The sequence below is a fragment of the Polaribacter cellanae genome, from assembly GCF_017569185.1.
In the GTDB taxonomy this organism is placed as follows: domain Bacteria; phylum Bacteroidota; class Bacteroidia; order Flavobacteriales; family Flavobacteriaceae; genus Polaribacter; species Polaribacter cellanae.
In genome coordinates this window covers 2,671,789-2,729,459 of sequence record NZ_CP071869.1, presented here as the reverse complement: position 1 = coordinate 2,729,459, position 57,671 = coordinate 2,671,789, and the positions used below count along the sequence as shown (strand labels likewise).

The following is a 57,671-nucleotide window of genomic DNA, read 5'->3' as shown; positions in this document are numbered from 1 at the left end:
AAAATATCGTATCTACAAAGTTTAATTTCGATGGTTTAGAGCATCAAATGGAAGGGAAATTTAGAGACGGTCATTTCGATGGTGTTGGAACCATTGTAAAAGCATTATTCGAAATTGTAGGACCCGATAAAGCTTATTTCGGACAAAAAGACTTTCAACAGTTGCAAATCATTAAAAAAATGGTGCAAAAAAACAAACTTCCCGTAAAAATTAAAGGTTGCCCTATCTTTAGAGAAGAAGATGGTTTGGCAATGAGTTCTAGAAATGTTCGTTTATCGACTGAACAAAGAGAAATTGCACCTTTTATTTTTAAAACACTTAAAAAAGTTAATAAAAAATTTGGTACGAAAAGTGTTTCTGAAATTAACGAATGGGTAGAAAATCAATTTAAAAAGCAACCTTTATTAACATTAGAATACTTTACAATTGCTAATGAAAAAACATTAGAAACAGTAGAAACCGAAGAATCTAATAAAAAATATCGTGCGTTTATTGCTGTATTTGCAGGAAAAATAAGATTGATTGATAACATTCGTTTAAAAAATTAAATTAAAACAGACTTTTAAAATTATAATCCCGATCTAAAATCGGGATTAGTTTAACTAAAAAAATACCTATTTTTGCCAAATGTTAGTACAAGTAGTAAAATCTAAAATCCACCGAGTAAAAGTTACAGGTGCCGATTTAAATTATATAGGAAGCATAACCATAGACGAAGATTTAATGGATGCTGCAGGAATTATCGAAGGCGAACGCGTTCAAATTGTAAACAACAATAATGGAAATCGTCTCGAAACTTATGCAATTCCTGGTCCAAGAGGAAGTGGAGAAATTACCTTAAATGGTGCAGCTTCACGTTTAGTTGCAGTTGGCGATGTTTTAATTTTAATTGTGTATGCGTTTATGGAATTAGAAGAAGCAAAAGTTTTTAAACCTCAACTGGTTTTCCCAAATGAAAAAGACAACACTCTTACCTAGTTTTGAACATTAAAAAAATCTTAAAAACCATATTACCTCTCACTTTGGGAGGTTTTTTAGTTTGGTATTCCTTATCAGAAATTTCTTTAGAAACTTTAGGAAAATACTTTAAAGAAGCCAATTATAGTTGGATTTTTCTTGGATTGTTTTTCGGAATTTTAAGCCACCTTTCTAGAGCTTATAGATGGAAGTTTATGTTAGAACCTTTAGGGTTTAAACCCAGATTTACCAATAGTGTTTTGGCAGTTTTAGTTGGTTATTTGGTAAATTTAGCTTTGCCAAGAGCTGGGGAAATTTCCAGAGCAACTGTAATGGCAAACTACGAGAAAATCCCTTTCGAAAAATGTTTTGGAACCATTGTCGCAGAAAGAATTGCAGATTTAATAATGATGCTTTCCATAGTTGCAATCACACTTTTTTTACAATTCGATTTTATTTATGAACTATTGACCAAAAATTTTAATCCAACAAGAATAATTACTGGGTTGGTTCTTTTTATTATTGCATTTTTTATTTTTAGATTCTACTTAAAAAAAGCAAATTCAGGTTTTCTATTAAAAATTAAAACCTTTATTTCTGGTTTAATTGAAGGCATTACAAGCATCTTTAAGTTAAAAAACAAATGGACATTTATATTTCATACCATTTTTATTTGGGCAATGTATGTAGCCATGTTTTGGGCAACAATTCCTGCAATTGAAGGTTTAAATGTTCCTATAGGTGGAATTTTAATTGGTTTTATTGCTGGTGGGTTTGCCATTGCTGCAACAAATGGTGGCATTGGTTTATATCCAGTTGCTGTTGCTGGAGCTTTAGCTTTATTCGGAATTTCAGAAGAACCTGCAATCGCTTTCGGGTGGATTATGTGGACCGCACAAACAGCCATGATTGTAATTTTTGGAGGTTTGGCATTTTTACTATTGCCTATCTATAATAGAAAACAAACTTTAATTCCCAAAAATTAACTAAAATTTTTAAAACTCGAAATTTTAAGGATTAATTTTTTTATTTTGGGCGTTCCCTAAGGGTCGCGCTTTCCACTATATCTTTTTGCAAAAAAGCAAAAAGGATGTCGTTTCAATCGCTAACGCACTTACCTGCTAACTTTTAGGAAATCTTAAGCAAAATACATTATTTAAAAATTGTTATCTTTGATAAAAGCAATCTTATGAACTCAAAAGAAAAAAGAATCGCATTATCTAAATGGATTTTAGAAACAGATGAAAATGTTCTAAAAGAAATAGAGGCTATTTATAATATACATTCAAAAAACGAAAAAAAAATCGTCTGAAATTGTTGGCTATACAATCGATGGAGAAGCTTTAACCAAAGAAACTTACGTTCAAAAAATAAAAGAAGCAGAAAGAAGAATGAAAGAAGGTCATTTTATTACTTCAGAAAATTTGAAAAAGAAAATAGCTTCCTGGTAAATGAGACTAAAAGTAGATTGGTCTTTAAAAGCTGAACAAGATTTAGAAAAAATATTTGAATACGTAAAAGAAAAAAACACTTTCAGATAATTTAGCTTCAAATATTGTGAATGATATTTTTGATACAGCTATTAATATCCATTTTATAACTCAATTTCAAATAGATGAAATTTTAGGAGAACCTTGCAGAAGAATAGTTGTTAGAAACTATAAAGCTATTTACGTTCCTAAAAACGATAATAAAATTAGAATTCTTCGTGTTTTTAATACTTATAAAAACCCAGAAAATTTAACAGCTCCAAATTTGTAAAATTATAACTAACAAGTTCTATTAATTTGATGAGTTTCAATTCAAAAACTTTGTAACTTTGTTACTCTAAAAACTTTGCAACTTATTTAAAATGGCCAAAACCAAAACAACTTTTTTCTGTCAGAATTGTGGAACGCAACACGCAAAATGGGTTGGGCAATGTGGCGCTTGTAAAGAATGGAATACCATTGTAGAAGAAATTATCCAAAAAGAAGAAAAACGCGTTTGGAAACAATCTACAACTGCAAAACAAACTATAAATAAACCTTTAAAAATTGCTGATATTCAGCTAAATCCAGAAGAAAGAGTTGTTACAAACAACAACGAATTAGACACAGTTTTAGGTGGTGGTTTGGTAAAAGGTTCTGTAACGCTTTTAGGTGGAGAACCAGGAATTGGAAAATCGACCTTATTATTGCAAGTTGCCTTGAATATCAGTCAGAAAGTGCTGTATGTTTCTGGTGAAGAAAGCCAATCTCAAATAAAAATGAGAGCCGAAAGATTGGATGCAAAAAATTCTAATTGTTTAATTCTTACAGAAACAAATACACAGCAAATCTTCAAAAATATTGAAGAAACCGAACCCGAAGTTTTAGTAATCGATTCTATACAAACTTTACACACCCATAATATTGAAGCTTCTCCAGGAAGTATTTCTCAAATTAGAGAAACTTCTGCAGAACTCATAAAATTCGCCAAGGAAACTGCCACTCCTGTTTTATTAATTGGACATATAAACAAAGAAGGAAATATTGCTGGCCCAAAAATTTTAGAACACATGGTAGATGTTGTTTTACAATTTGAAGGCGATAGAAACCATACCTATAGAATTTTAAGAAGTCAAAAAAACAGATTTGGTTCTACCTCTGAATTAGGGATTTACGAAATGCTCTCTAACGGATTAAGAGAAATTTCTAATCCATCTGAAATTTTAATTTCTAAAAAGGACGCCGATTTAAGTGGAACAGCCATTGCAAGTACTTTAGAAGGAATTAGACCTTTAATGATTGAAATTCAGGCACTAGTTTCTACAGCAGTTTATGGAACTCCACAACGTTCTACAACAGGTTATAATTTAAAACGTTTGCATATGATTTTGGCTGTTTTAGAAAAAAGAGCTGGTTTTAAATTGGGCGCAAAAGATGTTTTTTTAAATATTACTGGAGGCATAAATGTAGACGATCCTGCAATAGATTTGGCAGTGGTTGCAGCCATTTTATCTTCTAACCAAGACATTGCAATTAACCCTAATGTATGTTTCGCAGCAGAAGTTGGTTTGGCTGGAGAAATAAGACCAGTTTCAAAAATTAACCAGCGAATTTTAGAAGCAGAAAAATTGGGTTACAAAACCTTTGTGGCTTCTAAATACAATAAAATTTCTTCTAAAAACCATGGAATAAGATTGGTTTTGGTTGGTAAAATTGAGGAAGCTTTTGCTACTTTGTTTGCCTAGGAATTAATTTTCTAAACTTAAATAACCCCAAAAGGGTTCGTTGGGGTTGAGTTATTTCAAAAACCTGTGAAAACAAAAAAACCAAGCATTGCTGCTCGGTTTCTATAATTTTATAGTAAAAAAAGTAAATTATTTCTTATTTACAGATTTTATATATTTATCTAAAGCCATAGTCATAGAAGGTGTTTCTGGTGTTGGCGCTTGTATATCGCACTTTAAACCAGCATCTGTAACTGCTTTTACTGTAGAATTTCCAAAGGCAGCTATTCTTGTGTTGTTTTGTTTAAAATCTGGGAAATTTTGTAATAAAGACTCTATTCCAGATGGACTAAAGAATACTAAAACGTCGTAAAAAACATCTTCTAAATCCGATAAATCGCTAACAACGGTTCTGTACAAATTTAAACGTGTCCATTTTACACCTAATTTGTCTAATTCTTCTGGAACTAATGGTTTTAATTTGTCTGAAGATGGTAGCAAAAAACTTTCTGTTTTGTGTTTTTTTATCAACTTCATTAAATCTGGAAAAGTTCTATTTCCCACATAAATTTTACGTTTTCTGTAGACAACGTATTTTTGTAAATAGTAAGCAACAGCTTCCGACTGACAAAAATATTTCATATCATCTGGCACTTTAAAACGCATTTCTTCGGCAATTTTAAAAAAGTAATCTACTGCATTTCTACTCGTTAAAATAATGGCAGTAAAATTTTTAAAATCAACTTTTTGAGACCTTACTTCCTTTACAGGAATGCCTTCTACATGAATAAAAGATCTAAAATCTATCTTTACTTTCTGTTTATCAGACAAATCAAAATAAGGAGAAGTTTCTGTCTTTGGTGCAGGTTGCGATACTAAAATCGTTTTCACTTTCATACGCTTTGGTTTTAATTTTAAAGCATCAATTTAAACAGTATAAATAGCGGTGCTATTTCAAAGGCGCAAATGTACAAAATAAAATAAAACAACTGGCTAAAAATCAGGTTTTTGTTATTTGTAATATGAAAAATTAGCCTTACTAAAAATAAAAATACTGTAGCATAAAATAAAACAACCGAATTTAAAGGGCTATACATTGTTATTACGAACAAAATAAAGAGTAAAAAGCTAATGGAATACAAATAACTAAATTTGGAAACGAAATAAAATCTAACAGTATTTTTTATTAAAAATAATCGAGAAAGTAACATTTCTAGAATCCATTTTACCAAAAAATAACCAACAACAATTAAAAAAACGTAAGAAAAGGAAGAAAAACCTGTTTCGAATGCAAGATTATGCTTACTTAAAAAAGTGTATAAAATTAAAGACAAGGTGGTTGTAGAAAATAAAAATAACGTGTTGTAAAATGCGTCTAAAAAAGAAGGAGCTTCCTCTACTTCCAATTCTATAAAACCCTTATTAAACAACGCAAAAACATATCCTTTTAAACGCTCTGAATCTATAATTTTTAAAATAACAACAAGTGCCAAAAGCACTACCAAAACTATGGTTATCCAAGAGGAATCTATTAAATTTTTTTCTATTGCTTGCACTTTATGTCTTTGCTAAGATTAACACAAAATTAGTAATTAAAAAATGTATATTTGCTTTCTTACTACATGAAATTTAATTTATGTCAGACGCGCTAGTTATAATTCCCACTTACAACGAAAAAGAAAACATCGAAGCCATTATTAGAGCTGTTTTCAATCAAAAAAAAGCGTTTCATATATTAGTTGTCGACGATAATTCGCCTGATGGAACTGGAACAATCGTAGGTAATTTAATGGCTGAATTTCCAAATAAACTTTTTATCGAAAAAAGAAAAGAAAAAAATGGACTGGGAACTGCCTATATTCATGGTTTTAAATGGGCTTTGCAACGAAATTACGATTACATTATAGAAATGGATGCAGATTTTTCCCACAACCCAAAAGATTTGGTTCGTTTGTATAATGCTTGCCATAAAAATGGTGGAGATGTTTCTATAGGTTCCAGATATTCGCAAGGTGTAAATGTGGTAAACTGGCCAATAAAAAGAGTTTTATTATCTTATTTTGCATCGAAATATGTGCGGTTTATAACTAGAATTCCTGTTTTTGATACCACTGCTGGTTTTGTTTGCTGGAAACGTAAGGTTTTGGAAACCATAAGTTTAGATAAAATTAAGTTTATTGGATATGCTTTTCAAATAGAAATGAAATTTAAAGCATGGAAATATGGTTTTAACATTAAAGAAGTTTCTGTCGTTTTTACTGATAGAACCTTAGGAGAATCTAAAATGAGTGGGAATATTATTTCTGAAGCACTTTTTGGAGTGATAAAAATGAGAATAAACGGATTATCAAAAGATTAAATATGGATAATTCTATTTCAATTAGAACTGCAAAATTAACCGATTTAGAAGCCTTACGAGAATTTGAACAAGGACTTATTGAGGCAGAAAGACCATTAGACCCTTTTTTAGGTAAAGGTAAATTACATTATTACAACATCCCTAAAATGATTGCTGCAAACAACATCCATTTAATTGTGGCTGTTTCTAATACAGAATTGGTAGCTTCTGGATATGTAAGAGTAGAGAACTCTAAACAGTATCATAAAAACCCAACACATGGTTATGTAGGTTTTATCTATGTAAAACCTTTATTTAGAGGAAAAAAAATTAGTAACTTTATTTTAGAGTCTTTAAAATCTTGGGCAAAAAATAAAGGTTTAAACGAATTAAGATTAGACGTATATCACAACAATTCATCTGCCATAAAATCGTACGAACATTTTGGTTTTAAAAAGAGTATGATTCATATGAGAATAGATATTTAATAAGAAAAATGGAAAAATCAATTTTAATTAAAAACGCAACAATAATTAACGAAAATAAAACTTTTACAGGTGATGTTCTTATCGAAAACGAAATTATAAAAAAAGTTTCTGCTAAAATTTCTGCACCAGAAAATGCAGCAATTATTAATGCCAAAGGAAGTTATTTAATTCCTGGTTTTATAGACGATCAAGTACATTTTAGAGAACCTGGATTAACGCACAAAGCAAATATTGCAACAGAAAGCAAAGCTGCAGTTGCTGGCGGAATTACCACGTTTATAGAAATGCCAAACACAGTGCCACAAGCAACTACACAAGATTTATTGGAAGACAAATTTAAAATTGCTGCCAAAGATTCTTATGCAAATTATTCTTTTATGTTTGGTGGAACAAACGATAATTTAGAAGAATTACTAAAAACAGATCCTAAAAAAGTAGCAGGAATTAAACTGTTCTTAGGTTCTTCTACAGGAAATATGTTAGTAGATAATGAAGCGGTTTTAGAAAAGATTTTCTCTTCTACAAAAATGATTATTTCTGTACATTGTGAAGATGAAGCAACGATTAAAAAAAATACAGCCGAATTTATCGAGAAATTTGGAGAAGACATTCCAATTAAATACCACCCAATAATTAGAAGCGAAGAAGCATGTTATTTGTCTTCTTCTAAAGCCATTGAATTAGCAAAAAAAACGGGTGCAAGATTGCATATTTTTCATGTGTCAACAGCCAAAGAAACCGAACTTTTTAGAAATGATATTCCTTTAGAAGAAAAGCAAATTACAGCAGAAGTTTGTGTACATCATTTATGGTTTTCAGATAAAGATTATAACGAAAAAGGGACGCATATTAAATGGAATCCTGCTGTTAAAACAGAAAAAGACAGATTGGGTTTATGGGAAGCTTTGTTAGACGACAGGATTGATGTTTTGGCAACAGACCATGCACCACATACTTTAGAAGAAAAGTCGAATATTTACACAAAAGCGCCAAGTGGAGGTCCATTAGTGCAACATGCAGTATTGGCAATTTTAGAAAAAGTAAAAGAAGGTATAATTCCTATTGAAAAAGCAGTTGAAAAAATGAGCCATAATCCTGCTAAATTATTTCAAATTAAAAAAAGAGGGTTTATAAAAGAAGGTTTTTATGCAGATTTGGTTTTAATAAACCCAAACAAACCACAAACAGTTTCAAAAGAAAATATTTTATACAAATGTGGCTGGTCTCCTTTCGAAGGAACTACATTCTCATCAACAATAACACATACGTTTGTAAATGGAAATTTAATGTATAAAAATGGGGTTTTTAATGATAAAATTAAAGGAAAACGAATTACATTTAATAGATAAAAATGAAAAAAATAAGCACACTTTTTATTGTAATTTTATTGGTTTCTTGTACAAGTAACACCATTTTTAAAAAACCAAAAGACTTAATTCCACAAGATACTATGAGTCTTTTATTGCAAGAAATGATGATTGCAAGTAGTGCCAAATTTATCAATAATAAACACAACCAAAAAGACATTAATTACATGTCTTTTGTATACGATAAATTTAAGATTGATAGTACTCGATTTATGGCTAGTAACTTTTACTATATGTCTAAAATAGATTTGTATCAAAAATTACTTGATAGTGCAAAATCGGATTTAGAAAAAAGAAGTGTTTTTTTTAAGAAACAAAAAAAAGTTTTAGATTCTATTCGAAAAGATTCTATCGAGAATATATTAAAAATACAAGTGAAGCTAGATAGTTTAGAAAATGTAACCGATTCTTTAGATATAGATTCACTTCTAGACTCTATTAAATAATAAAAAAGTGAGTTCTATTCTTCGAAATTTTTGCTCACTTTTTTTATCACACACTCTATTTTCTCAAACTTAAAATTAAAAGTTTCCTTAAATTTTGCTGAAGAATATTTAGATACTGAATGTGCACTTCTCGCCGAATATTTACTCAATAAAGGTGTAACTCCTGTAATTTTAGAAACAAAAATAGCAAAACGCCAAAAAATTGCTGTTTGCCAAGATTTTATTTTTTTTGAAGGCCGTTTTTTACCAAATGCATCTGCTATTAAAAAGAAAATTTCTTTAAAAGATTTATTTTCTGAAACTAAAATGAAACGCTCGTTCTTAATATCGGAATTCATGAATAAAATCATAGCTTTTACCACATCTTGTACACCTACAAAACCTGTAACTCCTTCTGTGTAATACTTTAACCCATTATAAACTTGAGAGAATAATTTCCCAGAACCTGCATTCCAAAACCCACTTCCTAAAATTACTCCAGGATTTACAATTGCGACATCTATTTCCTCTAAACTTGCTCGCCAAACCTCCATTTCTGCACCAAATTTTGTAATCGAATAACCACTATTATCTGCTTCTTTATTCCACTCGTTTTCTTCGGTAATTAAACCTCCATTTAAAGAATCGCCCACAGAAGCTATTGAACCAACAAAACAAAGTTTATCGATTTTTGCATCAATAGAAAGGTTTACGATAATTGCAGTTCCGTAAATATTTACCTTTCGCATTTCTCTATAATCTTTCGGATTAAAAGAAATAAAAGCAGCACAATGATACACTTTTTTAACACCAACAAAAGCAGGAATCATAGCTGGAACTTCAGTAATATCTGCTTTAAACCACTCAATTTTAGCTATTAAAGTTGCATCATTAGAATAATAAGAAAAAACTTTTTTAACGGCTTCTATTTTTTCTTTAGAACGATAAATAGCACGAATTTTTTCATCATTTTTAATTAAATGATACAACAAATGTGCACCTACTAAACCTGTTCCTCCTGTTACTAAAATCATACAGCTAATTTATGGTTTTTTGATTGATAAGTTTATCTTTGTAATCACAAAAAGACCTCAAAGGTTTTAAAACCTTTGAGGTTCGAAAATATAAATTTACAATGACAAATTTTGTAGAAGAATTACGCTGGAGAGGATTATTGCACGATATAATGCCAGATACAGAAGAATATTTATTGGAAAATAAAACGGCTGGTTATATTGGGTTCGATCCAACTGCAGACTCGCTTCATATTGGTAGTTTGGTTCAAATTTTTATTTTGAAACATTTCCAAAATGCTGGGCACAACCCAATTGCTTTAATTGGTGGTGCAACTGGTATGGTTGGAGATCCTTCTGGGAAATCTGCCGAAAGAAATTTGTTAGATGAAGCAACTTTAGCAAAAAATATTGCTGGAGTTCGTGAAAATTTAGAACGTTTTTTAAATTTTGATGATTCTGCAGAAAATAAAGCTGAATTGGTAAACAATTACGATTGGATGAAAGATATTTCGTTAATCGATTTTGTGAGAGATACAGGAAAGCACATCACTGTAAATTACATGATGGCAAAAGATTCTGTAAAAAAACGTTTAAGTTCGGAATCTTCTGTGGGAATGAGTTTTACAGAATTTACGTATCAATTATTTCAAGGATACGATTTTTATCACTTATATAAAGAGAAAAATTGTATGTTGCAAATGGGTGGTTCCGACCAATGGGGAAATATTACTACTGGAACTGAATTAATCCGTAGAAAAGCACAAGGAAAAGCGTATGCAATTACAGTGCCTTTGGTTACAAAAGCAGATGGAACAAAATTTGGAAAAACCGAAGGTGGAAACGTTTGGTTGAATGCAGATAGAACTTCGCCTTATAAATTTTACCAGTATTGGTTAAATTCTTCGGATGAAGATGCAGAAAACTTTATTAAAAAGTTTACTTTTTTAGACAAAGAAACGATTGAAAATTTAATTGCAGAACATAAAGAGAACCCACATTTACGTTTGCTTCAAAAGAAATTAGGAGAGGAAGTAACTACCATAACACATGGAAAAGAAGCTTATGAAAATGCGTTAAAAGCGTCGAATATTTTATTCGGAAAATCTACAGCTTCCGATTTAAAATCTTTAGATGAACAAACATTTTTAGATGTTTTTGATGGGGTTCCTCAAGCAACAGTTTCTACTACAGATATTGAAGAAGGTTTAGATATGATTGGTGCTTTGGCTGCCAAAACCAATTTTTTAAATTCTAATGGTGAAGCAAGAAGAGCGTTAAAAGAAAATGCCATTTCTGTAAATAAAGAAAAAGTAAAAGAAGATTTTACGATTACAAAAGAAGATTTAATAGCGAATAAATATGTGTTGTTACAACGTGGTAAAAAGACCTATTACTTATTAGTTGTAGCATAATTATAAGTTTATTATGAATAATAAAATTACAGAAATCGATTTTAGTAATATTTTTGTAATTATACCTTTAATATTAATATTTACGCTAATTATTTTCGTAAGGTATTTAGCATTTTCAGGCGTTTATCATTGGGTTTTCTTACATAAATTTAGAGAAAAACTAAAACATAGAATTTTAAATAAAAAGCCTCTAAAAAAGAAACAGGTTCGTAAAGAAATTTATTGGTCTTTAATTAGTGGTTTAATTTTTGGTGCAGTTGCAGTTCTCATTTATTATTTGTGGTCCATTAATTACACTGCTATTTATTTAGATTTTAATACCTATTCTTTGTGGTATTTTCCACTAAGTATTTTTGCTTTTTTGTTTATTCAAGATACTTATTATTACTGGATTCATAGATGGATGCACCTTCCTAAAATCTATAAATTCTTTCATAAAATTCATCATAAAAGTGTGCATACGACTGTTTTTACAGCGTTTTCTTTTCATCCTTATGAAACTGTTTTGCAAGCGATTTTCTTGCCTGTAATCGTAATTTTCTTACCTATGCATTTATATGCTTTGTTTGCTGTTTTGTTAATAATGACACTTTCTGCCACCATAAATCATGCAGGAATTGAAATTTATCCTTCAGGAAAACTAGGAAATTGGTTTAAAAAATGGATTATTGGAGCAACGCATCACGATTTTCATCACACAAAATTTAACTTTAATTTTGGTTTGTATTTTACGTTTTGGGATCGGTTGATGAAAACTGAATTGGAAGAAAAAAAGAGCTAAATTCCTACAAATCAAACTCTTTTTTTCAAAATTAAAATAACTTTTTATTTTCTTTTTTTAAAGAATAGAAAAACACCAATTCCAATTAATAATATTGGCCAAATAGTTACAAACCCAATAATTAGAGTTGATAAAATATCCCAACCTCCAGAAAAGCCTTTTTTTACTTTTGCCCAAAAACCATTTTTATGATTTTGGAAACCCTTTTTATATTCCACAGTTTCATATAAGTTTATCTTAATGGTACTATAAGAAATGCTACTTTTTAAATATTTTAATCGACCAAATGTAGCTTCTATTTCTTCTTGAATAATTCGCAATTTTTCTTCCGTAAGTAAAATATCTTTAACCGTTTTTGCACTTTTTCTTAAAATAGTTTCATAACGTTCTTTTATTTCTTTTTTTGTTTTTAAGCGTGTTTCTAAATCGATGTATTCTTCTGTAACGTCTTTGGTTGTAATGTTTTCGAATTCTACAAATGCTACAGTATTTTTTATTGAATCCATAACCACATCAAAATGTTCTTGTGGAATCTTAATTGTAAAGTTATTTTCTATGGCATATGTATTATTTCTAAATTGCAAATCAGAAATATATCCATTGAATTTTGTTGCCAAAGATTTAATTTTTGCAGTTGCCTGTTCTACATTTTCAACCTTATATCTGCTGGATGCAGATTTAATAATTTTAAGGTTTTGTAACGTAATTGTGTTAGAATTATTATTCTTTTTGTTGTTAGATTTAACTTCATTTTTATGAATGGTTATTTCTTCATTATCCAAATTATGCTGGCTACATGCAATAAAAAGTGTAAGAATAAATGTAAAGAAAATTTTTTTAGCTGATTTTTTTACCAATTGATGTTTCATAATTTTATATCTTTAATGTTTATAGAACCAAACATAATAAAGGGCTAAATTTTTGCTTTGTAAAACACTTGCAAAACGATTGTAACTATTTTACAATTATTTAAAAAACTAATAAACAATAAGTTAAGAAATTTTGACTTCAAAAGAAAAACATCTTTTTAATCTTTTAAAAAAGAAAATTGTTGGAGTTTATTTAAAAAATAATAGTGCTTCTGCAAAAATTGAAAATTGGAAAGGCGAAGATATTATCTCTTTTCAAGAAGATTTATTTGAAAAAGTTAATACTAAGGTTAGTGAAAAATGGTTCTACACTTACTTTAAAAATACTCCTAATAAACTGCCAAGAATAGATATGCTAAATATACTTTGTAAGTATATTGGATTTGATAATTGGATGGCTTTTAAAAACGAAAATAGTAAGAATAGAAAGCAAAAATATTGGTTTCTTCTCAGTATAATTCCTTTACTCTTTATTATTTCTTTTCTTTTTAAAACTACAAATAAGTTTCATTTATGTTTTATTGATGATGATAAAAATGAACCTATTTTAACTCCACTAAACATAAAAATTTTAAATGTAAAAGACTATCCAGTATATTCAAATACAAATAATAATGGCTGTCTTATTTACGAAACCAAAGAAGATATTATTACTTTAGTTATTACCTCTAATTATTATAAAACAGATACTATTATTAGGCATATAGATAATAATAACAGTAATGTTAGAGTTGCTTTAGATGATTATGCATTAATGTTAGATTATTACACGAACAATAAAGTAAAAAATTGGAACGAAAGAAAAGCACAGCTTGAAAAATTAATAGATAAAAATGCTATTATTTATCAACTTTATTCTAACAATATTGGTGTAGAAATATATTCTAAAAAGGAGTTTATTAACCTTTTAACAATACCCACCAACAACTTAAAAAAGTTTAAAATACTTAACAAAGATTTTAAAAACGGGAAGATTGTAAAGATTAAATTTATTATAAAATGAAAAAAACATTCCTTATAGTAATTGTTTTAATAATAGCCTCTTGTAGCTCTAATTCTAATAAAAAACCAGGTTTAAATAAAGAATCTTTGGCTATTGTAAAAGAATATTCTACTTCAACTTTAATTGAAGAAAAATTTTTAGAATTTTATGAATTGAATATGTTGTTAAACAGCGATTCTAAATTTAAAAAAGAAATTGGCGAGCGATTAAAAAGTTTTAAAATAGACACTTTCCCTATTTTAAATCTACCAAACGATTCAAAAATTACAAATATTAAGCAAATAGGAGAAACTATTTCTATTACTGATTCTATAAAAAAAAGAAAAATAATTTTTGACATGGTAACACCAAATAGCTTAAAAAAAGATTCTCTTTTTGCTTATATTTTAAGTAAAAAAATAATTATAGATTCGATAGAAGTAATTTCAAATAAAGTGAAATTTGCTCGATATTAAACTAAAAACAAATTATAATTTGTCTTTAGTTACAATTTTTAACCAGTTTTTATCTGCTTGTTTCTGCAGTTTTTCTGCAGCTTCTTTTCTCCAAAGTTTTAAGGTATTGGTTCCCCAAGAATTGTAAAATAAATACAATTTGCCATTTTTAATTTCAAAAGTTTTAGGGTTTATAGAAACTTTTTTTCCTTGTTTTCGAAAGGCATTAATATTTTTTCAGGAATTTAGTTAAACTCCATCAAACAAGGGCTACACCAAGTTGCCCAAAAGTTTAATAAGACTACTTTTCCTTTATAATCAGATAGGTTTACCATTTTTCCATTTGTCATTTTTACGCTAAAATCTTTTGCAACATCATCTACAAATAATTTTAAACCTCTGTCATCATTTTGAGCAGATATTGCGAATGTAAAAAAGGCGAATGCAATTAAAATAAAGTGTTTTATAAGTGGGTTGTTTATTATAAAACGATTCTGGAGTTTTATTTATTGTTGGGTTTGTGTTTTAGAAAGAAGAATTAAAATAGATTCTCTATTTCCTCTCTGCCAAAACTTTCATTAAATAGGCATTTTGTTTCTCTAAAAGCTCGTTGGTTTTATTCATTAACTCAATATTTTTAGGTGTAACAGTCGTTTTATCTTTTGGGTCATCTGCCTTCTTTTTTAAAGAATTCATTAATTTAACTACGATAAAAACTGTAAAAGCGATAATTAAAAAATCGACTCCAGCTTCTATTAGTTTTCCATATCCAATGGCAATTTGTTCGGACGTTGCTTTTCCATCTACCAAAATTGCTTCTCGTAAAACTATTTTTCTATTTTCCCAATTTGCACCATCTGTCATAAAAGATAATGGTGGCATTAAAACCTCTTTTACCAATACATTTACTACTTTGTTAAAGGCTGCTCCAATAATAACACCAATTGCGATGTCGATCATATTTCCTTTTACAGCAAATTCTTTAAATTCTTTAAATAATTTGAATTTCATCTTTTTTCTTTACTTTAATCTCTTTTCTAAACCTATAAAACCATTAAATTACAACCACGAATATCCGAATTATCGAAACGTCCAATAATTTCAAATGTTCCGTTTTCGTGGACTTTTCCTAAATCTTGTGTCGCAATAAACGAACACGAATTGTAATTCGCTAAATCGATTACATTAATTCCGCCATTTTTTCCAGCAGAATTTATGGTTAATGCATCTTCTGTATCTCTGGTTAGAATTTTCATCCAAGGTGGTGTTTCGAAAATACCATTTCCTTTGGAATATGCTTGACTTAATAATTCCGTCATTCCATATTCTGAATGAATTTTATCAACTCCAAATCCGCTTTTTAAAATATTGTGTAATTCTTCTCTTATCAATTCTTTTCTCCTTCCTTTCATACCACCAGTTTCCATAATTATGGTGTTTTTTAGGCTGAATTGTCGCTGTTCAATCAAATCTAACAACGCAAAAGAAACGCCAATAAGTAATGTTTTTTGTCCTTTTTTGTCTAATTCTCTTAGTTTTTCGGCTAATTCATTCATATTATCAAGATAAAAAGCACTTGCTACGTTTTTAGATTTTCTTATTAAATCGTCTACCATAAAAACCAAAGAAGAGCCTTTTCTTTCTAAATAATTGGGTAATAAAGCCAAAACTGCATACTCTTCTATATTTCCATAAAAATGAGCAAATCCTTTTAAATAACTTTCTTTATAAGCTTTAATATCTGTTACAAAATGTTTACTTGTAATGCTTCCTGTTGTTCCAGAACTTGTAAAAATCTCTTCAACTTCCTCTAAAGAAGCGACTACTTTTCTACTTTTAAAAAACTGAATGGGTAAAAACGGAATTTCTTCAACCTTAGAAATACTTGAAGGGTGAATATAAAGCAAATCACAAAAAGACCTATACACCTTGTTCTTATTGAATTGATGTTTAAAAACCTCTAACGTTATTCTGTTGAAATCTTCTAAATTTTGTATGTTAAAAATATCTTTTTCCATAATTTTTACAAAAATAAGATTATTACACGCAACCTTTTAGAGATTTTTACATCTTATAAGAAAGAACCCAAATTATTATGAACAAAACGCTACCTATAAGTTTATTGTTTTTTACACTTTTACTACAATCTTGTTTTCCAAAAGACGAAAAAGTAAACCTTTTTAGTGAAATTAAAAAAGGAGAGGAATTCGTAACTGCCAATAATAAGTTTGCATTTGATTTTTTTAAGAAGATATCGAAAAAAGAAGACAAAGAAAATTATATGATTTCTCCTGTAAGCCTTTCTTTAGCTTTAGGAATGGCCTATAATGGTACTGCAAATAAAACTAAAGAAGCCTTTGAACAGACCTTAAATTATACATCGTTTTTACCTAAAGAAATTAACACAATTAATAAAGAAATTATAAGAACCTTAGCTAATAATTCTACAGGTGCTTTATTTCAAATTGCTAATTCTATTTGGATTGAAGATTCTTTTCCTGTAAAAGAAAGTTTTATTTCTACCAACAAAAAATTTTATTCTGCAGAAGTTGAAAAGCTAGATTTTTCTGACACAAATTCTGCGAATATTATAAATAATTGGGTTTCAGACAAAACGTATCAAAAAATTCCTAAAATTATTAATAAAATAAATAGTAATGATGTTTTGTTTTTAATAAACGCCATTTATTTTAAAAGTGATTGGAAGTATACTTTTAAAGAAGAAGATACAAAAGTACTTCCTTTTTATGGAGAAAATAAAACAGAAAATGTTAAAATGATGCATTTAACAGAAAAATTAGATTTTTATGAAAACACAACTTTTACAGCAGTAAAATTGCCATATAAAAACAATAAATATTCTATGACTATTTTGCTTCCAAAAGAAGGAAAAAAAACAACGCACATCTCTAATTTGTTAGACATAAATAACTGGAAAAATTGGAAGACCAATTTTAATAAAAAAGAAGTACAACTTGCGATGCCAAAATTTGCATTTTCGTATGAAAAAACATTAAATAATACGCTTTTAGATTTAGGTTTGGGAGTTGCATTTAAACAATCAGCAGATTTTAGTAAAATTAGTAATATTCCTGTTTCTATTTCTTATGTAATGCAAAAAACGTTTATAGAGGTAAATGAAAAAGGAACTGAAGCAGCTGCTGTTACTAATGTTGGAATAGGAACATTATCAATTAATCCATATAATATTCTAAAATTAAACAAACCTTTTCTGTTTGTAATTACAGAAAAAGAGACAGGTTCAATTTCTTTCATTGGTAAGATAGGAATGCCTAAAACTAATTAGTAGATAGGAGAAAAATAATTTTATATGGTAACTAAAACAGATTTTTTTGCAAGATATTTAATTGCTTTTTTAGTAGTGCTTATGTTTTTTTCTTGTAATAACTCAGAAGAACCATCTAATAATGAGAAAATATACATTGTAGCTTCTAAAAAAACCGATTGTGTTGGTGTTGGACCTCAGAAATGCTTTTTAATTAAAGAAAGTAAAGAAGAAAACTGGCAATATTTTTATAGTTCTTTTGATGGTTTTAATTATGAAGAAGACTTTGAGTATAAAATTTTAGTTTCTGAAACAGAAATCGAAAATCCGCCACAAGATACTTCTTCCATCGAATATAAATTAATAAAAGTAATCTCGAAAACTAAAAAAACGTCAGAAAATTTACCTAAATAAAATATAAAAAGATGCATTTTAAAAAATTAACTATTCTCGTTTTTGCAATCACACTACTTTCATGTGAAAACAACCAAGAAATTACCATCGATTCCGATAATTTATTATTGGGAGTTTGGATTGAACCCAATTTTAAAAATGGAATTACCACTTTTAAAAGAGGAAACAACTTACCAAAAGAAGCTTATGGAATTTCTTTTCAAAAAGATAATAAATTTACAGAACGTACTTCTGGTTGGTGTGGAACCCCGCCTTTAACATTTTTCAATACTAAAGGAACTTGGAGATTAAATGAAAACCTTATCGAAGTTAAGGTACAATCTTATCCAACAAATTTTGGCTGGAAAATTATTGAATTAACTGAAACAAAATTGGTTGTAAAACGAGAAGTAACTGAACAAGAGAAAGACCATCAACAATTAATGGCTTTGTTTAACGAAATTCGAACACTTTCTAGAAGTAAATCTTGTGCAAATTCTAACGATTGGAAATATGTTGCTTTTGGTTCTAAAGCATGTGGTGGCTCACAAGGTTTTATCCCTTATTCAACAAAAATAAATACAACCGATTTTCTACAAAAAGTAGCAGATTATACAAAAGCAGAAAAAGAATACAACATAAAATGGAACATAGTTTCTAACTGTTCTACACCCAATGAACCAAAATCTATTAAATGTAAAAATGGATATCCAGTTCTTAAATATTAATTATTAAACTCTCAAAATTATGAAACAAATTATGAAAAATGTAGCAGTATTATTAATAGGAATTGTTTTCTTTAGCGCTTGTTTAAACAACGATACACCAAATTATAAATACGAAATTGTTGCCATAGACGAAGCAAAAACACCTGAGAGTTTTACCTTCGGAAAAAGAGACACCATTACTTTAAAATATACTTTTAAAAATACTTGCTATAATTTCGATAATGTATATTACGAATACCAAGATACTGTAAGAGTTGTAGCCATAAGAGCTTTTGTAGATTTAGATGCAACTTGTACAGACGCTGCAATCGAGAAAGAACATAAATTTATAGTTACTGCAACACAAAAAGAAGATTATCTTTTTAAATTTTTTAAAGGAAAAGATAGTAATGGAGAAAATATTTTCGAAGAAATTGTAGTTCCCGTAAATTAGAGCCATTAAACTAAAAGAACTCATACAAGATTGCTGCCAGCAAAAGTTGGCAGCACAATCTGAAGTTTATCAATTATATGCTGATAAGCTTTTTCCTGTTTGTTTAAAATATTCTAGAAATTACCAAGATGCAGAAGACACTTTACAGGATAGTTTTTTAACCATTTTCGATAAAATTAAACAGTACAACAATAAAGGTTCTTTTGAAGGTTGGTTAAAGAGAATTACCATAAATACAGCACTTTTAAAATATAGAGAAAAATCTCCATTACAAATTGTAAAAGAACTTCCAGAAACAGAAGAAGAAACAGAAATAGACATAGAAAGTAACGCTTTTAATATAGATGTTTTGCTGGATTTTATTCAAAAATTGCCTGATAGATATCGTTTGGTTTTTAATTTATATGTGTTAGACAACTATTCGCATAAAGAGATTGCAAACCTTTTAAATGTTACTGAAAGCACCTCTAAATCGAACTTATCTAGAGCTAGAAAGATTTTAAAAGACCAGTTAGAAATTTATCAACAACAAGAACAAAAAGCATAACTGATGGAAAATAAAAATATAGATAGATTATTCCAAGAACAACTTAAAAATTTGGAAGCAACTCCAAACAAAAAAGTCTGGAATGATATAGAATCTAAACTTACCAAAAAGAAGCGCAGAGTTTTACCTTTTTGGTGGGTTTCTAGTGGCATTGTAGCACTTTTTATACTTGGTTTCTTCTTATTTCCTTTTTCTGAAAATAATAATTCTTTAGACGATAAAAATGTAATTATTACAAATACTACAATCGATAAAATTAAAGAAAACTTAAAAAATACAGACTCTGTTATTTTAAATAAAAAGATAAAAAATAAAGTTTTAATTGCTAATGAAAAACCAATCGAAAATAATACGAATCCAAAGAAAAATAAAAAGTCTAATTCAGAAAAAATTATTACTAATACAGTTGTAAAAGACGAAAAGAAGTTAGTTAGCCAAAAAAATGCTATGAAAAAGGTTTTTATTGCTAAGAATCCTTCTGAAGAAAATCTTGTTGAGAAATCTTCTAAAAAGCATATTTCAAAAACTAAAGACTCAACTTTTATGAATACAAAAAAGAAAAATTTAGAAAAGATTATGCCTAAAAAAGATTTTTTAGCAACGATTAAAAAGGAGAAAAAAGAGGCTGTAAAACCTGCAAAAAAATGGAGTATTTCTCCAACCTTTGCCGTTTTAAACTCCAATTCTTTTACGAACTCTTCTCCTTTAGATGCTAATTTAGCCACTTCTACAAAAGGAGAAAACTCGTATGCTTATGGTGTAAAAATAGCGTATGAAATAAACAGTAAATGGACCATACAAACTGGAGTTCAGTTGCAAGAAATGCAGTATTCTAATAACCAAATTGCGGTAATTTCTTCGAGGAGTAAAATGTCTAATGTTTCATTTGATAATGGAAATTCTGTTTCTCTGCAAAATACAGCTAACAATCGTTTTGATGCAAGTTCTACCACACTTTCTAGCATCGTTACTTTTAACGGAAATCTAACTCAAAATTTCGGTTATGTAGAAATTCCAATAGAAATTAAGTACAATTTATTGGAAAGTAAAAAGTTCGAAACTAAAATCGTGGCAGGTTTTAGCTCTTTATTTTTAAGAAAAAACGAAATAATTTTAAAAAACAATAATTTTATCAATTCAGGAGAAGCAACCAATTTAAATAACATAAATTTTAGTGGAAATTTTGGCTTCGACTTTAATTACAATTTTAATAAAAACTGGTCGTTTTATGTAAACCCTATGTTTAAAGCGCAATTAAATACATTTAGTGAGAATGCAAATGGGTTTTCGCCATTTAATATGGGAATTTACACAGGTATAAATTACCAATTTTAGTTAAAGTTTTTGTAGAATCTTTAGTTTGGTGTTATTTTTGTAATGCTAATTGTAAAGGGAAAGTTAATTAACCCCTAAAAAATGAAATTAAAAGCAACAACATATCGTACACTAAGTGGTACCAAAGAAATTATAGAATTGCCTAAAAAGCAAAATGCACAATGGATTATTTATGAAGATAATAAACCTAGATACTTTGTAGATTGTTTTAAATTAGAGATAGAATCTAATGCAATGATGAACAATTTAGTCTTGTGTAACAAAGAACCTATCGAAAATGTTTTGGAAAAAATTAATAAAAGAAATAATATTAATTTATCGATTCCAAAAGTTTCTAGAATTGGTGTTAAAAAGAGATTAAAATCTGTATTTACAAATCTAGATTTAGAACCAATTCCAGAAAAGTGGTTAGATTATTCTTTGTAAATTTTTACAATTAATTGGTCTTTATCGTTCATAGAAGCTCTGTACATTCCTGCAGTATTAAACTCGAAAGACATATTTCCGTTTTTGTCTAAAGCAACAACACCACCAGTTCCACCAAGTTTAGTTAATTTATTTTGAATAACATTTTTTGTGGCTTCTTTTAAGGTTTTTTGTTGATATTCCATCTGTGCAGAAATGTCGTACGCAACTTGACTTCTAATAAAATACTCGCCCCAACCTGTAGAGGAAACCCCACAGGTTTTGTTATTTGCATAGGTTCCAGACCCAATAATTGGGGAGTCTCCAATTCTTCCCCATCGTTTATTGGTCATTCCTCCTGTAGAAGTTCCTGCAGCAATATTTCCATCTTTGTCTAAAGCCACACAACCTACAGTTCCAAATTTTGCATTTTTAATATCTGCATCGTAAAAAGCCGCTTTTTTATCATCATGGTCTAGTTCCGTTTTTGCTTTGTCTTTTATTCTTTGAAGTGATTTAAAACGTCTTTCTGTATAAAAATAACTTGGATCTACAATTTCCAAGCCTTTTTCTTTTGCAAAAGTTGATGCTCCTTTTCCAGAAAGCATTACATGATCGGAATCTGTCATAATTTTTATGGCCAATTCAATAGGACTTTTTACATTGGTAACTCCAGCAACTGCACCAGCATTTAAAGTTTTTCCATCCATAAAAGAGGCATCTAATTCGTTGGTTTCTTCGTGTGTAAAAACCGCACCTTTTCCTGCATTAAAAAGTGGAGATTCTTCCATAACTTGTATGGTTTTTAGAACAGCTTCTTGGCTTGTTCCTCCATTTTTAAGGATTGTATGCCCAACTTTTATAGCTTCTTCTAATTTTGCTTTATATGCTGTTTCTTTTTCATCAGACATATTTTTCTTTAAAATAGTTCCTGCTCCACCATGAATTATAATGGCAAATTCGTTTACTTTTAAATCTTTACTTTTATCTATAACCGGTTTTTCTGTTCGATTTTTACATCCCCAAAAAACAAAAAATAAAGAAGTAATTAAAAAAAGTTTTTTCATGGTAATTTGTTTAAAATTAAACAATAATTATTGTTTTTGTTAAAATTATATATTTGTAAAATTATTCGTAAATTCGTTACTCGAATCTAAACAACTTAAACGAAACTACAAAATGGTAAATTTTGGAATTAAAGAAGCCTTACAAGAATTAGGAGTAAAAGATACAAATAACGGAACTTCTACTGGTTCTAACAATTTTTCGAATGGAGAAATTATCGAATCTTATTCTCCTGTTGATGGAAAATTAATAGGAAAAGTAAAAACAACTACGAAAGAAGATTACGAAAAAGTAATAGAAGCTGCCACCAAAGCTTTTACATCTTGGAGAGACATTCCTGCCCCACAAAGAGGCGAAATTGTACGTCAGTTTGGGAACAAGTTAAGAGACAGAAAAGAAGCATTAGGTAAATTAGTTTCTTATGAAATGGGAAAATCTTACCAAGAAGGTTTAGGAGAAGTACAAGAAATGATTGATATCTGCGATTTTGCAGTCGGTTTATCACGTCAATTAAATGGGCAAACCATTCCGTCTGAACGTCCAGGACATGTTATGAGAGAGCAATGGCACCCAATTGGTGTTGTTGGTATTATTTCTGCATTTAATTTTCCAGTGGCTGTTTGGGCTTGGAATACAGCTTTAGCGTGGATTTGTGGCGATGTTTGTGTATGGAAAGGTTCAGAAAAAGCACCTTTATGTACTGTTGCTTGCCAAAATATAATTGCAGAAATCTTAAAAGATAATAATTTACCAGAAGGAATTTCTTGTATTATCAATGGAGATTATAAAGTGGGAGAAATGATGACTTCTGACACAAGAATTCCGTTAGTTTCTGCAACAGGTTCTACAAGAATGGGAAGAATTGTGGGCGCAAAAGTTGCTGAACGTTTTGGAAAATCGTTATTAGAATTAGGAGGAAACAACGCAATTATAATCACGCCAACTGCCGATTTAAAAGTGGTAGTTCCTGGAGCTGTTTTTGGCGCTGTTGGAACGTGTGGACAAAGATGTACATCTACCAGAAGATTAATTATTCACGAATCTGTGTATGATAAAGTTAGAGACGCAATTGTTGGTGCTTACAAACAAATTAAAATCGGGAATCCTTTAGATGAAAACAATCATGTTGGACCATTAATTGATAAAGAGTCTGTAAACACCTATTTATCTGCCATCGAAAAAGCAAAAGCGGAAGGTGGAAAAGTATTGGTAGAAGGAGGAGTTTTAAAAGGAGAAGGATACGAATCTGGTTGTTATGTAAAACCAGCAATTATTGAAGCTGAAAATCATTTTGAAATTGTGCAACATGAAACTTTTGCACCAATTTTATATTTGATGAAATACAGTGGAGACGTAGAAAATGCCATCGAAAAACAAAATGGAGTTGCACAAGGTTTATCGTCTGCAATTATGACGAATGAAATGAAAGAAGCCGAAAAATTCTTGTCTTATGCTGGTTCCGATTGTGGAATCGCAAACGTTAATATTGGAACTTCTGGTGCAGAAATTGGTGGTGCTTTTGGTGGTGAAAAAGAAACAGGTGGTGGACGTGAGTCTGGTTCTGATGCTTGGAAAGTATATATGAGAAGACAAACAAATACCATAAATTATTCAGATGAATTGCCTTTGGCGCAAGGGATTAAGTTTGATCTTTAGGAGGTTTTTAGGTGTTGCAAGGACTCATTACTTGTTAAATAAAAAAGAGACTGGAAAACCAGTCTCTTTTTTAATATAAAATATTATTGAATTTTCGATTAGTTATTCAAAGCCTCAGCTCCACCAACAATTTCTAAAATTTCGTTTGTAATTGCTGCTTGACGTGCTTTGTTGTACGTTAACAATAATTCGTCTCTTAAATCTTTTGCGTTGTCTGTTGCTTTGTGCATTGCAGTCATACGTGCACCATGTTCTGAAGCGAAACTATCTCTAATTGCTTTGTATAATTGAGTTTTTAAAGATTTAGGAATTAAAGCTTCCACAATTTCTTCTTTAGATGGCTCAAAAATATAATCAGAATTTACGGCATCTGCATCTCCACCTTCAATTGGTTTGATTGGTAAAAATTGCTCTACCTGTGGCAATTGAGTGGCTGCATTCTTAAACTGGTTATACACCAATTCAATTTTATCGTAAGTTCCATCTGCATATAAATCCATTAACTTCTGTGCAATTACTGCAACATTATCGAAAGTTAAATCGTCGAAAATATCGTTTCGAGAATCTACAATTTCACATTTTTTTGATAAAACGTCTCCTTTTTTACCAATTGTAAATAAATCTACAGTTGCATTCGCATATTTGGTATCGATTGTTTTTGCAACTTCTTTTGTAATAGAAGAGTTAAAACCACCACATAAACCTCTGTTAGATGTTACTACAACCATTAAAACTTTAGAAACCTCTCTTTGTGTTGAATATACTCCTCCAGCATCACTATCTAAAGTTGCACTTAAATTTTGCAACAATTCAGTTAGTTTAGATGAATAAGGTCTCATTGCAGTAATTGCATCTTGCGCCTTTTTCAACTTTGCAGCAGATACCATTTTCATGGCAGATGTAATCTGCATTGTCGAACCAATGGAGGTAATTCTATTACGTATTTCTTTTAAGTTTGCCATTCTTTAGTTGTTAGTTATTAGTCTTTAGTTTTTAGTGTTACTGTCTAAAAGCTATAAGCTAACGTCTATTATGCAAAATGTTTAGATACTTCTGCAGCTGCAGACGTTAAAGTAGCAATTACTTCGTCTGTTAACTTACCAGATTTTAAGGTATCTAAAGTATCTCTATGTTTTGCGTTTAAATAATCGATATAATCTCTTTCGAATTTTTTTACTTTTTCTACAGGTACATCTTTTAACAAGTTTTTAGAACCTGCATAAATAATTGCAATTTGGTCTTCTACTGGATAAGGATCGTTTTGCGCTTGTTTTAAAATTTCAACATTACGTTGTCCTTTAGAAATTACACTCATGGTAGCTGCATCTAAATCGGAACCAAACTTAGCAAACGCTTCTAATTCACGATATGCTGCTTGATCTAATTTTAATGTACCAGATACTTTTTTCATAGATTTAATTTGTGCATTACCTCCAACACGAGATACAGAAATACCTACGTTAATTGCTGGTCTTACACCTGAGTTAAATAAATCTCCATCTAAGAAAATTTGTCCATCTGTAATCGAAATTACGTTTGTTGGAATGTATGCAGATACGTCTCCTGCTTGAGTTTCGATAATTGGTAATGCAGTTAAAGAACCTCCACCTTTTACGATTCCTTTAATAGAATCTGGTAAATCGTTCATTTCACTTGCAATTTTATCATCATTAATAACTTTTGCAGCTCTTTCTAATAATCTAGAGTGTAAGTAAAATACATCTCCTGGATATGCCTCACGTCCTGGAGGTCTTCTTAATAATAAAGAAATTTCACGGTAGGCAACAGCTTGTTTTGATAAATCATCAAAAATAATTAAAGCGGGTCTTCCAGAATCTCTAAAATATTCTCCAATTGCAGCTCCAGCAAAAGGTGCATATACTTGCATTGCTGCAGGATCTGATGCATTTGCTGCTACGATTGTAGTATAAGCTAAAGCGCCTCTTTCTTCTAACATATTTGCAATTGCTGCAACTGTAGAAGCTTTTTGACCGATAGCAACATAAATACAATATACTGGCTCACCAGCATCGTAAAATTCTTTTTGATTTAAAATGGTATCTAAAGCTACTGTAGATTTACCTGTTTGACGGTCTCCAATAATCAACTCACGTTGACCTCTACCCACAGGAATCATTGCATCAATAGACTTAATACCAGTTTGTAATGGCTCAGTTACAGGCTCTCTATAGATAACTCCTGGTGCTCTACGCTCCAAAGGCATTTCGTAAGTAGTTCCTTCAATAGGACCTTTACCATCTATAGGACTTCCTAAAGTATCTACAACTCTTCCTACAATTCCTTCACCTGCTCTTAAAGAAGCAATACGTTCTGTACGTTTTACGGTAGAACCTTCTCTAATTGAAGTAGAAGCTCCTAATAATACAACTCCTGCATTGTCTTCTTCTAAGTTTAATACGATACCTTCCAATCCGTTTTCGAATTCTACCAATTCACCATATTGAACATTAGAAAGACCATACACACGTGCAATTCCATCTCCTACTTGTAAAACAGTTCCTACTTCGTTTAAAGTAGCTTTTGCTTCGAAATTTGTTAACTGTTGCTTTAAAATTGCTGATACTTCAGCTGGTTTAATACTTGCCATCTTTTATAATTTGATGTATAATTAAATTTTTGGAATGTAATGACTGTTGTCGAATTCCTTTTTCAATTCGTTTAAATAATTAGAGATACTTGCATCATACTGTACATCTCCAACACGTAAAATAAACCCTCCTAAAATAGCTGGGTTTATTACGTTTTCTAAATTTGCTTTTTCGCCTGTTAAAGCTACAATTTTATCTAAAACTTGCTTTTCTACTTCTTTTGTTAAAGCAACAGCTGTAGTAACTTTCGCCACTTGTGTGCTTTTTAAATGATCGAAAACAATTGCATATTTCTTAGCAATAGGTTCTAACATTCCAATTCTTTTGTTGTCTTGTAACAAATGGAATAAACCTAATGTAATGTTGTTTACCTTACCATCGAACAATGCTTTTAAAACATTCATCTTGTCTGAAGATTTTACGATAGGACTTCTTAACATTACCTCTAATTCTTTATTTTCGGCAATTGTGTTTGCAATAAAAGACATGTCGTCATTTACTGCAGACTCCGACTTAGAATCTGTTGCAAGATTTAAGATTGCTTTGGCGTAACGTAATGCTGCTCTTGCGTCTTTCATTGATGCTTAGTTTAAAGTAACGTCTTTTAAGATATCTTCAACCAATTTAAGTTGATCTTCTTTATTAGATAATTCTTTCTTAATAACAGATTCTGCGATACCAATAGATAAATCTGCAACGTTCTTTTTAATTTCTGCTAAAGCTGCTTGTTTTTCTTGAACAATAGAAGCTTGTGCTTTTTCGATTAATGCAGCAGTAACTTCTTTTGCATCTTCTTTTGCTTCTGCAATCATATTATCTCTAATCTCTCTTGCATCTTTCATCATTGCATCTCTTTCTGCTCTTGCTTCTTTTACCAATCTTTCGTTATCTGCTTGTAAATTTTGCATTTCTTTACGCGCATTTTCTGCAGATTCTAATGCTTTTTCGATTCCAGACTCTCTTTCTTCTAAAGAATTTAAAATTGGTTTCCAAGCAAACTTCACCATTAAAGCAATTAAAGCCAACAATAATATTGTTGATACTACAAATAATCCTGGTGAAAAATCGTTTAATAAAGTTTCCATTCTATAAACTAATTATATATTTTCTTTTTTTAATTTAAAGAGTTTTCCCTGAGGTTTCTCTTTTTATCCTGAAATACAGGAGTATTTCCATAAAAATGGAAATTAAAAATAGGTTCTGTAACCAACCGTTACAGAACGCTATTTTCTGTTTTTGTTTGGATTATTTTCCTAAGAATAATGCTCCAAATGCTAAACCTTCTAATAATGCAGCGATAATAATCATTGCTGTTTGAATTTTTCCAGTTGCTTCTGGTTGTCTTGCAATACCTTCCATTGCTTTTCCACCAATTTGACCTAAACCAATTCCTGCTCCGATTACGATTAATCCTGCTCCAATTAAATTGTACATAATAAAAAATTTATAGTTAAATTAAAAATACTCTTGTTTAAATGAAATTCCCTCTAACATCTTCCGAGTCTGGAATTTCGTGTCCTTTTTTATCATGTTTATGGTCATGATCGTGCTCTGCTACTGCCATACCAATAAATAATGCTGAAAGCATTGTAAAGATATATGCTTGTAAGAAAGCGACTAAAACTTCAATTAATAATATAAAAAATGATAATACAAAAGACAATCCTGTTGCACCAACAACCCCTAAAGATTCTTTAAGTGTAAACATAATTGCAATTAAACTCATTACTACAATGTGCCCTGCTGAAATGTTTGCAAACAAACGTACTAATAATGAGAATGGTTTAATAATTAATGCTCCAGCCAATTCTATAATTGCTAAAACTGGGCGAATTAAAACAGGAACTCCTGGCATCCACAACATGTGCATCCAATAATCCTTATTTCCACTAACTGTATAAATTACCAATGTAAAAATTGCCAAACAAGCAGTAACTGCTAATTGACCTGTAACATTAAAACCGAATGGCGTTAAACCTACTAAGTTTAAAACCCATATAAAAAAGAATACTGTTAATAAATAACCTGTAAATCTTCTGTAATGTTTATCTCCAATATTTGGTCTTGCAATTTCGTCTCGAACATATAAAACCAAAGGTTCTAAAACTCTTGCGAAACCTGTAGGAACATTTTTAGTTTTGTATTGTTTTGCCAATCTAGAGAACCAGAATAACAACAATAATCCAATTAATAAAATACCGAAAGCACTTTTTGTAATTGAAAAATCTAAAACTTTGTGTGCATTTTCTGCATGATGATTTTCATCAAAAACAACTGTAGAAGCACCTTTATCTAATTCGTATATTTTAGAATGAATTTTTGCGAATTTTAAACCTTTTTTTTCAACAATTACATGACCATCGTCATTATGATGAAATTCTGAAGACATAAAAGTAACCAAACCTTCGCTTGTCCATAAAATTACTGGTAATGGAAAACCAACATGTTTTCTTTCTCCTGAATCACTTGTGTAAGAAAATAAAGAAAAATCGTGAGAATCTTTAATGTGATGTAGAATATAGGCATCTACTTCTGCTTTCGTATTTACACGACCACCATCAGTATCGTGATCTTGTTTTTTATCAGATCCTGATGCAAAACTAACCGCTGTAAAAAGGGCTATTGCTACTATTGTAAGAAATTGGATTGTTTTTTGTGCAACCTTCATTGTAAAAATACGCTTTCTAAATTCGGCGCAAAGGTACGCAATAATTCAAAACTACAAACCTTTTTTTATTGAATAATTTTTGAATCTTTTTGGTTGAGTATTTTTACAACAAAAATAGCTTCTGTTAATAAAAAAATAAAAAGTGGAATAAACAACGAGATTTTTTCAGCAAAACTAAACGAATCTACTGTAAACAAAGGATTGTAGAAAAATATAGCGAACAAAATTAACTTAACAACTAAAGTACCTAAATAGATAAAACCTAACTGAGGAAAAAGTTTATTAACAGTAGAAACAAACCTTAAATTTATGGATATTAATGCTGAAAAAAAGGTGTGAAATAGATACACTTTCTCCAAAGAAAACTGCAATTTTAAACCTTGTAAATCTAAAATTTTTAAGTGCGTATAATAGCCAATTAAAAAAAGACCAACAAACACCAAAATGTACCGAAAAATATCTTTATTCATTAATTTTATTAGCTTGTTTTATCAAAGAATACATGGCTAAAAAAATCGCTAATAACGTAATGGTTTCTGTTAAGAAAGAAAAATGGAATTGTTTGTCTAACCATTTTCCTAATAAAAAACCTAAATAAATGGTTAACCCCATTTGTAAACCTGCACCAGAAAGTGCAATGGCTTTGTTAAGCGGTTTTTTCTGAGGCTTTTTTTCCATCTTTACCAGTGTTCATTTCTTTTAATGCGCCTTTCATTGCACAAGTTGCATTAAAGGCGGCACCAGGTTCTATTGATAATTTTCCAATGGTTACCTCTCCAGAAATATTTGCAGTTCCTTTAATCGTTAAGGTTTTAGCAACTTGTAAGGTTCCAGAAAATTTTCCTTCGATATCTGCATTTGTAGCTTCTACATTTCCTTTTATAAAACCATCTACACCAATAATAACACGACCTTGGGTTTTTAGTGTTCCTTCTAAGGTTCCATCGATTCTAAAATCGCCATCAGATTTAATATCTCCAACAATGGTTGTGTTTTTTGCAACAACATTTCTTTCCATAACTTTTGGTTTTACCTGTTTTTTTTCTTTACTGTTAAACATACTTATTTGTTTAATTGTTCTAAGATTTCTTTTGCTTTCTTTCCTTCTTCTGAATTTCCATAGTTAATTTTAACAAATTCTAATGCTTCTTTATAAATTTCTTTTGGTAAATATTTACCAATTGCATAGGCTTTTAAAAGCTCGAACTTTGGTTTTAATTTCGAATTTCCTATTGTTGGTAAAATATCGTTAACTCCTATTAATACGTTTTTATACTCGCCTTTTTTATATAAGTAATAAAGTTTTTTATACGATTTTTCTACTTCGCTAACTTTTACGTTTTCTTCGAACTTTTTCTCTGGATTTTTAATCAACTGAGCAAAAACCGTGTTTGGGTAGTTTGTAAGAATCGTGTTTTTATATTTTAAAGCTTTAACTGTTTTGCCAGCATCGTTATAAATTTGATATAAATGCCAGTTTATAGGCAATATTAATTTTTCTCTTGGTTGTAAAGTTGCAACTCTTTCCAAACGTTTTATCGCTAAATCTCTGTTTTTAAACTGTTCTTTATAGATGATTCCTAATTCGTATAAAGCCTGATTTCTATCTGTTTTTAGACTATCTATTAATTGTTTATCTGTTGGGATTTTCTCTAAATAACTCGCCAAATCGTATCTTGTATCTCTGGTTACAGTCGCAACAGAATCTGTCTTAGAAATGGCATTGCTTGTTTTTTCTGAATAACGCCAATTGTCTTCTAACTTTCTGTTTCCCCAAACTCTTTGAAATTCAGTTTTACCAAAAGCTAAGGTTTGCTGATTGTAAAAATACCATTTTCCTTTTTTAGCAGATTGCAAAGAACTTCCTCCAAAAGAACCACCAAAGGCTAATTGATTTAATTTTAATTGTGCTGCTTCTTCGTCTCTTACTTTTAAATCGTCGATATAATTTTGAAAATACGTTTCTTGTTCTGTTTTAGAAAGTGATGCAATTCTTAGAATACTATCGTGTCTTTCTACAATATCTTCGAACTTAATTAAGGAAGCTAGGTTTTTATGTTTTCTTTTTACACGTCGAATTCGCAAGTCTAAACTGTCTTGAGAAACGTTTAAAACGCTATCGTAATAAGCACTCGCTAATTGATATTCCGAATTCTTAAAATACAAATTTCCTAAGTTTTCGTAAGTAAATGTTTTTTGTTTGTCTCCTCCATTTAAAGCTCTTAGCGATTTGTTGTAATATTCTGTCGCTAATTTTAAGCTGTCGTTTTTTTCGTGCAAAGTTGCAACTTGATAATACAACTCGTCTAAATAAGGCCTGTTGTCTCTATTTTTAATCAGTTTTTGCATTTTTGCCAACAAACTATTAGATATAGAATCGTTATTGGCATTTCTTGCCAATTCTATATTTGCATGAATTTTATATTTGTAAGGTGCTTTTTTAAATTCTGTTAATCGATTAAAAACCATTGTTGCAGAATCTTTTTTATTTTCTTGAGCATAAATTTGCCCTAAAATAAATAGGTTTCTTGCAGTCTGATCTCTATTTTCTTGTGTTCTTGTAGCTAATTGTAAGTATCTTTTTACTTTTTGAATGCTGTCTGCTTTTACATACGCCATTGCCAAAGTTGTGTAAGCTTGTTCTTTAATTTCGTCTGGAAAATCGGGTTCTAAAGTATCTTTTACAACCATTAAAAGCTTCATAGATTCTATCGCAAATTCTTCGTTGTCTAGACGAATGTTCGATTTTGCTCTCCATATTTTTGTTTCTGCAATTAAATTTGCATCAGGATAATTTGCAATTACATAATTAAAAGCTTCAATCGCAGGAATAAATCGTTGTGAATAATAACGTGATTTCCCTAATAATAAATAAGCATCGTCTATTTGACGGTTTCTTTCTAAACCATCGATATTCATTCCATGTTTTTGAATGGCTTTTACAGCTTTTTCTTCTGCTTTTTCGAATGGAGTACCTGCACTTTTTTGCTCTTCTTCTTTAACATCTCCAAAACCTGCGCCCATTCCAGAATTTTTAAAAGTGGGAGCAACAATTTTTCGATCGTCAAATTCTATGGGTTCTATGGGTAATTGTTTAAACCAATCGTCTTTATACCCTTCGTTAATGCCTTTAATTCCTTGTTTAAATGCTTCTTCTCCATTAAAAAGAATGTTGAAATAGGCAGTCATAGCATGAAAATTTCTACTAAGAACAGTATCTTTTTTTGTGCTACAAGAATATATTGCTCCAAAAGCAATGGCAATAAAAAGGATTTTTTTTATGTGTTTCATATATTGAAAAAACTCTTATCTAAAACTAAATTCTGTCGAAAATAGTATAAATAAGAGTGTAAAAATAGTAATAAATTAAGAATCGCCTTTCTTTTGTTTCAAAATAAAAACTTCGACAAGCACAGCCTTACATTATCTTTTTCATTTATCCTTGTAAAGATTAGGATTATCTTCTTCTAAAATCTGTGTGTTTTACCACTTAAAAACATAGCCAATCTTGGTGGAAAACTTTGTAACTCTACAACTTTGCATCTTTGCGACTTTGCGTTTAATTTCTGCGAAAACCAGTGTGTTTTACCACATAGAAACATAGAAACATAGAAAACATAGCCAATCTTGGTGGAAATATTTTGCAATTCTAAAACTTTGCAACTTTGCATCTTTGCATCTTTGCGACTTTGCGACTTTGCGTTTAATATTACAAAAATCTACAAAGCAAAATAACTCTCCAGTTCTTGTAAAGTTGCTTCCGAAGTTTCGATGTCTTTTACAACTGCTCCTTTGTCTAAAACCACAATTCTTTCGCAAACTTCTGTTACGTGGGTTAAATCGTGACTAGAAACTAAAACCGTAATTTGGCTGTTTTCGGTTAGTTCTTTAATTATTTTTTTTAGTCTAATTTGTGTGGTTGGATCTAAGTTAGCAAACGGCTCATCTAAAATTACTACTTGTGGATTGCCCATTAAAGCAGCAACAATTCCTGCTTTTTTCTGGTTTCCCTTGCTTAAATCTCTTAGATATTTCTTTTTCCCAACAATTTCTCCATTGAAAAATTCATCAAATTTTGATAAGAATTTTGCAACATCTGCCTTGTTCATGCCTCGTAAATCACCAATAAAATCGAAATATTCTTCTGGTGTTAAATAGCCAATTAAAAAAGATTCATCTATAAAAGAACCTGTAAAATTCTTCCATTCTTCACTTTCGTTTACCACGATATTATGATTGGAAATTGTACCTGTTGTAGGTCTAATTAAATCTAATAATATATTGAATAATGTTGTTTTTCCTGCGCCATTATTCCCCACCAAACCAAAACTTTGTCCTGTTGGAATCTCTATTTTTTCAACATTTAAAACTTCTGCTTTTCCGTATTTTTTTGATATTGTATCTATTGTAATCATTGTGTTTTCTTTTAAGTTTGGTATTAGGCTTCTTTTCCGAATGCGTTAATCATAATATATTTGTCTTTTATGTATTTTTTCTCAATAAAATTCATCGCGTAATTTTTACAAAGCAGACTTATAACACCTATTGATGCTACAACTATGTAACCAGAATTACCACCAACAAATTTGTTGAACAACCAAAATAACAACATCGGAATTCCCATAATTGGAATAATTATTATAAACTGAGTGGCACTTGTACCTTGTGTATTGCCAAAACCACTTTTGTTTAAATCGATTCTTTTTCTGTTAAAAGAACCAGCATATAATAAAAATAACGAGTTAAAACCAATGTTAAAAATGGCGCCAGCTGTTATCATTAAAAAAGTATCGACTCCAAAATATAAATATGGGAAACTTAAAAAGTATAAAATGGTGGTCATAACTACCATTAAAATCCATTTAGATTCTAAGAATTTACGGTATTTAAAACTCTGACTCATTAACAATTTATAATGTGCACTGTCCCAAGCAGGAATAAACTGACCGTAATTTAATGCAAAACCTCCAGTTACAAATAAAGATGCAAACATTAACATGGCTGGCATTTCTTGGTAGGTTTTCTGTGTGAAGAAAATCAATCCATAAAAAAGAAAAAGAAAAGACATTAAAAAAACCGTTTTTGTTCTTTTGTTTCTCCAAATAAGACGCATATCGTTTTTTATAAATGGTGCAACATCGCCTAATTTATCTGCAAAAGACAAATCTACAGATTTCGCTTCTTCCACTTTCGTTTTTACAGCTTCATCTAAATATAACAAGCCAAATAATTGCTTGAAATTTAAATGATATAAAACTGCTAAAACTGCAACACCAATTAACGAATAGATTGGATTTGCATAAATGGCATCGAAAATTTTACCTCCAAAAGCAGTAACATTGTAAATATCGAATTTCTGTAAGGCAATTAAACCAACCAAAAGAGCAACTATAACACCTAAAGCAATATTATTTTTATTAATTAAAAAGTTTAAGAAATTTGCAGATTGGATAATTAATATCATCGTAAATAACCAACCTAAAACACCTAAAGTGTCATAACCTTCTATCATTAAAACAACTGCAAAAGGCACGTAAAAAAACAAGCCTAAAAAGTTAAAAAAAGATACTGAGGATTTCCCCAAAACATAATGTACTAATTTGCTTTTTTTTATCGGTAAAATTAGCATTGGTTTTATATTCATAACAGGTAATTTCTGCATTAAATACCTAAATATTAGGTCTCCTAAAATTGCATATAATAAATAGGAATTTACCAATTGTAATGGATCTTGTTCTGGAAACTCTTTCTTAAGAATATAGTAACCACCAACACCAAGTCCTATAAAAGCAACAATGAAATAAAGGGCAAAAAAGACCATTATTATTTTAATTGCGATTCCCTTTTGCCAATGTGCAGAACGAAAATATTGTTTCCATTCCAGATTTAAAAAGTGTGAAAGCATACGTTTGAATTAGTTTATCTCTTTTTGTGTTTTCCTAAAAGGAGAAAATATAGAGATTGTTAGTTTATAGATTAGTTGTCAAAAAAATTAATTTGTTACAAATTTTGTGATAATTTATATTCAGGATACGTTTCTATTAATAATTCTTCTGATTTCTGAGGCATTAAATAGGCAGTTACATAAAACAGAATTAGAATTATGGTCGCCGAAAACGAAATTAGCAATAACCAATAGTTTTCCAAAGAACTAAAACTGACTCTTGTAAGATTTACAAAGTTGAAAATGTTTACAAAAGTAATTGCTGAAAAACCTTGTCTTGTTTCGCCAATCATAGATTCTAACAAGAAGATTTTCTCTTTTTTAACTTCTTTTTTCTTTTGCTTTTTTCTTGCAATTGTCTGTTTTATTAAATCGAAAACGACTAAAATAAAGAGTGCACCTAATAAAACAAATTCTGAATATGGAATTTTTAAAACAAAAAAAAGAGACAGAAAAACAGTTATTGTAGTTACAATTTTAGGAACGGTAAACCATTCCTTAAAAAAGCGCCACATTATTTTTCTGTAACGTTTATTCATTTGTTTCTGTTTGGCTTCAATTACATCCATAAATCCAAAAATGCCAAATTTTTTAAAAGATTTATCACGCGCTTCTTCGAAAGATAAATTTGGATATTCTTTCCAGATATTTTCAATATCGTTCGCTAAATGATCTACCAATTCTGTTTGCACGTCGTAAAAATACACATAGTGTTTTCTTGTGAATTTGTAGAGTTGGTCTATTTGAGCGTTTGTTAGTTTCATAGACTTTTCAACTTTAATTCAATATTTTTAATTTTTTCACTAGTTTCTATATGAACTAAAACTCCAGCTAATGAAAATATGGTATTCAATACAGTAACAGAAAACCAAACAAACAGATGGGCTTCTTTGGAAACAGGAATAAGACCATCTGGTTTTACAAATTGAATAACCGCATTTAAAAGTAAAAAAGAAAAAAATATATAAAAACTACTATATGTTAAATATCCAGATTTTCCTTTTTTTGAAAATTCTTTTAAATGTAAAATGAATCCAATAATTATGGGTGCAAATAAAACGACTAAAGTAACTGTTTTAAAAACACTCAAACTTGCAAAATTGTAAATCACGCAATAAATAGAAACAAATAAAAATATCAATAACAAAGAGGTAGGTTTAGTAAACAAATCTTTCACTTTTAAAAAATACTGTTTTCTTACAATTTTGTTAATTGAAAATAATCTTTCTTTTGTCAAGCTTTCAAAGCTACCATTCCATCCAGAAAAAATAAAAGAATTATTTACAGCATCATTAAAACTTTCTCCTAACTCTATTCTTTTCTCAACATCTGTAACCACATGATCTAGCATTTCTATGCGAATGTCCCAATATTTTACACCCTCGTTTTCTAAACGATGGTCTATAAATTGTATTTGGTCTTTTTTTAGTTCCATGGTTATACAATTACTTTTGGATATTGTTTTTGAACCTCTTTTTTATTTAGTTTATAAACATGATAACAAGACCAAAATGACAAAATTAGAAGCACAAAAACAGTTAAATGAATGATATTATGAACTGGATTTAAAAAACTTTCATGAGTTCTAAATGTAGCTGTATTTACAAAATAGGTTGATCCAAAATTAACAAACAAGAAAAAGGTATTATTCATATTTGTTTTTAGAAATATTTCTTTTTTCTTTCGATTAATAAATAAACTGAAAAAGAGCAACATAACAACTGCAAAACATAAGTAGCTAATAATAGCAAAAAAGTTTTCTTTGTCTTGAAACCGATTCATTAACAAATACAAAACATAAAATAAAGCACCAGAAATAATGATTTTTGGTAACTTAAAAAAGGTAATTAAATGTTTAAAAAACATTTTATAAAATTGCTTTTGCACTGCACTTGTTTTCTCTTTTAGTAATTTACTAAAGCCTCTATCAGAAAAATTTCTATGAATATTTTGTATTTCTTTTTTAAAATCTAAATCTGGGGTTTTATCTAACTTTTCTTCTAAAATATTCGCAAAATGGTCTACAATTTCTGTTCGAACATCGTAATATTTAATGCCAGAAACATACACGTAATTGTCTATTTGTAAGAGTTGCGCTTTTGTGAGGTCCATAACTATGAAATCTTATATTTTTTAACTGCCTCTTTATGTTTTCTATAAAAATGGAAACACATAAAAGTTGAAAGAATAAAAGCAAATAAAAGTCCTATTAAAGATAAACTAAGACTTCCATCATTATTAAAAAAATTAAAATCTAATAATATCATAGTACCTATTAAAAGGTTTAAATTTTGAGTTTTAAAGATAAATCTATAAGTAGTTTTCTCCTTAGACCTTGATATTAAAATCAGTACAATAACATATAGAACAAAACAAAAAACACTCGTAATTTGAAAAAACAAGTTTATTACATTTTCTATGTTTTTAGAGAATATAATATTCAGTTTATAATTGAAAAATGAAATCATAAAATAGACAGCCGGTAATATAAAAAACCACTTTTTAAACAATTTTTTAGCCTTATCAATAATTATTTTTGGTGCTGAATGTGCAATTCCAAAAAACCAACTTGACGTTTCTTTTAAATGAGTATTCCATTTATCGGTAACTTTATAAAAAGCAGTTTCAAAATCGAGATTATTTTTCTCAATTGTAGTTTCAATATCAGAAACTATGTGATCTAAAACTTCAAAACGAACATCTATATATTTTATATTTTTTACGTTTAAATAATGTTCTACTCTTTGTATTTGCTCTTTTGTTAATTCCATCTTACTCCAAACTAAATTTAGGATTTACCAAACGTTGCATGGTTTTTAAAAACTCTTGCATTTCTTCCAACTTATTGGCAGTTTCTTTGGTACCACTTTCGGTTAATTTGTAATATTTACGTAGTCTGTTTCCTACTTTTGCAACCTCTACATCTAACAAACCATCTGCTTCTAATTTGTGCAAAGCTGGGTACAAAGCACCTTCTGTAATTTGTAATTCGCCTTTTGTAAGTTCCTTTACATGTTGCGTAATTTCGTAACCATACATTTTATCGTTACTTTCTAATAACTTTAAAATAATGGTTTGTAAAGAACCTTTATATAATTTCTGATTTCCCATATTTTGGTGTGTAATCGTTTGTTTGTGTAATCGTGTAATTGTTTTCACTTTCTCTTCAATTGGTTTCGATTTTTTCAATCGAAATTGTATCGAGAGGTTTTACATGTTCTCGATACAAAATTTCTGAAAAAGAAATTTCACTCGAACTGACAGTTTTTTAACTCACACCAAAGATACATAATTTTTTGATGCATAGAAATCTTAGGTATAAAAATTTTTCATAAAAAAATCCTAAGAAAATTAATTCTTAGGATTTAGTAGGTTTTACTTTTCTTATACTCAATAATAAGGAATATGAGTAAGAGTCCCTTCCCTTTGGGAAGGTTAGGATGGGATTTCTACTTTCAAAACCTCCCCAATAATTCTCTCCAAATCTGCTTTTGGTAAAGCACCATTTGCCATTTGTGGTTCGCCTTCTGCTGGGCAAAACAACATAGAAGGAATGCTTCTAATTCCGAAAGCCGCAGACAATTCTTGTTCTGCTTCTGTATCTATTTTATAAATATTTATTTTGCCTTCATATTCATCTGAAAGTTGCTCTAAAACTGGCGCTAACATTTTACAAGGGCCACACCAATCTGCATAAAAATCTATGATTGCTGGTCTTTCTCCTTCAAATTTCCAAGTTTTGTTTTCTTCAAAATTAAAAACCTTTTTTAAGAAGGTTTCTTTTGTTAAATTTTCTGTCATAATTTAAAATATTCTTTTCGAGATTGTCGAAAAATAATTAATACTTTCATTCCTGTAAAAACAGGAATCTCTATTTTTCTCTTCAATAAATATTGAAGAATTCATTTCTATAATTATCGCTAAAACCTATACTTTATTTTTGCTAAGAATACACAAATTAAAATCTGTAGAATTTTTAAAAATTTGTATTCATTATTCTTTATAATCCTTCATAAAGTAAAATTTCGTGAATTCGTGGCAATTTTTAAATGATACGTTTTTACAATATATTACATTGCAAAAGTAGTCGTTTTTAAGCTTTTTTACTTACAATATAGAATTTTAGCAATTTTTTGAATCACTAAATATCTGTTAAAATAGTATAAATAAGTTGTTTAACTAAAAAACTTTACTGTAATTTTGATTTTTAAAATCAAACAATAATCATAATGAAAAAAACTTTAATTCCTATTCTTTTTGCAAGTGCAATTGTTGTTTCTTGCAAGACTGAAACTAAAACTACAGCTATAAATTTGACGTATCCAAAAACAACTAAAAACCCAGTGATAGACACCATTTTCGGAACCGAAGTTGTAGATAATTACAGATGGTTAGAAGACGATAGAAGTGAAGAAACAGAAAAATGGGTAAAAGCAGAAAACGAAGTAACTTTCGATTATTTGGGTAAAATTCCATATCGAAAAGACTTAAAGAATCGCTTATCGGAATTATGGAATTACGAAAAAGTAGGAACCCCTTTTATAGAAGGAGACTACACTTATTTTTATAAAAATGATGGTTTGCAGAACCAATATGTGGTGTATCGAAAAAAAGAAGATTCAGATGCTGAGATTTTTTTAGACCCAAACACTTTTTCTAAAGATGGAACCACTTCTTTGGGTTCTTTAAGTTTTTCTAAAGACGGAAAAACAGTTGCCTATGCAATTTCTGAAGGTGGTTCTGATTGGCGAAAAATAATTATTATGGATACAGAAACCAAAGAAATTAAAGAAGACACCTTGGTTGATGTAAAATTCTCGGGAATTTCTTGGTACAAAAACGAAGGTTTTTATTACTCAAGTTACGACAAACCAAAAGGAAGTGAATTGTCTGCAAAAACAGATCAGCATAAATTATATTACCATAAATTAGGGACTTCACAAAAAAACGATCCTGTTATTTTTGGAGAAAAACCCTCTGAAAAACACAGATATGTTGGTGGTTCTGTAACAGAAGATAATAATTATTTAGTAATTTCTGCAGCAGTTTCTACTTCTGGAAACAAGCTTTTTATTAAAGATTTAACCAAACCAAATAGCAAATTAATCACTATTATAAACAATGTAAAAAGTGATACCTATGTTGCAGAAAACAAAGGAAGCAAATTGTATTTAGTAACCAATTTAAATGCACCAAATAAAAAAGTAGTTACTGTAGATGCGAAAAACCCAATTCCAAAAAATTGGGTAGATTTTATTCCTGAAACAGAAAATGTATTAAACTTAAAATCTGGTGCTGGTTATTTTTTCGCAAATTATATGGTAGATGCTGTTTCTAAAATTTTACAATACGATTTTAATGGAAAATTAATTAGAGCAATAAAATTACCAGGTGTTGGTTCTGCTGGTGGTTTTGGTGGTAAAAAAGATGCAAAAGCATTGTATTTTTCATTTACCAATTACAGCACTCCAAGCTCTTCTTATAAATTCAATCCAAAAGACGGAACATACAAATCTTATTGGAAACCATCCATTGCTTTTAATTCGAATGATTATATAAGTAAGCAAGTTTTTTACAGCTCGAAAGATGGTACAAAAATACCAATGATTATTACACATAAAAAAGACGTAAAATTAAATGGAAAAAATCCAACAATTTTATATGGTTATGGAGGTTTCAATGTAAGTTTAACGCCAAGTTTTAGCATTGCAAATGCAGTTTGGATGGAACAAGGAGGCATTTACGCAGTACCAAATTTACGTGGAGGAGGAGAATATGGAAAAAAATGGCACGATGCAGGTACGCAATTAAAAAAGCAAAATGTTTTTGATGATTTTATTGCAGCCGCAGAATATTTAATCAACAAAAAATATACTTCAAGTGAATTTTTAGCAATTCGTGGAGGTTCTAATGGAGGTTTATTAGTGGGAGCAACAATGACGCAAAGACCCGATTTAATGAAAGTTGCTTTGCCAGCAGTGGGTGTTTTAGACATGTTGCGTTATCATACATTTACTGCAGGTGCAGGTTGGGCTTACGATTATGGAACTGTAAACGACAGCAAAGAAATGTTCGATTATTTAAAAAGCTATTCTCCTGTTCATAACGTAAAAAAAGGCACAAAATATCCTGCAACTTTGGTAACTACTGGAGATCATGACGATCGTGTTGTGCCAGCACATAGTTTTAAATTTGCAGCAGAATTACAAGAAAAACAAGCAGGTAAAAACCCTGTTTTAATAAGAATTGAAACCAATGCAGGTCATGGAGCAGGAACTCCTGTTGCAAAAACTATTGAACAATATGCAGATATTTTTGGTTTCACTTTATTTAATATGGGGTTTGAACAACTACCAAATCCGCCAAAGAGTAAAATTAAATCTTAATATTAAAAATTGTAACAATTTATTATATAGTGTTACTAATATTCAAACAATCAAATACATACTACATGAAAACAGTTAAAAAAGTTCTTTTCACAACAGCAATTGCTTCATTAGGCTTTATGGCTTGTAAAGACAATAAAAAAGAAGAAAGATCTGCAGGAATCGTTCTAGAAAATATGGATACTTCTGTAAAACCAACAGACGATTTCTTTAGACACGTAAATGGAGCATGGCTCGATAAAACAGAAATTCCAGATGACGAAACTTCTTGGGGTGGTTTTGGTCAGCTTCGTAAAAAAACCAATGAAGACGTTTTGGTTATTTTAAATGAAGCGATTGAAAAAAAAGATTTTCCAAAAGTAAAAGATGCTCAAGGAAATGAAATAGATTCCGATCAAGAAAAAGCAGTAAATTATTACCAAACAATAATGGATACTGTTGCAAGAAATAAACAAGGAAAAGCACCAGTGATGCCTTTCTTATCTAAAGTTGATGAAATTATAACTAAAAAAGACGTAGAAAACTATATTACAAATATGGCTCCTTATGGAGGTGGAGGTTTTTATGGTTTTGGAGTTTTTAACGATTTAAAAAATAGTAGTGTTTATGCTGGTTATTTAAGTAGTGGAGGTCTTGGTTTGTCTAGAGATTACTATGTAGACGCAAAAGTGGCAGATAAATTGGCAAAATACCAAGAATTTATAGCTAAAATGTTGCAAGAGTTTGGCGATAATGAAGCAACAGCTAAAAAAAATGCTGCTACAATTGTAGCTTTCGAAAAAAGTTTAGCAGAACCAATGATGACGAAAGAAGAAAGTAGAGATACTCGTAGAATGTATAACCCAATGTCTGTTGAAGAATTACAAAAATTAGCGCCAGCAATCGATTGGAAAGCACATTTAAAAGGAATTGGAGTCTCAAATTTAGACAGAATTATTGTTACAGATCCTGGATACTTTAAAGCGATGAACGATATTTTTAAAAATCGTTCTGTAGAAGATATTAAATTATTATTACGTTGGAATACCATTAATAATTCTCTAGGTTCTTTATCCACAGATTTAGAAACTGCAAATTGGAAATTTTATGCAAAAGAAATGCGTGGTGCTAAAAAGCAAAAGGCAAGAGACGAGCGTGCTTTAGAAAACTTAAATGGCGCTATTGGCGAAGCTTTAGGGAAGTTATATGTGGAGAAAATGTTTCCGCCAGAAGCTAAGAAAAAAGCCAAAGAAATGATTGACAATGTAATGTTAGGTTTCGAAAAACGAATCGCACAATTACCTTGGATGAGCGAAGTTACCAAAGAAAAAGCATTAGAAAAACTACATAAATTAACGGTTAAAATTGCGTACCCAGATGTTTGGAAAGATTATTCTGAACTAAAAGTAAAAGGATTAGAAGATGGTGGTTCTTATTTCGAGAATGCAATTAACGTTACCAAATGGAACTACAACAAAAATATGGCGAAATTAGGAAAAGAAGTAGATAGAACTGAATGGGGAATGTCTCCACAAACAGTAAACGCCTACTTTAATCCTGTAAATAATGAAATCGTTTTTCCAGCAGCAATTTTACAACCACCTTTCTACGATTATAAAGCAGATGAAGCTGTAAATTATGGTGGAATTGGAGCCGTTATTGGTCATGAAATTTCTCATAGTTTCGACGATTCTGGGGCACGTTTCGATGGCGATGGAAATCTTAAAAACTGGTGGACAGAAGAAGATTCAAAAGAATTTAAGAAAGCTGGAAAAAAATTAATCGATCAATTTAGTAATATCGTGGCGATCGATTCTATGCACTTAAATGGCGAATATACTTTAGGAGAAAATATTGGAGATTTAGGTGGTTTACAAGCCGCTTACGAAGGTTTACAAATCTTTTTAGACAAGAATGGAAGACCTGAAAAAATCGATGGTTATACTCCAGAACAACGTTTTTTCCTTTCTTGGGGAACCATTTGGAGAACCAAAATGCGTGACGAAGCTTTAAAAAATAAAATTATGACAGACACACATGCTCCTGGAATGTACAGAGCAATGATGCCTTTAAAAAATATTGATGCTTTCTACAAAGCTTTCGATGTAAAAGAAGGTGATAAAATGTATCTAAAACCAGGAGATAGAGTAAGAATCTGGTAAGGTCGCAGGCCTTTTTTGTATGATTCTCTTGTGGGAATTACCATAGTAAAAATTTTAAACCGATACTTTCGTATCGGTTTTTTGTGTTATACCATTTCTGTTTTAAAATTACTGTAAAAGAAAAAAATTTAACTCCTTAGCTTAATAACGTTGAGCCTTAGCTATGGTGTTTTTTTATTTTGTAATAAAGAGGAAAAAGCACGTTTTATTGCAGTAATTTTAATGCAAATTATTATATCGTCGAAATAACAGGAAAGCTAAAGTGCTGTTTGTTGATATATTAAAATACAGTCATATATTATTTCTTAAATCGAACTCACGTTGCTAAAACGAAAAAGGTAGCGATTAAAAATTACTACCTTTTAAATTATAAGTTATGTTACGCCATTAAAAGCGTTACAAATATGTTTTAGTCTATTTCAGAAACTCTTAATGTATTTACCATTCCTTTTGCCTCAACTGGCATAGAGGTAAGATTAATCATTAAATCGCCTTCTTTTACAAACCCTTTTTCTTTGGATATTTTGTTAATATCTACAACAGTATCATCTGTACTTAAATTTTTATCATAATAAAAAGCTTTTACACCCCAAAGTAAGTTTAGTTTTCCTAAAATTCTTTTTTCAGATGAAAATGCTAATATTTTAGATTGTGGTCTCCAGGCAGAAATTTGAAACGCTGTATAACCACTATTTGTTAGCGTAGAAATTGCAGCTGCTTCAATATCATTCGCCATTAATGCTGCATGATGACAAACTGCTTTTGTAATAAATCTGTTTGTTCTAATGTGTGGTGCTGCATCTGGAACTTTAATTAGCTCTGAATTTTCTACACTTACAATAATTTCTCTCATTTTTCGAATTACTCTTAAAGGGTGTTTCCCTACAGAAGTTTCTCCTGAAAGCATTACTGCATCTGCACCATCCATAATCGAGTTTGCAACATCGTTTACCTCTGCTCTTGTTGGCACAGAATTATCGATCATTGTTTCCATCATTTGTGTGGCAATAATTACAGGAATTCTTGCTTTTTTAGCTCTTTCAACTAGCATTTTTTGAATTAATGGAACTTCTTGCATTGGAATTTCTACTCCTAAATCTCCACGAGCAACCATTAATCCATCACAATAAGGAATTAAAGAATCTATATTTGCAACAGCTTCTGGCTTTTCTATTTTCGCAATTACAGGAACTCTATAATCGGAATGCTCGTCGATTAAATCGCGTAACATTCTTAAATCTTCTGGTGTTCTTACGAAAGAAAGTGCCATCCAATCTACATTTAAGCTCAATGCAAAAACGGCGTCTTCCATATCTTTTTTTGTTAAAGCTGGTAAAGAAATTGCTGTATTTGGTAAGTTTACTCCTTTTTTAGATTTTAAAGCGCCACCAACAATTGTTTTTACAACTACTTCTGTGTTTTTATCTGTAGATACAACTTCGAATAACAACTTACCATCGTCTACCAAAATTTGTTCTCCGACTTTTACGTCTTTTGGAAAACGTTGGTAGGTCATAAATGCTTTTTGCTTATTTCCAATACATCTTTCTGTGGTAAATGTAAAAAAATCTCCGTCTTTTAAAACAACATCTTCTTCCATAACTCCAACACGCAATTTAGGACCTTGTAAATCTGCTAAAATCGCAACATTGAATCCGTTTTCTTCGTTAACTTCGCGAATTCTCTTTACGTTTTCTCTTACATTATCGTAGTCTGCATGCGAGAAATTAATTCTAAAAACATTTACACCTTCTATGGCTAAGTTTTTAAGTATTTCTTTCGTATCTGTAGCTGGACCTAGGGTTGCTACTATTTTTGTTTTTTTGTATGGTTTCATTCTTAAAATATTAAAAAGTCTTTAGACTTTAGTGTGTTTTTATCTATTGAATAGCATGTTATTATCTGCTCAATACTTTTAATTTTATTTACTGTTTCCGAAACGTATTCGTACCCAACTTCTCCAGAAATCTTAATAAAAAAGTCGACCTTTTTCTTTTCTGGAATTAAATATGTTTTCGTTTCTGTAGTTAATAATAATTCGTTTGGTTCGGTTTGGTTTTCTCTTTTAAAGCTATTTGCAATTAAAAACCACTCAAAGTCATATTTTTTGCTTGAGAAATTATAGAGAGAAAACGACCCTTTTTTTTGATTGCTTTCAAATTCTAAATCTTTTGGCGATTTAGATAAACGTGTATTTAAATTTTTATTTAACAAATATGCCAGTTTGTAATCTTCTAATGCTGTATGAATACCAATTAACGAGTATTCTTCTTCACAGAAATCCTCTAAACCTAAAGCATGAATTTGCATAAATTGTAAATTTACTTTGCGCTAAATATTGTGCTAAATTAGTAATAGTTTATGAGTTTTCGGGCTTATTTTAACGAAAACGTTATCGTTTTAGTCTAATGAAATTTCGTCTTGAAATGCAAAATACACCCTTTTGGAAGCTTGTTCCTCTGCTTTTTTCTTAGAAGTAGCTCTTCCTTTGGCTATTTGTTCGCCATCGATACTTATTTTTACACTAAAGTGTTTTACTACTTCGTTGCCAGAATCTTCGTAGGTATCGAAAATATACTTTTTCTTTTGCTTTTGGCACCACTCTATTATTACACCTTTGTAACTGGTAATTTTGCCTTCGAGTTTTTCAATATCTACATAAGGTGCAATTACGTTTTCGTGGATAAATTTCTGACAAAAATTATAGCCTTTGTCTAAATAAATTGCTCCAATTAAAGCTTCAAAAATATTTCCATGAATGTTATCGCCAACATTGGCTTGATCGATATTACTATCTACAAACTTAATTAAGTTTAGGTCTTTGCCAAGTTCATTTAAATGCTCTCTGCTAACAATTTTAGAGCGCATTTGCGTTAAGTATCCTTCTGTACCTTCTGGAACTTTTTTATATAAATAAGAGGCGATTACAGAGCCTAAAATAGAGTCTCCCAAAAATTCTAAGCGTTCGTAGTTAATAGGGTTTCCATCTTTATCTAACTTTTGTACAGACCTATGTGTGAAAGCTTTTCTATATCTTTCTATTTTCTTTGGAGAAAAATTTAGTAGTTTTTTTAGTTCGTGAAATAATTCTGCTTCCTCTTCTTTTTTATGAGATTGGACTATTTTACGAAATAAATTCATCGATTATTCATCTAATTTCTTGAAAGCAACGCAAGCATTATGTCCTCCAAATCCAAAAGTATTACTCATTGCCACGTTAATTTCTCTTTTTTGAGCCTTATTAAGTGTTAAATTTAATTCTGGATTAATGTTTTCATCCACATTTTTGTGGTTGATGGTTGGTGGAATAACTCCATGTTTCATTGCTAAAATAGACGCGATAGACTCAATCGCTCCTGCAGCACCTAATAAGTGACCTGTCATAGATTTTGTTGAGTTTATATTGATATTCTTAGCATGATCTCCAAAAACTTCGGAAATCGCTTTTAATTCGGCAACATCGCCTAAAGGAGTAGAAGTACCATGTGTATTAATATGATCTACATCTTTTGGTTTAATTCCTGCATTTTCTAAACAGTTTTTCATTACTGCAATTACACCAACACCTTCTGGATGTGGAGCTGTCATGTGGTGTGCATCAGAAGACATTCCTCCTCCAATAACTTCTGCATAAATTTTTGCACCTCTTGCTTTTGCATGTTCGTAACTTTCTAAAACCATAGCACCTGCTCCTTCTCCTAAAACAAAACCATCTCTTTCCGCATCAAAAGGTCTCGATGCTGTTTCTGGGCTTTCGTTTCTTGTAGATAAAGCATGCATTGCGTTAAAGCCACCAACACCAGCGATTGCAACAGCGGCTTCAGAGCCTCCAGTTACAATAACATCGCAAGTTCCTAAACGAATGTAATTTAAAGCATCTATCATCGCATTTGCAGAGGATGCACAGGCAGAAACTGTAGTATAATTTGGCCCCATAAATCCATTTTTAATGGAAATATTTCCAGGAGCAATATCTGCAATCATTTTTGGGATAAAGAAAGGATTAAATCTTGGTGTGCCATCTCCAGCTCCAAAATTTAACGCCTCGTTCTGGAAAGTTTCTAAGCCTCCAATTCCTGCTCCCCAAATTACGCCAACACGTAATTTGTCTATTTCATCTATATTTAAGTTCGCATCTGCAATTGCTTCATCTGAAGCAACCATAGCATACTGCGTAAATCTATCCATTTTACGCGCCTCTTTTCTGTCCATAAAATCGGTCGCGTTGAAATTTTTCAATTCACATGCAAAACGAGTTTTGAACTTGGCAGCATCAAAGTAAGTGATAGGTGCTGCTCCGCTAACTCCGTTAACTAAAGCGTTCCAATATTCTTCAATATTATTACCAATTGGCGTTAGTGCGCCAAGTCCAGTGACTACAACTCGTTTTAACTGCATATAAATTAAGTATTATTTTTTTGCTTCTTCAATATAGCTAACTGCTTGACCAACTGTACCGATGTTTTCTGCTTGATCGTCTGGAATTTGAATATCGAATTCTTTTTCGAATTCCATAATTAACTCAACAGTATCTAAAGAATCTGCTCCTAAATCGTTTGTGAAGCTAGCTTCTGTTGTTACTTCGTTATCGTCTACGCCTAATTTGTCTACGATAATCGCTTTTACTCTTGATGCAATGTCTGACATAATTTTTTAATTTTAAATTTTAAATCGGGGCAAAAATACGAATCTTTATAATTATATCTAATTTTTGTCCGAAAAATGATTACTAAATGTAAAGAAAATATTTTAATCTTCACAAAAATAATCGGTTTGTTAATAATTATTCTTTTTTTTGTAGCTTAGAAATATAGTTATGAAGCGTATTGTTATTTTTGCATCTGGTTCTGGTTCGAACGCAGAAAACATTATCAGGTTTTTTAATCATACTAAAACCGCTAAGGTTACTAAAGTGTTGTGTAACAATGAACATGCCAAAGTTTTCGAACGTTGTAAAAACCTAAAAACTAACTGCTTACATTTCAATAGAGAGCAGTTCTCAAAATCAGATTTTGTATTAAATATTTTAAAAAAAGAGGCAGATTTTGTAATTCTTGCTGGTTTTTTATGGAAAATTCCAACCAATATTATCAATCATTTTCCTAAGAAAATTATTAATATTCATCCTGCATTGTTACCAAAGTATGGTGGAAAAGGAATGTATGGAATGCATATTCATAAAGCCGTAAAAGAGAATGAAGAATTGGAAACTGGCATTACAATTCACTATGTAAATGCAAATTACGACGAAGGTGGCATTATTTTTCAGGCAAAAACTGCGTTAAATAATGCAGATACTCTTGAAACAATCGCAGAAAAAATTCATATTTTGGAACAAACCTATTTTCCGAAGGTAATTGAAGAGGTAATTTTAAGTACAAATGAGTAAAAAAAAGTTTTATGTTGTTTGGAATGGACGTAAAAAAGGAATTTATACGTCTTGGAACGTCTGCAAAAAACAAATTGACGGCTTTGAAGGTGCGCAATACAAATCTTTCGCTAATTTAGACGAAGCAGAAATTGCTTTTTCTAAAAAATATGAAGATTATAAAGGTAAAAACACTAAAAAACCGACTTTATCTAAAACTGAAAAAGCAAAATATGGTTCTCCTAGTTTAGAAAGTATTTCTGTGGATGCTGCTTGTTCTGGAAATCCAGGGAAAATGGAATATAGAGGCGTACTTACTCATAATAAAAAAGAAATTTTTAGAAAAGGCCCTTATAAAAAAGGAACGAATAATATTGGAGAGTTTTTAGCTTTGGTGCATGGAATTGCTTTATTAAAAGGTAAAAACAAAGAAGATATTCCTATTTATTCCGATTCTAAAATTGCTATGAGCTGGGTAAAGCAAAAACGTTGTAAAACAAATATTACTTTCGATGCGTCTAACAAAGATTTATTAGAATTGATAAAAAGAGCTGAAAAATGGCTGAAAGAAAATACGTTTAAAAACCCAATTTTAAAATGGGAAACGAAAGCTTGGGGAGAAATTCCTGCGGATTTTGGGAGAAAGTAACATCCGACCCCAATCTTCCCAAAGGGAAGGAGTTAGCAAGTTTGTGGAAATTACACATATTTATAAAACCTTTTTTATTCTAAAATGCTTTGTATTGTTTTTAAATATATAATGAAAACTAAAAAAGAATCATCAGAAATAAAAACAATTATTTTAGCAAGGCTTTTTTAATTATGCTCCAAGGTGTATAGTGGGTTTTTCTTTCTTTATGATTGCTTATCATTTTATAATATTCAGATGGTTTATGACTTGAAATATTTTTTTATGATTTAAATTGATGTTTTTAGTCATATCGTTTTTGTTGATGAAAAATAGTTCTTATAAATTCTCTATATTAAAGACGATTAGAAATACTGTTATGATTGTTCGTAATATAAGTGACCAAATACGTATTCTTTTTTTTTTTCAAAAAAATATAATTGCTTCCTAAATAAGCTATAGATAAAGGTGTTAGCTTTTTAGGGAATATTGAAATATCTTTTTCAATAAAGTCTAAAAGATTATTTTTATATTCAATAGCATTTTCATTTAATTTAAAAACTAAATCATTAATATACTTAACAACTTCTGGTTTATAATAGATTTTTACTTTTTCCAATCTAACGATTTAATGTAAGTATCTGTTTGTTCTCTTACTTCATCTACGGTAATAGCATTTTCAATATCTTTTTTAAAATTTTTATTTTTTAACTGTTGATATTCAAAAATTTGGTTTAATACATCCTTATCCTCAATAAAGGAAATCCAATCTATAATTGCTTTTTTCTTGAGAATTAAAGTCATAACTTCTTATTTTAAGTATGAAAAATACCGTTTTTAAAACTTAAAAACAAACGAACAGAATATAGGATTATCAAAAATTAAAATATTTTCTTAAATTTGAAATCCATATTTTATGATTTATGCCCTATTTATCAACCTTACACATAAACAAAGAGCGTAAACATCCTTATCCGTTTGATATTCCTGCCATAAAATATGCTAAAAATTTAGATGTTTCTAATCGTGTTACTTTTTTGGTTGGCGAAAATGGTTCTGGAAAATCTACATTATTAGAGGCGATTGCTTGTCGCCTACAATTACCTCATATGGATGGAAGTAGTTACGCAAAAAATAGTTTCGATGCCGCAAAAACACTCTTACCTTTCTTAGAATTGACTTGGCAAATAGAGCGTTCTGTGGGTTTCTTTTTTAGAGCGGAAGATTTTGGAGATTATTTAAATAGTATTCATAGAGTTGGTACCACTATCGAAAACCAAATGGGCGATTTAGGGGACGATGTTCCTAAATACATTATCGATCAAATGAAGGAAAGTGCCAATTATCAATTAAAGCAAATGCGCACAAATTACGGACAGGAACTCAATGCTTTTTCTCATGGTGAAGCCTATCTTCATATCATGAATGAAATGATAAACACAAGAGGAATTTATCTGCTTGATGAACCTGAAGCTGCATTGTCTCCTGCAAAACAACTTACTTTAATTGCTTTTATAAAAAACCACTTAAAAACACATAATTCGCAGTTTATTATTGCAACACATTCACCTATGTTATTGGCTTTTCCTAAAGCGACCATTTTTGAAATCACCGAGAATAATATGGAGAAAAAGGAGTTAGAAGAGACTGAACATTTTAATATTACAAAGTCGTTTTTGAATAATCCTGAGGCTTATTTGAGACATCTTTGAAAAAAGTTGGCAGTTTTTCAGTCTTCAGTTGGCAGTCAGCTACATACTGGAAACTGTAGACTGTAGATTGCCAACTCAACTGTAGACTGAAACCTACAAATTATATCCAATACTAAACATAATAATTCTCGGTAAAATAAAGGTTTTACTGTCTGAAACTACATAATAACCTGAGTTCGACGTAAGAAAGCCTATTTTTTTATTGTAAAAAAAAGTAGAAAATTAGTATATTTAAATGCTGAATATCAATTTTTTAACTAAAATTCTACTTATGATTTCTATAGATAAAATTACTACAATTTTTTGTGATATTGACGATTTTTGTCAAGTTTTTGAGCCTGCTTTACAAAAAAGAACGATTTCAGGCGGAAAAAAGAAAAGAAATCGTTCTTTTAAAATGTCCACAAGTGAAATATTAACCATAACTGTTCTTTTTCACACAAGTAATATTAGAACATTCAAACATTTTTACCTTTTCTATGTTCAAAAGCATTTAACTGATGAATTCCCTGAGACAGTTTCTTATAATCGTTTTGTTGAGCTAATGCAAAGCAATATGCTTCCTTTGATAGTGTTTATGAAAACCTGTTGTTTGGGTAAATGTACAGGGATATCCTTTATAGATTCAACTCCTTTGAGAGTGTGTGACAAAAAGAGAATTAAAAATAATAAAGTCTTTAAAGGAATTGCGACTACTGGAAAGTCTACCATGGGATGGTTCCATGGTTTTAAATTACATCTATTAGTAAATGATAAAGGTGATATTCTGAACTTTATCATCACCCAAGCCAATGTAGACGATAGAACACCAATCAAAGAAGACAATTTTTTAAAAAAAATTGTAGGAAGTTTATACGCAGATAAAGGGTATATTTCAAAAGAAATCACTCAATTACTTTTTGAAGACGGACTGCATTTAGTTACTGGAATTAAAAATAATATGAAAAATGTACTAATGACAATGCGTGACAAAATTTTACTGCGTAAAAGATCAATTATAGAAACAATTAATGACCAACTTAAAAATATCGCCCAAGCTGAACATTCTAGACATAGAAGTTTTAGTAATTTTATCACAAATTTAGTAGCTAGCCTTATTGCTTATTCTTTTCAAGAAAAGAAACCATCTATTAAATTTGAAACAGAAAGTACAGCACAATTAGCTCTTTTTTGCTAAATCCTTAGGTCGAACTCAGGTTATAAGATAATATTTGTGTCAAATTAGGAAAATTCTTCTTTAAAGGTTTGTATCCAGACCAACCATCTGTGATTATATTCGCATCTGATTTTATATGTGTCTCAAATATTGGTTTTAAAGATTTACAACTATAATCGTCTATCACTTTTGCATACCATCTGCCAGGTTTTCCTCCTCTATTTTCAATAGCAATTACGACTCTAATTTTCGTAGCTGATTTACTTCGTCCTTGTTCTCCTTTTTTTGGTGTTCCTATCTCAAATTCGTCTACATGAACCTCATCTTCTAAAGGGTATTTCTCACTACTTTTCATTGCTTCTTGCACTTTTCTCCTAAACAACCAAGCTGTCATCTGTTTGACTCCATGTCTTTCTGCTAACCAAATACTATTTGCTCCTTTTTTACTTGTTTACCTTTTGAAAACTTGGTGTTTTTACATTTAAAACAAGAAAAACCTTCTGACCACTTTATCGAAGACAAAAAAGATAAACATAAGTTTTCTTCTCCAAATTTAGCGTGAAATTCTTTCCGAGATAATTCCTTTAATATTTTCATCTAATTCCTTTTTTATAAAAGTACCATTTCTTTTTGGATAACAAAATATTAATGAGATTTAAATGGGTAATCCTATAAAAAAATAGACTACAAAATTTAGTTCTGTAGCCAAAATGTATGCCAACCACGTATATAAAAAATAGCAGTTAAGTGCAAACTATAAAATTTGTGCTTTTCTGCTATCTTTGTTTCCAAAATGAAAATTAAAGCAAATTTATTCTGCTACTTTTCATATACCAACACGATAAAAATTTATCACGAACTATTTTTACTCCTACTTTTCTTTTCGCAAACGAACCAGCGCTATCAAAACGAAAACGTTTTAACAAGTTTTAATTGTGGTTATTTTTTAATACTTGGCAATGTGTAGGGTTTTATGTGTTGGTTATTAAACTCTAGATAATTCATCTATTAATGCTCTACGTTGGGGGTATTGTTTTTTAAATAATTCTATCAATTCATCTACTTGTCTATTGCCTCCTAATTTTTTCATTCTGCGTAAATATTTACAAGCTGTTTGGTAATGATTTCTTCCTATATATTTTTCGACATAGTTTGTAATTCTTTCTCTATAAAACTCAATTAATTCAGGAGCATAATCTTTTGATAGATAGGATTCGTTCTGCTTTATGTTTTCCAAAGAAATATTTTGTTTTAACATAAGAAATAATCGATCCCACCATTCTTCTTTTATGTAAATTTTTCGTAATAATTCTGTATAAGTCCAGTTGCTTTTAGGGGTAATTTCTTTTATGATTTCTTCTAAAAACGGATGCCACTTTTTACCTTCAATAGTATTTTTAAGAATTTGATAGTAATCTTGTTCTGGATGAAAGTTATCAATAAATAAAAATCGTGCGTATTCAATAATTTTAGAAGTTTCGTTTTGTAATTGTGCAACTTTTAACAACCAATTATACCAAACCTTAACCAATCCTGGTTTGTCTTTTAAGTCGCATTTAATTCCATCTTGGCATAAATTTATAACGCGATTAAAATTCTTATTTTTAAATGCCTTTTCTATTTCTTGTTTTCTTATAGATGAATTTGAAATATGTTTCTGAATATATTTTTTAACGTCGTCTTCACTTTTAAAACGTCTTAAAACTTTCAATTTAAATAATTGAGCTCGCTCTTGCTCGTATTTTCCATCAATGGTATCTATACAATCTAAAATTATAGCTACATCGCTTTCTTTATTAACTAATTCAAAAGCAATATTAAGCATCTCTAAATGCCAACCCCAACCTTCAAATAGTTTTTGCTTAAAAGTAGCAATACAGTATTCAAATATTTTTTCTTTTAAGTTTTTAGAGATTTTTTCTTGTATTAAATTAGAAAGCAACTCTATAGCCGATTCTATAAAATAACCTAAATTTCCATTACTGTCATCTGCATATTGAAACGCTTCTATTATTTCTTCTAGCAAAGCAGTACTTATGTAAAATACATTTTCGAAATTATTGTTTGCTAAGTATTTTCTAGCATTTTGTAAAAAGGGTTCGGTTGTGTTTACTACATATTTCATATCGGACCAACCAATCCAACCATCTCTTCCTGCAGCTGTTTGTAAAATTGAATGAATTTGCTTTTGGTAAAACTCTTTTGATTGATTTTGACTTAGATGCCCAAAGGATGCTAAAAAGTAGTTTCTAAATTTCGGGTCTTTTTTGCTATTCTCTTGTACAAATTGCATTAATTCTTCGTGCGGAATTGCCTTTAATAACTCTTTAACTTGTTGCATAACGGACTTTATTTTTTTCTTCCTTGGTTTTAAAAGCATTAGGTTGCTTTAATGCTAGTTTATCTTCTTGTAAATAAAAAATTACAGCAACTACGTGTTTACAAACAGGTTCCATATCATAAGGGCAATCGCAATTATGTTCGGTTATTGTATTGTTTTTAATTGTTAGTTGAACTGTATATTCTTCTGTACCAGAAACAATGGCACTATAAGCTTCATTTGAAATCTCTGTAAAAATCAGTTGTTGTATTGTTTTTAAAATAGAACAAGCCTCTTTTTTAGTATTTTTTTATCAATAAATTGCTCAAACTTGTTTAAAGGTATTTTCATTTTTAAATAATAAAAAGGTACTTATTCTGATTTTAAGACGGGTTCTTTTTCTAGATCGTAAATGGTTTCTGATACTTCAACTCGAAACCATTGATTAAACATTTTGTAATTGCGTCTTTGAGGCCATTCTTTTTTGTTGGTATGCCAATCTTCTAATACCATTGTAAATATCTTGTCAAATTTCTTTTTTAGAAATTTCTCTAAATCTTCTATGGCGTCATTAACCAAATATATATCAATATCTATCTCATCCATTTTACTGTCGGGATATAAATTATTGTGCCAATCTATAAATGGTTGTTTTGGCTTTACAATAATTGCACTTCGGTTAATATAATTTTCTTCAAAATTTTCTTGATTTTGCAGACCAACTTCTTCCATTTTATTAACCATATTTGTCAAATAAGCATCTTCGTCTTGGGTTATAACACTTAGTATAGGGTCTCCACCATCATTTACTTCTTTTAATTCAAAATCTACTATAAAATTTGTGTACTCTTTAAATTTAGCTTGTTTATGAGCTATCATTTTTTTTAGCAATAAGATATCTTTATCATTTTCAATCGAATTCATCGCTTTTTCAGCATCTTTATTAGACATAATGCTATTTATGTTAGCCATATTCCAAGCGTTTATTGCAAATTCAATAATATCTTCAATATATTCTAAATTGTCAAAATCACTCATAAAAGGATTCAAAAATTGTTCTAACAAACTTGAATATTTAACTCCTGTATTAGGAATGATTTTGTGGTTTCCAAACAAGTCGATTACTTTATTACTCATAGTTTTTTATTTTAATTTTATTTATTTATCGTATTTTTAAATTCCATTTTTCAGGTAATTTCTGTTGCAAGTTCTATAGTATTTAACTATTTACGAAAGAAAAACATAAAAATATTTTTGTTTCTTAGATATTCAAAATCTTAGGTAATTTAAACTTTCCTAGATTCAAATGCTAGTGCAAGTTTTTGATATTCAACAATCTATTTAAAAAGTTTAAAACGTTTCAATCTCCTAAAATTTGTACTATTAAATTTTCTATTCAAAAATACTAAATTTTATTTCGTTTTTTATACTGTCTAATAACAACAATTTTTTATTTACTAATCATAGTAATTAACAAGAGTTCGACATGCTACTAATTGATTATTAACTACTAAATATTTTTATTTTGAAAATCAATATTATTCCTATGACGCAGTTAGAGGAATATGACAAACTGTAGTTATAAATTATGAAATTTCTCCTGTTGTAGAAATGACACAATAGAACTAAAGCTTGTATATAAAAACATTAAAACAAAAGTGTATCTTGTTTCTTAAATCGAACTCACAGTTAATTAAGTTATTACTTTAACACTCCTTTTCGTTGTAGTATTTTTATTAATTTTTTTCGTGAAATACGTTAAACAAACTTAAATTATGTTAGCTAATTCGTGAATTCGCGACTAAAATATTTTTAGAAGCAAAAGCGAAATGTACTAAAGTACATGGTTTTAACTAAATTTGAAACCAATAAAAAACATTATTGGCAAGAAAGTTACTTTAAAAGACGTTTTCGAAATTTTTTATCAACATTTGTAACGAACTTCGTAAACTTAAAAAAAAGAGTAAACAACTTAATTCCGCTTTTTTTTAGGTGCACCAGTTCTACCACGTCCAGAAGTTGCACCAGCAGGTTTATTTCCTTTAAAATGTGGTTTTCTTTTTCGTGCAGAACTTGTTTCAGAATCTCTTTTTTTAGCAAGATTTCCATTAGAAGATCTTTGTTTTTTCTTCTTTCCAAAAGAACCTTTGCTTTGTGTTGCCGCTCTTTTTGGAGGCGCAGTATCTGTAGGTTCAAAACCCTCTAAAATAGAAGAATTTAATTTCTCTTTTAATATTTTTTCAATCTCTTTTTGGTATTCTACCTCCTCACTGCACACAAAAGAAATAGCTTCTCCAGCAGCACCAGCTCTACCTGTTCTACCAATTCTATGCACATAATCTTCAGGTACGTTTGGCAATTCGAAATTAATTACGTGAGGCAATAACGGAATATCTAAACCACGAGCAGCAATATCTGTAGCCACTAAAATTTTTATAGAATTATCTTTAAAATTCTTTAACGCCTTTGTTCTTGCACCTTGACTCTTATTTCCATGAATCGCGGCTGCAGAAATGCCAGCTTTAATCAATTTTTCGGTTAATTTATTCGCACCATGTTTTGTTCTTGTAAAAACCAAAACCTGTGTCCAATTATTATCTTTTATTAG

General features: G+C 30.0%; 66 protein-coding genes and 1 pseudogene (2 of these 67 only partly in view). 28 read left to right on the top strand and 39 right to left on the bottom strand.

Translation table 11 applies throughout. From position 1 onward, the window contains the following. From panC to radA, 6 genes are all read left to right on the top strand, one after another. Positions 1-548, top strand: partial view of a pantoate--beta-alanine ligase gene (panC, locus tag J3359_RS12310; protein ID WP_208077154.1) — the 3' portion only. 301 nt of this gene lie to the left of the window's left edge; only the last 548 of its 849 coding nucleotides appear in the window; its start codon lies beyond the left edge, outside the window; its stop codon occupies positions 546-548. A gap of 79 nt (positions 549-627) precedes the next feature. Next, positions 628-978: an aspartate 1-decarboxylase gene (panD, locus tag J3359_RS12305; protein WP_088352642.1), complete on the top strand. Its 351-nt coding sequence runs from the start codon at positions 628-630 to the stop codon at positions 976-978. Positions 979-980: 2 nt separating this feature from the next. Beyond that, positions 981-1,943 (top strand): lysylphosphatidylglycerol synthase transmembrane domain-containing protein, encoded by a 963-nt coding sequence (locus J3359_RS12300; protein ID WP_208077153.1) that lies wholly within the window; start codon positions 981-983, stop codon positions 1,941-1,943. Between the two features lie 203 nt (positions 1,944-2,146). Beyond that, positions 2,147-2,269 (top strand): hypothetical protein, encoded by a 123-nt coding sequence (locus J3359_RS18450; protein WP_302850184.1) that lies wholly within the window; start codon positions 2,147-2,149, stop codon positions 2,267-2,269. 245 nt (positions 2,270-2,514) lie between these two features. Continuing rightward, a complete protein-coding gene (locus J3359_RS12295; RefSeq protein WP_208077152.1) occupies positions 2,515-2,718 on the top strand; it encodes a hypothetical protein in 204 nt (67 codons plus the stop codon). 91 nt (positions 2,719-2,809) lie between these two features. Continuing rightward, complete coding sequence (gene radA / locus J3359_RS12290) at positions 2,810-4,171, top strand: DNA repair protein RadA (RefSeq protein WP_208077151.1); 1,362 nt, start codon at positions 2,810-2,812, stop codon at positions 4,169-4,171. Positions 4,172-4,300: 129 nt separating this feature from the next. Here the strand turns inward: radA and J3359_RS12285 are convergent, their stop codons facing one another. Both J3359_RS12285 and J3359_RS12280 read right to left on the bottom strand, forming a co-directional pair. Then, positions 4,301-5,047 (bottom strand): uroporphyrinogen-III synthase, encoded by a 747-nt coding sequence (locus tag J3359_RS12285; RefSeq protein ID WP_208077150.1) that lies wholly within the window; start codon positions 5,045-5,047, stop codon positions 4,301-4,303. A gap of 17 nt (positions 5,048-5,064) precedes the next feature. Continuing rightward, positions 5,065-5,706, bottom strand: a complete 642-nt coding sequence (locus J3359_RS12280; protein ID WP_208077149.1) for a DUF4271 domain-containing protein — start codon at positions 5,704-5,706, stop codon at positions 5,065-5,067. 80 nt (positions 5,707-5,786) lie between these two features. Here J3359_RS12280 and J3359_RS12275 point away from each other — a divergent pair, with 80 nt between their 5' ends. The 4 genes from J3359_RS12275 to J3359_RS12260 are packed head-to-tail and all read left to right on the top strand — an operon-like array spanning position 5,787 to position 8,789. Next, complete coding sequence (locus tag J3359_RS12275) at positions 5,787-6,509, top strand: polyprenol monophosphomannose synthase (RefSeq protein ID WP_208077148.1); 723 nt, start codon at positions 5,787-5,789, stop codon at positions 6,507-6,509. A gap of 2 nt (positions 6,510-6,511) precedes the next feature. Next, positions 6,512-6,976, top strand: coding sequence for a GNAT family N-acetyltransferase (locus tag J3359_RS12270; protein WP_208077147.1), 465 nt, complete (start codon positions 6,512-6,514; stop codon positions 6,974-6,976). An 8-nt stretch (positions 6,977-6,984) separates the two neighbouring features. Further along, positions 6,985-8,325 (top strand): dihydroorotase, encoded by a 1,341-nt coding sequence (locus tag J3359_RS12265; RefSeq protein ID WP_208077146.1) that lies wholly within the window; start codon positions 6,985-6,987, stop codon positions 8,323-8,325. Positions 8,326-8,327: 2 nt separating this feature from the next. After that, positions 8,328-8,789 (top strand): DUF4296 domain-containing protein, encoded by a 462-nt coding sequence (locus tag J3359_RS12260; protein WP_208077145.1) that lies wholly within the window; start codon positions 8,328-8,330, stop codon positions 8,787-8,789. Between the two features lie 14 nt (positions 8,790-8,803). On the opposite strand, the gene J3359_RS12255 is transcribed toward J3359_RS12260, so the two are convergent. Further along, on the bottom strand, positions 8,804-9,802 hold the full coding sequence (locus tag J3359_RS12255; RefSeq protein ID WP_208077144.1) for an NAD-dependent epimerase/dehydratase family protein: 999 nt from the start codon (positions 9,800-9,802) through the stop codon (positions 8,804-8,806). Between the two features lie 101 nt (positions 9,803-9,903). On the opposite strand from J3359_RS12255, the gene tyrS reads away from it, so the two are divergent. Both tyrS and J3359_RS12245 read left to right on the top strand, forming a co-directional pair. Beyond that, positions 9,904-11,196, top strand: coding sequence for a tyrosine--tRNA ligase (gene tyrS / locus J3359_RS12250; protein ID WP_208077143.1), 1,293 nt, complete (start codon positions 9,904-9,906; stop codon positions 11,194-11,196). Positions 11,197-11,209: 13 nt separating this feature from the next. Next, positions 11,210-11,977, top strand: a complete 768-nt coding sequence (locus J3359_RS12245) for a sterol desaturase family protein (protein ID WP_243765908.1) — start codon at positions 11,210-11,212, stop codon at positions 11,975-11,977. Between the two features lie 44 nt (positions 11,978-12,021). On the opposite strand, the gene J3359_RS12240 is transcribed toward J3359_RS12245, so the two are convergent. After that, positions 12,022-12,846, bottom strand: a complete 825-nt coding sequence (locus J3359_RS12240; protein WP_208077142.1) for a DUF4349 domain-containing protein — start codon at positions 12,844-12,846, stop codon at positions 12,022-12,024. A 133-nt stretch (positions 12,847-12,979) separates the two neighbouring features. Here J3359_RS12240 and J3359_RS12235 point away from each other — a divergent pair, with 133 nt between their 5' ends. Then, entirely contained in the window at positions 12,980-13,849 is an 870-nt protein-coding gene (locus tag J3359_RS12235) for a hypothetical protein (RefSeq protein ID WP_208077141.1), read from the top strand. After that, positions 13,846-14,304: a hypothetical protein gene (locus J3359_RS12230; protein ID WP_208077140.1), complete on the top strand. Its 459-nt coding sequence runs from the start codon at positions 13,846-13,848 to the stop codon at positions 14,302-14,304. The genes J3359_RS12235 and J3359_RS12230 overlap by 4 nt, the downstream gene beginning before the upstream one ends. Before the next feature lie 12 nt (positions 14,305-14,316). Here the strand turns inward: J3359_RS12230 and J3359_RS18445 are convergent, their stop codons facing one another. The 4 genes from J3359_RS18445 to J3359_RS12215 all read right to left on the bottom strand — a co-directional run bounded on the left by J3359_RS18445 (position 14,317) and on the right by J3359_RS12215 (position 16,301). After that, positions 14,317-14,442, bottom strand: a complete 126-nt coding sequence (locus tag J3359_RS18445; protein WP_302850182.1) for a hypothetical protein — start codon at positions 14,440-14,442, stop codon at positions 14,317-14,319. An 86-nt stretch (positions 14,443-14,528) separates the two neighbouring features. Further along, complete coding sequence (locus J3359_RS18440; protein WP_302850222.1) at positions 14,529-14,705, bottom strand: peroxiredoxin family protein; 177 nt, start codon at positions 14,703-14,705, stop codon at positions 14,529-14,531. A 130-nt stretch (positions 14,706-14,835) separates the two neighbouring features. Beyond that, positions 14,836-15,294: a large conductance mechanosensitive channel protein MscL gene (gene mscL / locus J3359_RS12220; RefSeq protein ID WP_208077138.1), complete on the bottom strand. Its 459-nt coding sequence runs from the start codon at positions 15,292-15,294 to the stop codon at positions 14,836-14,838. Positions 15,295-15,326: 32 nt separating this feature from the next. Next, positions 15,327-16,301, bottom strand: coding sequence for a LuxE/PaaK family acyltransferase (locus J3359_RS12215; protein WP_208077137.1), 975 nt, complete (start codon positions 16,299-16,301; stop codon positions 15,327-15,329). A gap of 77 nt (positions 16,302-16,378) precedes the next feature. Between J3359_RS12215 and J3359_RS12210 the strand changes: the two genes are divergently transcribed. From J3359_RS12210 to J3359_RS12180, 7 genes are all read left to right on the top strand, one after another. Continuing rightward, positions 16,379-17,590 carry a serpin family protein gene (locus J3359_RS12210; protein WP_208077136.1) on the top strand — a complete coding sequence of 404 codons (1,212 nt, stop codon included), beginning with the start codon at positions 16,379-16,381 and terminating at the stop codon, positions 17,588-17,590. Between the two features lie 24 nt (positions 17,591-17,614). Further along, entirely contained in the window at positions 17,615-17,983 is a 369-nt protein-coding gene (locus J3359_RS12205; protein ID WP_208077135.1) for a DUF4377 domain-containing protein, read from the top strand. Positions 17,984-17,994: 11 nt separating this feature from the next. Further along, a complete protein-coding gene (locus tag J3359_RS12200) occupies positions 17,995-18,690 on the top strand; it encodes a lipocalin family protein (RefSeq protein WP_208077134.1) in 696 nt (231 codons plus the stop codon). Positions 18,691-18,709: 19 nt separating this feature from the next. Then, the gene (locus J3359_RS12195; RefSeq protein ID WP_208077133.1) at positions 18,710-19,123 is read left to right on the top strand and encodes a hypothetical protein; all 414 of its coding nucleotides are present in this window, start codon (positions 18,710-18,712) and stop codon (positions 19,121-19,123) included. Positions 19,124-19,127: 4 nt separating this feature from the next. Further along, positions 19,128-19,670, top strand: a complete 543-nt coding sequence (locus tag J3359_RS12190; RefSeq protein WP_208080474.1) for an RNA polymerase sigma factor — start codon at positions 19,128-19,130, stop codon at positions 19,668-19,670. Between the two features lie 3 nt (positions 19,671-19,673). Continuing rightward, the gene (locus J3359_RS12185) at positions 19,674-21,005 is read left to right on the top strand and encodes a hypothetical protein (RefSeq protein WP_208077132.1); all 1,332 of its coding nucleotides are present in this window, start codon (positions 19,674-19,676) and stop codon (positions 21,003-21,005) included. Positions 21,006-21,086: 81 nt separating this feature from the next. Beyond that, positions 21,087-21,431, top strand: a complete 345-nt coding sequence (locus tag J3359_RS12180) for a hypothetical protein (RefSeq protein WP_208077131.1) — start codon at positions 21,087-21,089, stop codon at positions 21,429-21,431. On the opposite strand, the gene J3359_RS12175 is transcribed toward J3359_RS12180, so the two are convergent. Further along, the gene (locus tag J3359_RS12175; protein WP_208077130.1) at positions 21,419-22,477 is read right to left on the bottom strand and encodes an isoaspartyl peptidase/L-asparaginase family protein; all 1,059 of its coding nucleotides are present in this window, start codon (positions 22,475-22,477) and stop codon (positions 21,419-21,421) included. The two genes, J3359_RS12180 and J3359_RS12175, sit on opposite strands and share 13 nt — an antisense overlap. 112 nt (positions 22,478-22,589) lie before the next feature. Here J3359_RS12175 and amaB point away from each other — a divergent pair, with 112 nt between their 5' ends. Then, complete coding sequence (gene amaB / locus J3359_RS12170) at positions 22,590-24,131, top strand: L-piperidine-6-carboxylate dehydrogenase (RefSeq protein ID WP_208077129.1); 1,542 nt, start codon at positions 22,590-22,592, stop codon at positions 24,129-24,131. A gap of 98 nt (positions 24,132-24,229) precedes the next feature. On the opposite strand, the gene atpG is transcribed toward amaB, so the two are convergent. The 18 genes from atpG to trxA all read right to left on the bottom strand — a co-directional run bounded on the left by atpG (position 24,230) and on the right by trxA (position 39,153). Continuing rightward, positions 24,230-25,093: an ATP synthase F1 subunit gamma gene (gene atpG / locus J3359_RS12165; protein ID WP_208077128.1), complete on the bottom strand. Its 864-nt coding sequence runs from the start codon at positions 25,091-25,093 to the stop codon at positions 24,230-24,232. 68 nt (positions 25,094-25,161) lie between these two features. Further along, a complete protein-coding gene (atpA, locus tag J3359_RS12160; RefSeq protein WP_208077127.1) occupies positions 25,162-26,739 on the bottom strand; it encodes a F0F1 ATP synthase subunit alpha in 1,578 nt (525 codons plus the stop codon). Positions 26,740-26,760: 21 nt separating this feature from the next. Continuing rightward, complete coding sequence (atpH, locus tag J3359_RS12155; RefSeq protein ID WP_208077126.1) at positions 26,761-27,318, bottom strand: ATP synthase F1 subunit delta; 558 nt, start codon at positions 27,316-27,318, stop codon at positions 26,761-26,763. 6 nt (positions 27,319-27,324) lie between these two features. Beyond that, entirely contained in the window at positions 27,325-27,825 is a 501-nt protein-coding gene (locus J3359_RS12150; RefSeq protein ID WP_208077125.1) for a F0F1 ATP synthase subunit B, read from the bottom strand. A 160-nt stretch (positions 27,826-27,985) separates the two neighbouring features. Continuing rightward, positions 27,986-28,174 (bottom strand): ATP synthase F0 subunit C, encoded by a 189-nt coding sequence (atpE, locus tag J3359_RS12145; RefSeq protein ID WP_013993139.1) that lies wholly within the window; start codon positions 28,172-28,174, stop codon positions 27,986-27,988. 37 nt (positions 28,175-28,211) lie between these two features. Continuing rightward, on the bottom strand, positions 28,212-29,408 hold the full coding sequence (gene atpB / locus J3359_RS12140; protein ID WP_208077124.1) for a F0F1 ATP synthase subunit A: 1,197 nt from the start codon (positions 29,406-29,408) through the stop codon (positions 28,212-28,214). A 65-nt stretch (positions 29,409-29,473) separates the two neighbouring features. Next, complete coding sequence (locus tag J3359_RS12135) at positions 29,474-29,878, bottom strand: DUF6168 family protein (protein WP_208077123.1); 405 nt, start codon at positions 29,876-29,878, stop codon at positions 29,474-29,476. After that, complete coding sequence (locus J3359_RS12130) at positions 29,871-30,086, bottom strand: AtpZ/AtpI family protein (protein WP_208077122.1); 216 nt, start codon at positions 30,084-30,086, stop codon at positions 29,871-29,873. Before J3359_RS12130 ends, J3359_RS12135 begins: the two co-directional genes overlap by 8 nt. Next, positions 30,055-30,468, bottom strand: coding sequence for a bactofilin family protein (locus J3359_RS12125; protein WP_208077121.1), 414 nt, complete (start codon positions 30,466-30,468; stop codon positions 30,055-30,057). The genes J3359_RS12130 and J3359_RS12125 overlap by 32 nt, the downstream gene beginning before the upstream one ends. A 2-nt stretch (positions 30,469-30,470) precedes the next feature. Then, the gene (gene porW, locus J3359_RS12120; RefSeq protein WP_208077120.1) at positions 30,471-32,699 is read right to left on the bottom strand and encodes a type IX secretion system periplasmic lipoprotein PorW/SprE; all 2,229 of its coding nucleotides are present in this window, start codon (positions 32,697-32,699) and stop codon (positions 30,471-30,473) included. A gap of 428 nt (positions 32,700-33,127) precedes the next feature. Further along, positions 33,128-33,823, bottom strand: a complete 696-nt coding sequence (locus J3359_RS12115) for an ABC transporter ATP-binding protein (protein WP_208077119.1) — start codon at positions 33,821-33,823, stop codon at positions 33,128-33,130. 23 nt (positions 33,824-33,846) lie between these two features. Then, positions 33,847-35,313, bottom strand: a complete 1,467-nt coding sequence (locus J3359_RS12110) for a DUF5687 family protein (protein ID WP_208077118.1) — start codon at positions 35,311-35,313, stop codon at positions 33,847-33,849. Positions 35,314-35,408: 95 nt separating this feature from the next. Then, positions 35,409-36,116, bottom strand: a complete 708-nt coding sequence (locus tag J3359_RS12105) for a hypothetical protein (protein WP_208077117.1) — start codon at positions 36,114-36,116, stop codon at positions 35,409-35,411. Beyond that, positions 36,113-36,787 (bottom strand): hypothetical protein, encoded by a 675-nt coding sequence (locus J3359_RS12100; RefSeq protein WP_208077116.1) that lies wholly within the window; start codon positions 36,785-36,787, stop codon positions 36,113-36,115. The genes J3359_RS12105 and J3359_RS12100 overlap by 4 nt, the downstream gene beginning before the upstream one ends. Positions 36,788-36,789: 2 nt before the next feature. Beyond that, entirely contained in the window at positions 36,790-37,464 is a 675-nt protein-coding gene (locus J3359_RS12095; protein ID WP_208077115.1) for a hypothetical protein, read from the bottom strand. A 2-nt stretch (positions 37,465-37,466) separates the two neighbouring features. Then, complete coding sequence (locus tag J3359_RS12090; protein ID WP_208077114.1) at positions 37,467-38,123, bottom strand: hypothetical protein; 657 nt, start codon at positions 38,121-38,123, stop codon at positions 37,467-37,469. 1 nt (position 38,124) lies between these two features. Continuing rightward, on the bottom strand, positions 38,125-38,463 hold the full coding sequence (locus tag J3359_RS12085) for a PadR family transcriptional regulator (protein ID WP_207970695.1): 339 nt from the start codon (positions 38,461-38,463) through the stop codon (positions 38,125-38,127). A gap of 324 nt (positions 38,464-38,787) precedes the next feature. Next, positions 38,788-39,153, bottom strand: coding sequence for a thioredoxin (trxA, locus tag J3359_RS12080; protein ID WP_208077113.1), 366 nt, complete (start codon positions 39,151-39,153; stop codon positions 38,788-38,790). A gap of 428 nt (positions 39,154-39,581) precedes the next feature. Between trxA and J3359_RS12075 the strand changes: the two genes are divergently transcribed. Together J3359_RS12075 and J3359_RS12070 are read left to right on the top strand one after the other, a co-directional pair. Continuing rightward, positions 39,582-41,738, top strand: coding sequence for a prolyl oligopeptidase family serine peptidase (locus J3359_RS12075; RefSeq protein ID WP_208077112.1), 2,157 nt, complete (start codon positions 39,582-39,584; stop codon positions 41,736-41,738). Between the two features lie 65 nt (positions 41,739-41,803). Continuing rightward, on the top strand, positions 41,804-43,879 hold the full coding sequence (locus J3359_RS12070) for a M13 family metallopeptidase (protein WP_208077111.1): 2,076 nt from the start codon (positions 41,804-41,806) through the stop codon (positions 43,877-43,879). A gap of 409 nt (positions 43,880-44,288) precedes the next feature. Here the strand turns inward: J3359_RS12070 and pyk are convergent, their stop codons facing one another. From pyk to J3359_RS12045, 5 genes are all read right to left on the bottom strand, one after another. After that, the gene (pyk, locus tag J3359_RS12065; protein ID WP_208077110.1) at positions 44,289-45,716 is read right to left on the bottom strand and encodes a pyruvate kinase; all 1,428 of its coding nucleotides are present in this window, start codon (positions 45,714-45,716) and stop codon (positions 44,289-44,291) included. Positions 45,717-45,718: 2 nt separating this feature from the next. Beyond that, positions 45,719-46,189 (bottom strand): IPExxxVDY family protein, encoded by a 471-nt coding sequence (locus J3359_RS12060; RefSeq protein WP_208077109.1) that lies wholly within the window; start codon positions 46,187-46,189, stop codon positions 45,719-45,721. A gap of 90 nt (positions 46,190-46,279) precedes the next feature. Next, on the bottom strand, positions 46,280-47,020 hold the full coding sequence (gene rnc, locus J3359_RS12055; RefSeq protein ID WP_208077108.1) for a ribonuclease III: 741 nt from the start codon (positions 47,018-47,020) through the stop codon (positions 46,280-46,282). Positions 47,021-47,023: 3 nt separating this feature from the next. Beyond that, positions 47,024-48,277, bottom strand: a complete 1,254-nt coding sequence (gene fabF, locus J3359_RS12050; protein ID WP_208077107.1) for a beta-ketoacyl-ACP synthase II — start codon at positions 48,275-48,277, stop codon at positions 47,024-47,026. Positions 48,278-48,289: 12 nt separating this feature from the next. Next, positions 48,290-48,526: an acyl carrier protein gene (locus J3359_RS12045; RefSeq protein ID WP_004569249.1), complete on the bottom strand. Its 237-nt coding sequence runs from the start codon at positions 48,524-48,526 to the stop codon at positions 48,290-48,292. 169 nt (positions 48,527-48,695) lie between these two features. Here J3359_RS12045 and purN point away from each other — a divergent pair, with 169 nt between their 5' ends. Both purN and J3359_RS12035 read left to right on the top strand, forming a co-directional pair. After that, a complete protein-coding gene (gene purN, locus J3359_RS12040; RefSeq protein ID WP_208077106.1) occupies positions 48,696-49,268 on the top strand; it encodes a phosphoribosylglycinamide formyltransferase in 573 nt (190 codons plus the stop codon). Beyond that, complete coding sequence (locus J3359_RS12035) at positions 49,261-49,896, top strand: ribonuclease H1 domain-containing protein (RefSeq protein ID WP_208077105.1); 636 nt, start codon at positions 49,261-49,263, stop codon at positions 49,894-49,896. The genes purN and J3359_RS12035 overlap by 8 nt, the downstream gene beginning before the upstream one ends. A gap of 334 nt (positions 49,897-50,230) precedes the next feature. Here J3359_RS12035 and J3359_RS12030 read toward each other — a convergent pair whose 3' ends face one another. Then, positions 50,231-50,494, bottom strand: coding sequence for a hypothetical protein (locus J3359_RS12030; protein ID WP_208077104.1), 264 nt, complete (start codon positions 50,492-50,494; stop codon positions 50,231-50,233). Next, the gene (locus J3359_RS12025) at positions 50,482-50,679 is read right to left on the bottom strand and encodes a hypothetical protein (protein WP_208077103.1); all 198 of its coding nucleotides are present in this window, start codon (positions 50,677-50,679) and stop codon (positions 50,482-50,484) included. The genes J3359_RS12030 and J3359_RS12025 overlap by 13 nt, the downstream gene beginning before the upstream one ends. Positions 50,680-50,798: 119 nt before the next feature. On the opposite strand from J3359_RS12025, the gene J3359_RS12020 reads away from it, so the two are divergent. Together J3359_RS12020 and J3359_RS12015 are read left to right on the top strand one after the other, a co-directional pair. Then, positions 50,799-51,587 carry an AAA family ATPase gene (locus J3359_RS12020; protein WP_208077102.1) on the top strand — a complete coding sequence of 263 codons (789 nt, stop codon included), beginning with the start codon at positions 50,799-50,801 and terminating at the stop codon, positions 51,585-51,587. Positions 51,588-51,858: 271 nt separating this feature from the next. Then, positions 51,859-52,764, top strand: a complete 906-nt coding sequence (locus J3359_RS12015) for an IS982 family transposase (protein ID WP_437440098.1) — start codon at positions 51,859-51,861, stop codon at positions 52,762-52,764. 4 nt (positions 52,765-52,768) lie between these two features. Here the strand turns inward: J3359_RS12015 and J3359_RS12010 are convergent. From J3359_RS12010 to J3359_RS11990, 5 genes and pseudogenes are all read right to left on the bottom strand, one after another. After that, positions 52,769-53,179 (bottom strand): annotated as a pseudogene (locus J3359_RS12010) (IS1595 family transposase); the annotation flags it as partial. 549 nt (positions 53,180-53,728) lie between these two features. Next, a complete protein-coding gene (locus tag J3359_RS12005) occupies positions 53,729-55,084 on the bottom strand; it encodes a hypothetical protein (RefSeq protein WP_208077101.1) in 1,356 nt (451 codons plus the stop codon). After that, positions 55,071-55,232 carry an SWIM zinc finger family protein gene (locus tag J3359_RS12000; protein WP_367890400.1) on the bottom strand — a complete coding sequence of 54 codons (162 nt, stop codon included), beginning with the start codon at positions 55,230-55,232 and terminating at the stop codon, positions 55,071-55,073. The genes J3359_RS12005 and J3359_RS12000 overlap by 14 nt, the downstream gene beginning before the upstream one ends. A gap of 203 nt (positions 55,233-55,435) precedes the next feature. After that, entirely contained in the window at positions 55,436-56,200 is a 765-nt protein-coding gene (locus J3359_RS11995; protein ID WP_208077099.1) for a hypothetical protein, read from the bottom strand. Between the two features lie 835 nt (positions 56,201-57,035). Further along, positions 57,036-57,671 carry the 3' portion of a DEAD/DEAH box helicase gene (locus J3359_RS11990; protein WP_208077098.1) on the bottom strand. It continues 708 nt past the right edge of the window, so 636 of the gene's 1,344 nt are visible here — the last part of the coding sequence; the start codon falls outside the window, past its right edge — the gene reads right to left on this strand; the stop codon is at positions 57,036-57,038.

Coding starts and splice junctions, on each gene's coding strand:
- panD (WP_088352642.1), top strand. CDS start 628: ATGTTAGTACAAGTAGTAAAATCTAAAATCCACCGAGTAAAAGTTACA.
- J3359_RS18450 (WP_302850184.1), top strand. CDS start 2,147: ATGAACTCAAAAGAAAAAAGAATCGCATTATCTAAATGGATTTTAGAA.
- radA (WP_208077151.1), top strand. CDS start 2,810: ATGGCCAAAACCAAAACAACTTTTTTCTGTCAGAATTGTGGAACGCAA.
- J3359_RS12285 (WP_208077150.1), bottom strand. CDS start 5,047: ATGAAAGTGAAAACGATTTTAGTATCGCAACCTGCACCAAAGACAGAA.
- J3359_RS12275 (WP_208077148.1), top strand. CDS start 5,787: ATGTCAGACGCGCTAGTTATAATTCCCACTTACAACGAAAAAGAAAAC.
- J3359_RS12270 (WP_208077147.1), top strand. CDS start 6,512: ATGGATAATTCTATTTCAATTAGAACTGCAAAATTAACCGATTTAGAA.
- J3359_RS12265 (WP_208077146.1), top strand. CDS start 6,985: ATGGAAAAATCAATTTTAATTAAAAACGCAACAATAATTAACGAAAAT.
- J3359_RS12260 (WP_208077145.1), top strand. CDS start 8,328: ATGAAAAAAATAAGCACACTTTTTATTGTAATTTTATTGGTTTCTTGT.
- J3359_RS12255 (WP_208077144.1), bottom strand. CDS start 9,802: ATGATTTTAGTAACAGGAGGAACAGGTTTAGTAGGTGCACATTTGTTG.
- tyrS (WP_208077143.1), top strand. CDS start 9,904: ATGACAAATTTTGTAGAAGAATTACGCTGGAGAGGATTATTGCACGAT.
- J3359_RS12245 (WP_243765908.1), top strand. CDS start 11,210: ATGAATAATAAAATTACAGAAATCGATTTTAGTAATATTTTTGTAATT.
- J3359_RS12240 (WP_208077142.1), bottom strand. CDS start 12,846: ATGAAACATCAATTGGTAAAAAAATCAGCTAAAAAAATTTTCTTTACA.
- J3359_RS12230 (WP_208077140.1), top strand. CDS start 13,846: ATGAAAAAAACATTCCTTATAGTAATTGTTTTAATAATAGCCTCTTGT.
- mscL (WP_208077138.1), bottom strand. CDS start 15,294: ATGAAATTCAAATTATTTAAAGAATTTAAAGAATTTGCTGTAAAAGGA.
- J3359_RS12215 (WP_208077137.1), bottom strand. CDS start 16,301: ATGGAAAAAGATATTTTTAACATACAAAATTTAGAAGATTTCAACAGA.
- J3359_RS12210 (WP_208077136.1), top strand. CDS start 16,379: ATGAACAAAACGCTACCTATAAGTTTATTGTTTTTTACACTTTTACTA.
- J3359_RS12205 (WP_208077135.1), top strand. CDS start 17,615: ATGGTAACTAAAACAGATTTTTTTGCAAGATATTTAATTGCTTTTTTA.
- J3359_RS12200 (WP_208077134.1), top strand. CDS start 17,995: ATGCATTTTAAAAAATTAACTATTCTCGTTTTTGCAATCACACTACTT.
- J3359_RS12195 (WP_208077133.1), top strand. CDS start 18,710: ATGAAACAAATTATGAAAAATGTAGCAGTATTATTAATAGGAATTGTT.
- J3359_RS12185 (WP_208077132.1), top strand. CDS start 19,674: ATGGAAAATAAAAATATAGATAGATTATTCCAAGAACAACTTAAAAAT.
- J3359_RS12180 (WP_208077131.1), top strand. CDS start 21,087: ATGAAATTAAAAGCAACAACATATCGTACACTAAGTGGTACCAAAGAA.
- J3359_RS12175 (WP_208077130.1), bottom strand. CDS start 22,477: ATGAAAAAACTTTTTTTAATTACTTCTTTATTTTTTGTTTTTTGGGGA.
- amaB (WP_208077129.1), top strand. CDS start 22,590: ATGGTAAATTTTGGAATTAAAGAAGCCTTACAAGAATTAGGAGTAAAA.
- atpG (WP_208077128.1), bottom strand. CDS start 25,093: ATGGCAAACTTAAAAGAAATACGTAATAGAATTACCTCCATTGGTTCG.
- atpA (WP_208077127.1), bottom strand. CDS start 26,739: ATGGCAAGTATTAAACCAGCTGAAGTATCAGCAATTTTAAAGCAACAG.
- atpH (WP_208077126.1), bottom strand. CDS start 27,318: ATGAAAGACGCAAGAGCAGCATTACGTTACGCCAAAGCAATCTTAAAT.
- J3359_RS12150 (WP_208077125.1), bottom strand. CDS start 27,825: ATGGAAACTTTATTAAACGATTTTTCACCAGGATTATTTGTAGTATCA.
- atpE (WP_013993139.1), bottom strand. CDS start 28,174: ATGTACAATTTAATTGGAGCAGGATTAATCGTAATCGGAGCAGGAATT.
- atpB (WP_208077124.1), bottom strand. CDS start 29,408: ATGAAGGTTGCACAAAAAACAATCCAATTTCTTACAATAGTAGCAATA.
- J3359_RS12135 (WP_208077123.1), bottom strand. CDS start 29,878: ATGAATAAAGATATTTTTCGGTACATTTTGGTGTTTGTTGGTCTTTTT.
- J3359_RS12130 (WP_208077122.1), bottom strand. CDS start 30,086: ATGGAAAAAAAGCCTCAGAAAAAACCGCTTAACAAAGCCATTGCACTT.
- J3359_RS12125 (WP_208077121.1), bottom strand. CDS start 30,468: ATGTTTAACAGTAAAGAAAAAAAACAGGTAAAACCAAAAGTTATGGAA.
- porW (WP_208077120.1), bottom strand. CDS start 32,699: ATGAAACACATAAAAAAAATCCTTTTTATTGCCATTGCTTTTGGAGCA.
- J3359_RS12115 (WP_208077119.1), bottom strand. CDS start 33,823: ATGATTACAATAGATACAATATCAAAAAAATACGGAAAAGCAGAAGTT.
- J3359_RS12110 (WP_208077118.1), bottom strand. CDS start 35,313: ATGCTTTCACACTTTTTAAATCTGGAATGGAAACAATATTTTCGTTCT.
- J3359_RS12105 (WP_208077117.1), bottom strand. CDS start 36,116: ATGAAACTAACAAACGCTCAAATAGACCAACTCTACAAATTCACAAGA.
- J3359_RS12100 (WP_208077116.1), bottom strand. CDS start 36,787: ATGGAACTAAAAAAAGACCAAATACAATTTATAGACCATCGTTTAGAA.
- J3359_RS12095 (WP_208077115.1), bottom strand. CDS start 37,464: ATGGACCTCACAAAAGCGCAACTCTTACAAATAGACAATTACGTGTAT.
- J3359_RS12090 (WP_208077114.1), bottom strand. CDS start 38,123: ATGGAATTAACAAAAGAGCAAATACAAAGAGTAGAACATTATTTAAAC.
- J3359_RS12085 (WP_207970695.1), bottom strand. CDS start 38,463: ATGGGAAATCAGAAATTATATAAAGGTTCTTTACAAACCATTATTTTA.
- trxA (WP_208077113.1), bottom strand. CDS start 39,153: ATGACAGAAAATTTAACAAAAGAAACCTTCTTAAAAAAGGTTTTTAAT.
- J3359_RS12075 (WP_208077112.1), top strand. CDS start 39,582: ATGAAAAAAACTTTAATTCCTATTCTTTTTGCAAGTGCAATTGTTGTT.
- J3359_RS12070 (WP_208077111.1), top strand. CDS start 41,804: ATGAAAACAGTTAAAAAAGTTCTTTTCACAACAGCAATTGCTTCATTA.
- pyk (WP_208077110.1), bottom strand. CDS start 45,716: ATGAAACCATACAAAAAAACAAAAATAGTAGCAACCCTAGGTCCAGCT.
- J3359_RS12060 (WP_208077109.1), bottom strand. CDS start 46,189: ATGCAAATTCATGCTTTAGGTTTAGAGGATTTCTGTGAAGAAGAATAC.
- rnc (WP_208077108.1), bottom strand. CDS start 47,020: ATGAATTTATTTCGTAAAATAGTCCAATCTCATAAAAAAGAAGAGGAA.
- fabF (WP_208077107.1), bottom strand. CDS start 48,277: ATGCAGTTAAAACGAGTTGTAGTCACTGGACTTGGCGCACTAACGCCA.
- J3359_RS12045 (WP_004569249.1), bottom strand. CDS start 48,526: ATGTCAGACATTGCATCAAGAGTAAAAGCGATTATCGTAGACAAATTA.
- purN (WP_208077106.1), top strand. CDS start 48,696: ATGAAGCGTATTGTTATTTTTGCATCTGGTTCTGGTTCGAACGCAGAA.
- J3359_RS12035 (WP_208077105.1), top strand. CDS start 49,261: ATGAGTAAAAAAAAGTTTTATGTTGTTTGGAATGGACGTAAAAAAGGA.
- J3359_RS12025 (WP_208077103.1), bottom strand. CDS start 50,679: ATGACTTTAATTCTCAAGAAAAAAGCAATTATAGATTGGATTTCCTTT.
- J3359_RS12020 (WP_208077102.1), top strand. CDS start 50,799: ATGCCCTATTTATCAACCTTACACATAAACAAAGAGCGTAAACATCCT.
- J3359_RS12015 (WP_437440098.1), top strand. CDS start 51,859: ATGATTTCTATAGATAAAATTACTACAATTTTTTGTGATATTGACGAT.
- J3359_RS12005 (WP_208077101.1), bottom strand. CDS start 55,084: ATGCAACAAGTTAAAGAGTTATTAAAGGCAATTCCGCACGAAGAATTA.
- J3359_RS11995 (WP_208077099.1), bottom strand. CDS start 56,200: ATGAGTAATAAAGTAATCGACTTGTTTGGAAACCACAAAATCATTCCT.